The 57,107-nt window shown below is 59.5% G+C and carries 50 protein-coding genes and 1 tRNA gene (1 of these 51 running past the window's edge); 19 read left to right on the top strand and 32 right to left on the bottom strand.

Translation table 11 applies throughout. From position 1 onward, the window contains the following. Positions 1-388, bottom strand: the beginning of a protein-coding gene (locus DET50_RS14595) for an NAD-dependent epimerase/dehydratase family protein (RefSeq protein ID WP_113863557.1). The gene continues 482 nt to the left of window position 1, outside the view; the window shows 388 of its 870 coding nt (coding positions 1-388); it begins with the start codon at positions 386-388; its stop codon lies beyond the left edge, outside the window. Positions 389-464: 76 nt separating this feature from the next. Between DET50_RS14595 and DET50_RS14590 the strand changes: the two genes are divergently transcribed. Genes DET50_RS14590 through DET50_RS14580 form a run of 3 tightly spaced genes read left to right on the top strand, consistent with a single transcriptional unit; the run spans position 465 to position 4,902 of the window. Then, positions 465-1,424 carry a hydrogen peroxide-inducible genes activator gene (locus tag DET50_RS14590; RefSeq protein WP_091997333.1) on the top strand — a complete coding sequence of 320 codons (960 nt, stop codon included), beginning with the start codon at positions 465-467 and terminating at the stop codon, positions 1,422-1,424. A gap of 7 nt (positions 1,425-1,431) precedes the next feature. Beyond that, a complete protein-coding gene (gene recG / locus DET50_RS14585; protein WP_113863556.1) occupies positions 1,432-3,507 on the top strand; it encodes an ATP-dependent DNA helicase RecG in 2,076 nt (691 codons plus the stop codon). Between the two features lie 15 nt (positions 3,508-3,522). Continuing rightward, entirely contained in the window at positions 3,523-4,902 is a 1,380-nt protein-coding gene (locus DET50_RS14580; RefSeq protein WP_113863555.1) for an aminoacyl-tRNA deacylase and HDOD domain-containing protein, read from the top strand. Positions 4,903-5,206: 304 nt separating this feature from the next. Here the strand turns inward: DET50_RS14580 and DET50_RS14575 are convergent, their stop codons facing one another. The 4 genes from DET50_RS14575 to aupA form a co-directional block, all read right to left on the bottom strand. Then, entirely contained in the window at positions 5,207-5,665 is a 459-nt protein-coding gene (locus DET50_RS14575) for a DUF2489 domain-containing protein (protein WP_113863554.1), read from the bottom strand. A 17-nt stretch (positions 5,666-5,682) separates the two neighbouring features. Then, positions 5,683-7,977 (bottom strand): molybdopterin-dependent oxidoreductase, encoded by a 2,295-nt coding sequence (locus tag DET50_RS14570; protein WP_113863553.1) that lies wholly within the window; start codon positions 7,975-7,977, stop codon positions 5,683-5,685. A 147-nt stretch (positions 7,978-8,124) separates the two neighbouring features. Then, on the bottom strand, positions 8,125-11,394 hold the full coding sequence (locus tag DET50_RS14565; RefSeq protein WP_113863552.1) for an Ig-like domain-containing domain: 3,270 nt from the start codon (positions 11,392-11,394) through the stop codon (positions 8,125-8,127). Between the two features lie 14 nt (positions 11,395-11,408). Continuing rightward, positions 11,409-12,746 carry an alkane uptake protein AupA gene (aupA, locus tag DET50_RS14560; RefSeq protein ID WP_113863551.1) on the bottom strand — a complete coding sequence of 446 codons (1,338 nt, stop codon included), beginning with the start codon at positions 12,744-12,746 and terminating at the stop codon, positions 11,409-11,411. Between the two features lie 441 nt (positions 12,747-13,187). On the opposite strand from aupA, the gene DET50_RS19640 reads away from it, so the two are divergent. Continuing rightward, on the top strand, positions 13,188-13,862 hold the full coding sequence (locus DET50_RS19640) for a PEP-CTERM sorting domain-containing protein (protein ID WP_258546137.1): 675 nt from the start codon (positions 13,188-13,190) through the stop codon (positions 13,860-13,862). Between the two features lie 120 nt (positions 13,863-13,982). Here the strand turns inward: DET50_RS19640 and DET50_RS14545 are convergent, their stop codons facing one another. From DET50_RS14545 to rpsU, 5 genes are all read right to left on the bottom strand, one after another. After that, entirely contained in the window at positions 13,983-15,170 is a 1,188-nt protein-coding gene (locus DET50_RS14545; RefSeq protein ID WP_220150154.1) for an Ig-like domain-containing protein, read from the bottom strand. Between the two features lie 464 nt (positions 15,171-15,634). Beyond that, positions 15,635-15,711 (bottom strand) — tRNA-Ile (locus DET50_RS14540). Between the two features lie 96 nt (positions 15,712-15,807). After that, the gene (gene rpoD, locus DET50_RS14535) at positions 15,808-17,664 is read right to left on the bottom strand and encodes an RNA polymerase sigma factor RpoD (protein ID WP_113863548.1); all 1,857 of its coding nucleotides are present in this window, start codon (positions 17,662-17,664) and stop codon (positions 15,808-15,810) included. A gap of 119 nt (positions 17,665-17,783) precedes the next feature. Then, positions 17,784-19,514, bottom strand: a complete 1,731-nt coding sequence (gene dnaG / locus DET50_RS14530) for a DNA primase (RefSeq protein ID WP_113863547.1) — start codon at positions 19,512-19,514, stop codon at positions 17,784-17,786. Positions 19,515-19,677: 163 nt separating this feature from the next. Continuing rightward, positions 19,678-19,893, bottom strand: coding sequence for a 30S ribosomal protein S21 (gene rpsU / locus DET50_RS14525; protein WP_007153483.1), 216 nt, complete (start codon positions 19,891-19,893; stop codon positions 19,678-19,680). Between the two features lie 237 nt (positions 19,894-20,130). On the opposite strand from rpsU, the gene tsaD reads away from it, so the two are divergent. Beyond that, entirely contained in the window at positions 20,131-21,186 is a 1,056-nt protein-coding gene (gene tsaD, locus DET50_RS14520) for a tRNA (adenosine(37)-N6)-threonylcarbamoyltransferase complex transferase subunit TsaD (RefSeq protein ID WP_113863568.1), read from the top strand. An 8-nt stretch (positions 21,187-21,194) separates the two neighbouring features. Here tsaD and plsY read toward each other — a convergent pair whose 3' ends face one another. Continuing rightward, positions 21,195-21,788 carry a glycerol-3-phosphate 1-O-acyltransferase PlsY gene (gene plsY, locus DET50_RS14515; protein ID WP_113863567.1) on the bottom strand — a complete coding sequence of 198 codons (594 nt, stop codon included), beginning with the start codon at positions 21,786-21,788 and terminating at the stop codon, positions 21,195-21,197. Between the two features lie 141 nt (positions 21,789-21,929). On the opposite strand from plsY, the gene folB reads away from it, so the two are divergent. Both folB and folK (DET50_RS14505) read left to right on the top strand, forming a co-directional pair. Continuing rightward, positions 21,930-22,286 (top strand): dihydroneopterin aldolase, encoded by a 357-nt coding sequence (gene folB / locus DET50_RS14510; RefSeq protein ID WP_113863546.1) that lies wholly within the window; start codon positions 21,930-21,932, stop codon positions 22,284-22,286. Then, positions 22,286-22,810, top strand: coding sequence for a 2-amino-4-hydroxy-6-hydroxymethyldihydropteridine diphosphokinase (gene folK, locus DET50_RS14505; RefSeq protein WP_113863566.1), 525 nt, complete (start codon positions 22,286-22,288; stop codon positions 22,808-22,810). The genes folB and folK (DET50_RS14505) overlap by 1 nt, the downstream gene beginning before the upstream one ends. Here the strand turns inward: folK (DET50_RS14505) and pgi are convergent. The 11 genes from pgi to dksA all read right to left on the bottom strand — a co-directional run bounded on the left by pgi (position 22,793) and on the right by dksA (position 34,763). Then, on the bottom strand, positions 22,793-24,454 hold the full coding sequence (gene pgi / locus DET50_RS14500; RefSeq protein ID WP_113863545.1) for a glucose-6-phosphate isomerase: 1,662 nt from the start codon (positions 24,452-24,454) through the stop codon (positions 22,793-22,795). The two genes, folK (DET50_RS14505) and pgi, sit on opposite strands and share 18 nt — an antisense overlap. 27 nt (positions 24,455-24,481) lie before the next feature. Beyond that, positions 24,482-25,330 carry a pantoate--beta-alanine ligase gene (gene panC / locus DET50_RS14495; RefSeq protein WP_113863544.1) on the bottom strand — a complete coding sequence of 283 codons (849 nt, stop codon included), beginning with the start codon at positions 25,328-25,330 and terminating at the stop codon, positions 24,482-24,484. Next, entirely contained in the window at positions 25,327-26,121 is a 795-nt protein-coding gene (panB, locus tag DET50_RS14490) for a 3-methyl-2-oxobutanoate hydroxymethyltransferase (protein ID WP_091997305.1), read from the bottom strand. The genes panC and panB overlap by 4 nt, the downstream gene beginning before the upstream one ends. 130 nt (positions 26,122-26,251) lie before the next feature. Next, positions 26,252-26,764 (bottom strand): 2-amino-4-hydroxy-6-hydroxymethyldihydropteridine diphosphokinase, encoded by a 513-nt coding sequence (gene folK / locus DET50_RS14485; RefSeq protein ID WP_113863543.1) that lies wholly within the window; start codon positions 26,762-26,764, stop codon positions 26,252-26,254. Beyond that, complete coding sequence (gene pcnB / locus DET50_RS14480; RefSeq protein WP_113863542.1) at positions 26,761-28,122, bottom strand: polynucleotide adenylyltransferase PcnB; 1,362 nt, start codon at positions 28,120-28,122, stop codon at positions 26,761-26,763. Before pcnB ends, folK (DET50_RS14485) begins: the two co-directional genes overlap by 4 nt. Continuing rightward, complete coding sequence (locus tag DET50_RS14475) at positions 28,095-28,367, bottom strand: hypothetical protein (RefSeq protein ID WP_258546136.1); 273 nt, start codon at positions 28,365-28,367, stop codon at positions 28,095-28,097. Before DET50_RS14475 ends, pcnB begins: the two co-directional genes overlap by 28 nt. A 438-nt stretch (positions 28,368-28,805) precedes the next feature. Next, entirely contained in the window at positions 28,806-30,206 is a 1,401-nt protein-coding gene (locus DET50_RS14470) for a sigma-54-dependent transcriptional regulator (RefSeq protein WP_113863541.1), read from the bottom strand. A gap of 7 nt (positions 30,207-30,213) precedes the next feature. Then, positions 30,214-33,177: a sensor histidine kinase gene (locus DET50_RS14465; protein ID WP_113863540.1), complete on the bottom strand. Its 2,964-nt coding sequence runs from the start codon at positions 33,175-33,177 to the stop codon at positions 30,214-30,216. Then, complete coding sequence (locus tag DET50_RS19455; RefSeq protein ID WP_008940627.1) at positions 33,167-33,343, bottom strand: hypothetical protein; 177 nt, start codon at positions 33,341-33,343, stop codon at positions 33,167-33,169. The genes DET50_RS14465 and DET50_RS19455 overlap by 11 nt, the downstream gene beginning before the upstream one ends. A 50-nt stretch (positions 33,344-33,393) precedes the next feature. Continuing rightward, entirely contained in the window at positions 33,394-34,266 is an 873-nt protein-coding gene (gene gluQRS / locus DET50_RS14460) for a tRNA glutamyl-Q(34) synthetase GluQRS (RefSeq protein ID WP_113863539.1), read from the bottom strand. Positions 34,267-34,322: 56 nt separating this feature from the next. Then, positions 34,323-34,763, bottom strand: a complete 441-nt coding sequence (gene dksA, locus DET50_RS14455) for an RNA polymerase-binding protein DksA (RefSeq protein WP_091997293.1) — start codon at positions 34,761-34,763, stop codon at positions 34,323-34,325. A gap of 176 nt (positions 34,764-34,939) precedes the next feature. Between dksA and sfsA the strand changes: the two genes are divergently transcribed. Beyond that, entirely contained in the window at positions 34,940-35,671 is a 732-nt protein-coding gene (sfsA, locus tag DET50_RS14450; protein WP_113863538.1) for a DNA/RNA nuclease SfsA, read from the top strand. Here sfsA and DET50_RS14445 read toward each other — a convergent pair. Together DET50_RS14445 and DET50_RS14440 are read right to left on the bottom strand one after the other, a co-directional pair. Beyond that, on the bottom strand, positions 35,655-36,026 hold the full coding sequence (locus tag DET50_RS14445; protein WP_113863537.1) for a Rieske (2Fe-2S) protein: 372 nt from the start codon (positions 36,024-36,026) through the stop codon (positions 35,655-35,657). The two genes, sfsA and DET50_RS14445, sit on opposite strands and share 17 nt — an antisense overlap. Positions 36,027-36,044: 18 nt before the next feature. After that, entirely contained in the window at positions 36,045-37,622 is a 1,578-nt protein-coding gene (locus DET50_RS14440) for a bifunctional aminoglycoside phosphotransferase/ATP-binding protein (RefSeq protein ID WP_113863536.1), read from the bottom strand. 121 nt (positions 37,623-37,743) lie between these two features. On the opposite strand from DET50_RS14440, the gene mrcB reads away from it, so the two are divergent. After that, entirely contained in the window at positions 37,744-40,062 is a 2,319-nt protein-coding gene (mrcB, locus tag DET50_RS14435) for a penicillin-binding protein 1B (protein ID WP_113863535.1), read from the top strand. Beyond that, complete coding sequence (locus tag DET50_RS14430; protein ID WP_113863534.1) at positions 40,059-40,637, top strand: tetratricopeptide repeat protein; 579 nt, start codon at positions 40,059-40,061, stop codon at positions 40,635-40,637. Before mrcB ends, DET50_RS14430 begins: the two co-directional genes overlap by 4 nt. Before the next feature lie 52 nt (positions 40,638-40,689). On the opposite strand, the gene DET50_RS14425 is transcribed toward DET50_RS14430, so the two are convergent. Beyond that, positions 40,690-41,595 (bottom strand): DUF4382 domain-containing protein, encoded by a 906-nt coding sequence (locus tag DET50_RS14425; protein ID WP_113863533.1) that lies wholly within the window; start codon positions 41,593-41,595, stop codon positions 40,690-40,692. Positions 41,596-41,789: 194 nt separating this feature from the next. On the opposite strand from DET50_RS14425, the gene DET50_RS14420 reads away from it, so the two are divergent. The 4 genes from DET50_RS14420 to DET50_RS14405 all read left to right on the top strand — a co-directional run bounded on the left by DET50_RS14420 (position 41,790) and on the right by DET50_RS14405 (position 44,904). Then, a complete protein-coding gene (locus DET50_RS14420) occupies positions 41,790-42,377 on the top strand; it encodes an RNA polymerase sigma factor (protein ID WP_113863532.1) in 588 nt (195 codons plus the stop codon). 10 nt (positions 42,378-42,387) lie between these two features. Further along, a complete protein-coding gene (locus DET50_RS14415) occupies positions 42,388-43,062 on the top strand; it encodes an anti-sigma factor family protein (RefSeq protein WP_113863531.1) in 675 nt (224 codons plus the stop codon). Further along, positions 43,059-43,424: a hypothetical protein gene (locus tag DET50_RS14410; RefSeq protein ID WP_113863530.1), complete on the top strand. Its 366-nt coding sequence runs from the start codon at positions 43,059-43,061 to the stop codon at positions 43,422-43,424. The genes DET50_RS14415 and DET50_RS14410 overlap by 4 nt, the downstream gene beginning before the upstream one ends. Before the next feature lie 139 nt (positions 43,425-43,563). Continuing rightward, positions 43,564-44,904: a tetratricopeptide repeat protein gene (locus DET50_RS14405; RefSeq protein ID WP_113863529.1), complete on the top strand. Its 1,341-nt coding sequence runs from the start codon at positions 43,564-43,566 to the stop codon at positions 44,902-44,904. A 34-nt stretch (positions 44,905-44,938) separates the two neighbouring features. Here DET50_RS14405 and hemL read toward each other — a convergent pair whose 3' ends face one another. Genes hemL through DET50_RS14380 form a run of 5 tightly spaced genes read right to left on the bottom strand, consistent with a single transcriptional unit; the run spans position 44,939 to position 49,890 of the window. Further along, positions 44,939-46,219: a glutamate-1-semialdehyde 2,1-aminomutase gene (hemL, locus tag DET50_RS14400; RefSeq protein WP_113863528.1), complete on the bottom strand. Its 1,281-nt coding sequence runs from the start codon at positions 46,217-46,219 to the stop codon at positions 44,939-44,941. A gap of 13 nt (positions 46,220-46,232) precedes the next feature. Then, positions 46,233-46,901 (bottom strand): thiamine phosphate synthase, encoded by a 669-nt coding sequence (gene thiE, locus DET50_RS14395; protein WP_113863527.1) that lies wholly within the window; start codon positions 46,899-46,901, stop codon positions 46,233-46,235. Then, positions 46,889-47,647: a bifunctional hydroxymethylpyrimidine kinase/phosphomethylpyrimidine kinase gene (gene thiD / locus DET50_RS14390; RefSeq protein WP_113863526.1), complete on the bottom strand. Its 759-nt coding sequence runs from the start codon at positions 47,645-47,647 to the stop codon at positions 46,889-46,891. The genes thiE and thiD overlap by 13 nt, the downstream gene beginning before the upstream one ends. A 41-nt stretch (positions 47,648-47,688) precedes the next feature. Continuing rightward, complete coding sequence (gene hemJ / locus DET50_RS14385; RefSeq protein ID WP_113863525.1) at positions 47,689-48,111, bottom strand: protoporphyrinogen oxidase HemJ; 423 nt, start codon at positions 48,109-48,111, stop codon at positions 47,689-47,691. 3 nt (positions 48,112-48,114) lie between these two features. Beyond that, positions 48,115-49,890, bottom strand: a complete 1,776-nt coding sequence (locus DET50_RS14380; protein ID WP_113863524.1) for a chloride channel protein — start codon at positions 49,888-49,890, stop codon at positions 48,115-48,117. Positions 49,891-50,046: 156 nt separating this feature from the next. Here DET50_RS14380 and argC point away from each other — a divergent pair, with 156 nt between their 5' ends. The 4 genes from argC (at position 50,047) to erpA (ending at position 52,729) form a co-directional block, all read left to right on the top strand. Further along, the gene (gene argC / locus DET50_RS14375) at positions 50,047-51,084 is read left to right on the top strand and encodes an N-acetyl-gamma-glutamyl-phosphate reductase (RefSeq protein ID WP_113863565.1); all 1,038 of its coding nucleotides are present in this window, start codon (positions 50,047-50,049) and stop codon (positions 51,082-51,084) included. Between the two features lie 9 nt (positions 51,085-51,093). After that, positions 51,094-51,834, top strand: a complete 741-nt coding sequence (locus DET50_RS14370) for a DUF6776 family protein (RefSeq protein ID WP_113863523.1) — start codon at positions 51,094-51,096, stop codon at positions 51,832-51,834. 1 nt (position 51,835) lies between these two features. Beyond that, positions 51,836-52,312, top strand: coding sequence for a bactofilin family protein (locus DET50_RS14365; protein ID WP_113863522.1), 477 nt, complete (start codon positions 51,836-51,838; stop codon positions 52,310-52,312). 84 nt (positions 52,313-52,396) lie between these two features. Next, positions 52,397-52,729, top strand: a complete 333-nt coding sequence (gene erpA, locus DET50_RS14360; protein WP_217647728.1) for an iron-sulfur cluster insertion protein ErpA — start codon at positions 52,397-52,399, stop codon at positions 52,727-52,729. Position 52,730: 1 nt separating this feature from the next. On the opposite strand, the gene DET50_RS14355 is transcribed toward erpA, so the two are convergent. After that, positions 52,731-53,828 (bottom strand): anhydro-N-acetylmuramic acid kinase, encoded by a 1,098-nt coding sequence (locus DET50_RS14355; protein WP_113863521.1) that lies wholly within the window; start codon positions 53,826-53,828, stop codon positions 52,731-52,733. Between the two features lie 4 nt (positions 53,829-53,832). After that, positions 53,833-55,227 carry an OapA family protein gene (locus DET50_RS14350; RefSeq protein WP_113863520.1) on the bottom strand — a complete coding sequence of 465 codons (1,395 nt, stop codon included), beginning with the start codon at positions 55,225-55,227 and terminating at the stop codon, positions 53,833-53,835. A 302-nt stretch (positions 55,228-55,529) separates the two neighbouring features. Here DET50_RS14350 and tyrS point away from each other — a divergent pair, with 302 nt between their 5' ends. Continuing rightward, positions 55,530-56,732 (top strand): tyrosine--tRNA ligase, encoded by a 1,203-nt coding sequence (gene tyrS, locus DET50_RS14345; protein ID WP_113863519.1) that lies wholly within the window; start codon positions 55,530-55,532, stop codon positions 56,730-56,732. Positions 56,733-57,107: the final 375 nt, after the last annotated feature.

The following is a 57,107-nucleotide window of genomic DNA, read 5'->3' as shown; positions in this document are numbered from 1 at the left end:
TGGTTTCATCCACCCAGCCGTCATCATCCTGGGCGTACACGCTGGTGCTGCTGACAAAGATCAGCCGCTTCAGCGGATGATTCCCGATTGCTTCAAGCAGGTTGGCCAGCCCGGTGACATAGGCGTTCCGATAGCCTTCCTCGTCGTAGCTGGAGGGGGTGAGACAATATATGACCACGTCCAGCCGGGCGGGAAGGGCGCCCGCCAGTGTTTCCGGGCGAGTCAGGTCGGCACTGATCCCGGTAACTCCTTCGGGCACCTTGCCTGCGTTCCGGCGCAGGCCGAACACCTCGGCATTCTCGAGCAAGGCGCTGGCAATACTGCCGCCGAGTTTCCCGCAGCCGGCGATCAGTATCCGCGGCAGATGCCCGTTTTCAGTGATTGCCATAGACAATTTCAATCCTTATGCTTGACCTCATAAATAAGTGAAACTTCGACCCGTACCTATCTGACCGGAGCTCACCATGACTCTTACCGAGTTACGATACGTCGTTACCCTCGCCCGCGAAAGGCATTTTGGCCGGGCTGCCGAACGATGTCATGTCAGTCAGCCGACGCTCAGTGTGGCCGTGAAGAAGCTCGAGGACGAGCTGGGTATTCCCCTGTTTGAACGGAGCAAAAGCAGTATCCGGGTGACAGAAACCGGTCAGCGCATCATCGAGCAGGCCCAGCGGGTCCTGGACCAGGTGAATGTCATCAAGGACATGGCCCAGGACGGCAAAAACCAACTGAGTTCACCGCTGAAGGTCGGTGCCATCTACACCATCGGCCCCTACCTGTTCCCGCATCTGTTACCGGAGTTGCGCCGGGCGGCACCGGACATGCCGCTGTATATCGAGGAGAACTACACAGCCAACCTGCGCCAGAAGCTGCGGCAGTCGGAGCTGGATGCGATCATCATTGCGCTGCCGTTCGAAGAGCCGGAAGTGCTGACCCTGCCGCTGTATGACGAGCCCTTTGTGGTGCTGCTCCCGGCCGGCCACCCGCTGGCCAAGAAGGAGCAGCTCACCGCCGAGGAGCTGGCAAAGGAACAGCTGTTGCTGTTGGGCCCGGGGCACTGCTTCCGGGACCAGGTGCTGGAATCCTGCCCGCCCATGGTGGAGGCTATTACCAAGCGGGTGGACAACGGGTCGCCCTCGCTGGTGACTGAGGGCAGCTCCCTGGAAACCATTCGCCACATGGTGGCCTCGGGGCTCGGGGTTACCGTGTTGCCCCTCTCCGCAGCGACGGCCATGCAGTATCATGAGGACATACTCGCTGTCCGGCCGTTTGCCCCTCCGGTGCCATTCCGGACCGTGGCTTTGGCCTGGCGGGTAACCTTCCCGAGGCCCAAGGCCATTGATGTGCTGTCCCTGGCGGCCAGTCAGTGCCGGGTGGTGGAGAAAGCAAAAACGGATAACCCGGCCGTCGCCGAATCCGCCTGAGCCCCACATGACGGCACTGGACGACATTCCCGTCACTCAGCTAAAGGGCGTTGGAAGCGCCCTGGCGGAGAAGCTCGCCAAGCTGGGCATAGAATCGCTGCAGGACCTGCTGTTTCACCTGCCTCACCGCTATGAAGATCGTACCCGGGTGGTCCCCATGGGCAACCTCCGTATCGGCGATGTGGCCGTGGTGGAAGGGGAAGTGATGAAGGCGGATCTGGTCATGGGCCGGCGCCGAAGTCTTCAGGTCACGCTCAGGGATAGTAGTGGCTTCCTGGTCATGCGTTTTTTCCACTTCAACGCCGCTCAGAAGAACCAGCTGGCCGAGGGTGCCCGGGTACGCTGTTTCGGGGAAGTCAGGCCGGGCCGGGCCGGCTACGAGTTCTATCATCCGGAATATCAGGTGAACCCACCGCCCATGCCACCGGAAGGCCAGGCAACCCTGACCCCGGTATATCCCCTTACCGAGGGCATCCAGCAGCCAAGGGTGAGAAATCTCTGTCAGCAGGCATTGACCTACCTGGACCGGTTTCCCATTCGGGACTGGCTGCCAGCAGGGCTCCTAGCGGATTACCAGCTGCCGGGCATCACCGAGGCGGTGAGGCTGGTCCATGCACCACCGGCGAACGCGCCTGTCCATCTGCTGATGGAGGGCAAGCATCCGGCCCAGCAACGCCTGGTGATGGAAGAATTGCTGGCGCACCAGCTCAGTCTTTTGCAGGTGCGCGAACAGATCCAGACGCGGGAGGCATTGCCGCTTCTGCCAACCGGGGATCTTGCCGCACGCTTTCTCGACAGCCTCCCGTTTGCCCTGACCGGGGCCCAGAAGCATGTCGTCAGTGACATTCGCCAGGACCTGAGTCAGCCCATCCCGATGCTCAGATTGGTCCAGGGTGACGTCGGTTCCGGTAAGACCGTGGTGGCGGCCCTGGCGGCCTTGCAGACAATCGGTGCCGGCGCGCAGGTGGCGTTGATGGCGCCCACTGAGATACTGGCCGAGCAGCATTACCAGAATTTCCGTGGCTGGCTGGAGCCCTTGGGTATCCGGTTGGCCTGGCTCTCCGGGAAGGTCAAGGGCAAGGCGAGGCAGGAAGCGCTTGATGCCGTAAGCTCCGGCGATGCTCCCGTGGTGATTGGCACCCATGCGCTGTTCCAGGAAGACGTCCGGTTTGACCGGTTGGCACTGGTGATTGTCGATGAGCAGCATCGGTTCGGCGTTCACCAGCGTCTGGCGTTGCGGGAAAAGGGCGTCGGCGGTTCCCTCGCACCCCATCAGCTGATCATGACCGCGACGCCCATTCCCCGTACCCTGGCCATGAGTGCCTATGCGGACCTTGATACCTCGGTGATTGACGAGTTGCCACCGGGGCGCAAACCTATTGAAACTATTGTGATTTCCGATAGCCGGCGCGATGATGTGATTGAGCGGGTGCGCAGCGCCTGCCGGGATGGCCGCCAAGCCTACTGGGTCTGCACGCTGATTGAGGAATCCGAAGCGCTGCAATGCCAGGCGGCGGAAGTGACGGCGCAGGAACTTTCCGAGCGGCTGCCGGGATTGCAGGTCGGCCTGGTCCACGGCCGGCTGAAAGCCCGGGAGAAAGCCGAGGTGATGGAGCGCTTCAAGGCCGGTGAGCTGGATCTGCTGGTGGCCACCACGGTGATTGAAGTGGGGGTGGATGTGCCCAATGCCTCGCTCATCATCATCGAGAATCCGGAACGTCTCGGCCTGGCCCAGCTGCACCAGTTACGGGGTCGGGTCGGGCGTGGTCAGCAGGCCAGTTTCTGTGTGTTGCTCTACCATCCGCCCCTGTCGTCCAATGGCAAGGCAAGGCTGCAGGCGCTGCGGGACAGTCAGGATGGCTTCGTGATCGCAGAGAAAGATCTTGAGATCCGTGGCCCCGGGGAGGTCCTGGGAACACGACAAACGGGCATGATGCAATTCCGGCTCGCCGACTTTGAAAGGGACAAGGGCTGGATTGAGCCGGTCAGGGAAATGGCTCCGTCGCTGATGAAGCACGCTGACGTTGTCAATGGATTGATTCGCCGCTGGCTCGGCGAACGCATCCGGTATGGCGACGTCTGAACCAGGGAGATCTTTATGGAACTACCCCTCGCGGTGCGGCAGGCTCTCGGAGATTCTGCCCAACGCGTGTCACTGACGACTGTCCGCCAGGCCGATTCACGATCGGCACTGCGGATGCTGTTGCTCAGTGACGAACAGGGCAGCCTGCAGGTCATCTGTCGCAAGCATGATCTGATCGACCTCGAGCAGCTTAACCAGCAGCTAGGCCGTGACTTCCGGCTTATGGAGCTTCCGGAGCAGCGGCGCATCAGGGAGCGGACCGGGCTTTCCGATCTGCCTGCGCTGCCGTCCCTGACCGAGCTTCCGACGGTCGTGGATTTCCGGGTCCGTGACCTGGAGACTGTTGTACTGGAGCTGGCCGGCGATAACCTGGCCATTGTGATGGCGGCCAGTGACTTCCGGCCCCTGGCGGAAGCAGCCTGGCACTGTTCCTTTGCGGTGGATCCTGCCCTGATTCCTTCGCCCGGAAAAAAATCCACCGGTGGCGCGGAGCAGTTTCACTCCAGCATCAAGAAGTTTACTGCCCTGAGAATCCAGCAGCGCCTGGAGGACACCCTCGAGTTGCCCCCGATGCCGGAAACGGCCCAGCGTATCGTGCACCTGCGGGTAGACCCCAATGCCGTGATGGGCGACCTGGTGGATGTGGTCGAGAGTGACCCAAGCCTGGCGGCCCAGGTGGTCAGCTGGGCTTCCTCCTCGTTCTATGGTGCGGCCGGCCATGTCCGGTCAGTCCATGATGCGGTCTCCCGGGTGCTGGGCTTTGACCTGGTCATGAACCTGGCTATGGGACTGTCCATGGGGCGGGGGCTCAAGCAGTCCACCGATGGCTCCGAGAATTACACCGGCTATTGGCGGCGGGCACTCTGGCAGGCACAGTCAGCCGGCGTCCTGGCCAGCATGATGCCCCGTGGCACACGCCCCACCTTTGGCCTGGCCTATCTGGCCGGCCTGCTTCACAACTTCGGAGAGCTGGCGCTGGCCCAGATTTTCCCACCCCACCACCGACTGGTTTCCCGGGCCCAGGAAGTAAATCCCCACTTTGATCCTTCGGTCATCGAGTATTACCTGCTGGGCATCAGCCGGAATGATGTCGCGGCCCGGTTGATGGAGAGCTGGGGGATGCCGGAGGAGGTGATCCTGGCGATCCGGCACCAGAACGATCGTCTCTACCAGGGGCCACACCGGGTTTACCCGAAACTACTCTGGCTCTGCCAACAGCAGCTGGCAGCATTGGGGGTTACCGGCAGAGCTGCCGAGGAGATTCCCGAGGCTTTCTACGACGAGCTGGGCCTGCAACCGGATCGTGTTATCAAACAGTTCCAGGAGCTGTCGAAGGGTAAAGACAGCATCCTTGCCGTGACCGGGAATTCTGATACACCGCCGCCCGGCCTTTGACCACAAAAAAAAGCCGGCCCAATGGCCGGCAAGCTCACCCGCTTTTTGCAGAGTCGTCCTAACTTATCAGGAGAAAACAACGTAGGGTGTTACCGCCGCAGATTCTGGCACCACCCTGTCTTTAACTTAGATCAGGAAGACAAAAAGAAAAGTCAACAGATCGGAAGGGGAAGGAGTGAGTCTCGCGTCAGTTTAATGGGTTTTCAGAACCTATTGATTTGCTTTACTAAACTTTCGGGTTATCCACTTCCTGTGTTACAAACTGTTACAAAAATGAGGTCTGACCAGTTCAAGGTTTGACTGACTAGTCGAACTGGTGGTGACGAATTGCGGTTGCCGCCCGGCGGATTTCGTCGGCATGGGTCTCTTCGACTTCGAAGCGCTCTTTATCCATTTTTTCGACGAACCGGGTTTCGGTTGCCTGCCGGGCCCGATGCGTGGGCATGTGTTCCAGTTTCTCGTGGACGGTCCGGAAAACCCGGAACGGGGCCTCCTCCAGCAAATGCGGAGCCACGTGGTCCAGCAGGCCCTTGATACGCAGGCAGGCCTCGGAGTACTCAATCTGGTCCTCCTCAACCGCCATGGCGATCACCCGGATACTGCCGATCATGTCCTCACGGCGCTTTGTCTGAAACGCCTCGGCTTTCTGCTGGCGTTTGCGTCCCTCGGCGAGCAGCTTCGTCTGCTTGCGGATAAACCAGAGCAAACAGGCTATGGCAACCAGGCCGGCACTTATCAGGGTCCACTGCAGCCAGAGGGGCATGACATCTCCTTTCTCGATCAGGCAGAATGGCGTTGCTTTCCGGAACGCCAGACTCTGACAGTTACTGACTGGCCATTCAATACAGAAGTTCCGGACAACTGGTCTATCTGGTTGTCCTCGAGCACATCATTGATCGATGCGCCGGCATGGGAGTTTGCCACCGAGAGCCCGGTGCCCTGACGATCATGGCCCCAGCCATGGGGTATGGACGCCACCCCCGGCATGATGTCCGGGGTAATCTCCACGGGCAGCACGATGGTCTGATCGGCGCCCTGGACCTCGGCAGATTCCCCGGCCTGAAGGTCAAGGCGTGCGGCATCATCCGGATGCAGCATCAGTGTGCAACGATCCTTGCCTTTGACGAGTCGGCGACTGTTGTGCATCCAGGAGTTGTTGCTGCGCACGTGCCGGCGACCGATCAGGCAAAGCTGATTATCCGGCTCAGACACCAGATGCTTGTGAAGGCGGCCGAGATCCTGCAGGTAGCGCCGGGGCGCAAGGTGGATGAGTCCGTCCCGGGTGAACAGCCGATCCGGCAGGGATGGCTGGAGCGGACCGAGATCCACTCCATGGGGATTGTCCCTGAGTGCCGAAAGGGAGAGGCCCTTGGGCAGTGCATTCCACTGCCGGTTAACCGGACTCAGCCGCGCCAGACCCCGCAGCGGGTGTCGCTCGGGCAGAATGTCCATCACCAGATCAACGGCAGGCTGGAGGAGCTTCCTGGCCGGACCGGTATCGGCGCCATAGGGACCGGAGCGCAGCAGCAGATCCAGGATCGGGTCCGGGCCGATCTGCTTGAACGCGCGCCAGCCCAGTTCCGATCGCAGGGGCAAGCGGCCGCCTTTGCGCTGCTGCTCCAGACGGTGGGCCAGTTCCAGGAGAATCTGCCAGTCGTGCTTCGCATCTTCCCGGGGCTCGAACAGGGCCTCGCTGTATTTGGCGTAATTACGCACCGCAAACATGCTGAAGATCAGGTCGTAATGACTGCGCTCCAGCGCGGCAGTGGGCGGCAGGATGACATCGGCATGGCGGGTGGTTTCGTTCAGGTAATAGTCCACCGAGACCATGAAATCCAGCTTCTCGAACGCCTGCTCGAGCCGTCGACCATTGGGGCTGGACAGCACCGGATTGCCGGCCACCGTCACAAAGGCCCGGATCTGGCCGTCGCCCGGCGTCAGGATTTCGTCCGCCATGGTACTGGCGGGATATTCACCGGCAAATTCGGGAAGGTCGCGGACCCGGCTGCGGCGCTTGTCGAAATGCCCGTTCTGGCCGCTCATGGCTCCCAGCGCCACCAGATCTATAGCCGGTTGGGTGAACAGTACCCCACCCACCGTGTCCAGCTTGCCGGTCAGGATGTTCAGGCAATAGGCGAGCCACGTGGCGAGGCCACCGAAGGCCTGGGTGCTGGTGCCCATCCTCGAATACAGGGCGGCCTTGCGGGTAGAGGCGAGTTGGCGGGCCAGGTCACGGATCGTCTCGGCTTCGATGCCCGTGTGGCCGCTCACTGCTTCCGGTGTGTAGGGAACTGCAGCCAGCTGCAGCAACTCCAGATCCTTGACCAGGCGCTCCGCAGGGCCCGGATCCACCAGATTCTCCTCGAACAGGGTATTCACCATGGCCATCAGCAGCAGGGCATCGTTGCCCGGCCGGATGAAGTGGAATTCATCGGCCAGCTTCGCGGTTTCCGTGCGCCGGGGGTCGATCACCACCAGTTTGCCACCGCGCCGTTTCAGGGCTTTCAGCCGACCCCGGACATCCGGCACCGTCATCAGGCTGCCATTGGAGGCCATGGGATTGGCGCCGATACAGATGAACAGGTCGGTGTTGTCGATATCGGGAATGGGGAACAGGATCTGGTGCCCGAACATCTCCAGGCTGGCGAGCATATGGGGCAGCTGGTCATTGGACGTGGCGGAAAAACGGTTCTGGCTGCCTATGGCACGCAGGAACGGCATGGTCGCAACCAGCGACCCATGATTGTGGACATTAGGATTGCCCAGGTAGACCCCGATGCTGTTGCGGCCGTGTTCCTTCCGGGTCTGGTCCAGTCGCCGGGCGACCAGGTCGAAAGCCTCGTCCCACCCGATCTTCTGCCAGCCGCTCGCGGTCTTGCGCATGGGCTGGCGCAGCCGCTCCGGGTCCTCATGGAGATCCTGCAAGGCAACGGCTTTCGGGCAGATATGGCCCTTGCTCAGGGGATCGTTCTCATCGCCCTTGATGGAAGCAATGTGGCCATCCTTCACCTCAATGGCCACGCCGCACATGGCCTCGCAAAGGTGACAGGTGCGGTAATGAGTGCCGTTGTCCATGGAATCTCCCGGGAATTGTTTTTATGGCAGCAGGTTTCGTTGTGCAACCAGATTATCAGGTTTGGCGGGGGAGGGGAAAAGTCAGGATGGGACAAGGGTATAAAAAAGGCCAGTCCGGAGACTGGCCCAAGGCGGAGACATCTCAGGTTATTGCTTGGCCGGGATCTCCTTGATCGGGTTGGAGATGAAGTTCAGATATACGCCTTGCTCGGGGATTTGAAGTGGAATCTTCACTGCCCCCGACGATTCTGTCGTGCCACTCAGGAGCTCCTCACAAGCTGTGGTATCTCCGGTTAGCAGGCCACCGAGGCAGCTCGCAAAGTCTATAGTTCCGCCCAGGATGGCGTTGTCTGTTGTGACCAGAACGTCCAGCTCAGGAACATTCGTATTACGTTGCTCGATCTGCATGCGGCCGTCATCAAAGAAAGTTATTGGGCCTTTGAGTTCCAAGGAGAACGGATAGCTGTATAGGTTGTGCCTCAGGGCACCCTCCAAAGGCACGGTCAGGTCCGGTGCATCCAACGTAAGATCCGCAGTGGCCATGAAAGTGGGACGGCCGTCCGGCCCTTCAGTGATTACACCTTCAACCAATCCGAGTGGATTGTCCTCGGTCGGCTCACCATAAGTCATGCGTAGAATCTGCGGTCCAGTCCGCTGCTCACCGAGACCATCAAGGAAGACGCTGGCATTGGTGGTCATCAACAACGTGGGATAGAGGAGTACTCGAACGCCAGCCGGTTGGCCTTCTGAATCCAATACTGGGCCAACTACCTCGGTGTCCAGGCCATAAGTCTGATAAATAAACTTGTTCTCCTCGCAATCCTCACCAGCGTCACAGCCGACTTGCGCACCAGCTCCCTCAACTCCCAAAACCGTGGCGGTCTGGTTAACGACCGTTAGTTTTGCGGCATTCGCAGAAGGCTTGAAACCCCCGTTTCCATCCGTCTCATGATCGAATGGTTCGAGGCATTCCTTGCCGCCGGGAGTTCCGCAGTCCACCACATAATTGGAGTTAGTGTCGCGGACGGGCAGATTTCTTAACGGCGTGAATACACTTTGAACAGATTCGGTGCCAGTGAAATAGATCGAGAGGTTTGGTCCACCGGGACCCGCGCCCTGGCCCATCAGCAAATCTGTATCCAAGGGCAGTCCCTTGCTGGAGCATATGAGGTCCCCGGTTGCGCAGTCGCCACCCGGAGCGGACGTCATCGTATAACGATAAGTTGCGCCTACTTCCCAGTTGGAATCGGGGAAGAATCTCAGCCTTTGATTGCCAAGCTCCAAACGTCCCGGCACTGCAACTTCAGTTCCAACATCTCCGGGCGCTGAGGGATCGGCAATTTTTTCGACAATGAAGGTTGAGCTACTGATGGTAGTCAGATCCATGGATTGGGAAAATTTGACTACTATCGGCCGATCCTTTGGCAGTGTGGTCACCGGCAACTGATCGCGTTCCAATTCTGAGGAATACCCGGCGGGCGCATCATCTACGCAGATACCATGACTTCCGTTGACCAGGTCAACTCCCTCGGTGACGCATGGGAAGCCGGGGTAGGTTGTCAGGGCAAACGGCGACGTGAATGCTGTGGTTCCATTTTCATTTTCAATGGCGGGCAGAGCAAATTTCAGGGACTGGCTGGTAGCCGGATTGCCTGCAATATCGGTAAGACCACCACTGATATCCAGAGAATAATCCACTCCGTGCTCAAGACCGTCGACCGGGTTGATGACGACTGCTGTGCCATCAACAAAGGCTTCAAGCGTACCATCGCCAAGGGTAAGTGGAATGCCGCCTTCATCCAGCGTCAAGCCGGCCCCGAGCGTTTCGGGATCGATAGGCTCATTGAAGTTCAGAACGATCGGATCACCCGGGCGCTGCATCTGGTCACGATCACCCGGAATGGCCGAATCCGGTCCCGGCATCCAACTTACTAGGGTCGGGCTGGTAGTGTCGGGTTCCCAGAGGTCTTCGGCATCCAGCGCGGAATCGGCGTCAGTAGCTGCCTCGATACGGAAGGCAATGGTTGAGTCGGTGAATTCCTGGCCCAGCAGGTTGGGTTCAACAACACCGATGGCGTCGATTTGCAGCACGCCATCCTCAACCAGGGCAATCCCACTGAGTTCCACGCCAAGCAGGTTCTGGGAGAGGGACGCGTTCGGCTGCGCCTCCTCGGTGTTCATGGCTACGTCCATGAACAGCTTTACATGGCGCGGAGCGTTGAGGTCATCGGTGTAGGGGTTCGGCAGCAGGTAACCACTGGCATCAGAGAGCATGGTGACCTTGATGTTGCCGGTTTGCTGAATGTCGCCGGTTTCCGGATTGATGATCGGTACCCGGCCATTGATCTTGACGTCCAGGCTGCTGCTGTTCAGCACGCTGCTTCTTGGAACCCGGAGCGGCAGCGGCTCGTCTGCCTCGAAAGCGGGAGCATAGGCAAGCTCGGCAAAGAGTCCGCCGGTTTGTTGTGACGGCCCCGCAGTACCCTGAAGCACAGAATTCAGAGTAACACCGTTGATAATCTGGCCGTTGAGTATGGAAACCTGAGGCTTCTGGCCTTCGAGCAGGCCCGAGCCGATAACTTCCTGGAACAGAACCACGGTCGGTCCGGTCTCACGTGCCGTGAAGCTCTTTTCGAAATCCAGCCTGGCGTCGGGATTCGTCAGGCTGGGCAGTCCTGAGATCTTAACCGTGTAGCTGGCACCGGAAGCGAGTTCGTCGGCTTTTGTGCCGCACCGGGCCGGATCCTCGGTCAGGCAGGGATCGATCGTAATCCGGCGCTGGTCAACGATGACGCTGGCCGGTACCGGGTTACCACTGCTGTCTTCCAGCCGAATAGTGCCTCCCATTACCTTCCACTGCGGATGGATCGGTTGCGTCAGTACCAACCGGAAACTGGAGAAATCCATCGGCCGAAATTCGCCCTCGGGCGAAGGAATCATCCGGGCAACGTCAAATTCCGAGGCCAGGTTGTCCAGCCCGGCAATGCCGGTGAACCCGCCCCGAGTATCGAACTGGATGCCTTCCGGCCCCTCGGCGTTCGGAGTGCCAATGGGCGTTGAGTTGGCGGTGGCGAGGGGTTCTGCGAAGGTGACGGAATACTCGGTACCAGTGGTGAGGTCAGCGACAGGCTCAAGTTTCAGGCTGCGACCGCCATCCACCTTTTTAACCTCGTAGTCGATGTTATTGGTGCCGTCAGTCACCACGATCTTGTTCCGGATATCCGCTTCTTCCTCGCTGATGGCATGGGAGAACCGGACGACAATGTCGGATGTTGGGCTGATACCGGTCTGGCCATCGGCCGGGTAGGAGTAAATCACTGACCCCGCCGGGACTTCCGCTTTCATCGTCTGTTCCTCACCCCCACAGGCGGCCAGCAAAATGGCGGGGACGAGTGCCAGTGTCTTGTTGTACTTCATGGCTGATCCTCTCCTCAGAACTTCAGGGTGATGGAGCCGCTGACCACGTGGACATCGCCATCGGCGGTCACGTCGGTCTCGTTGCCGTCGTAATCCACCAGGGTGAAATCACGCTCCTGCAGCTGCTGGTACTGGTAGCCCAGGTCCAGCCGGACCGGGTAGGCCAGCAGGCGGGTGCGGTCGTAGGTGGCGCTGATGCCGAGGCCGATCACGATCTTGTCGGTGTCGAGGTAGTTGATCTCGGGATTGCGGGTGGATTTGAGGGGGGATTCCTCGTAGGCGACCCCGCCGCGCAGGGCGAAGTTCTTGTTGAGCTGGTACTCGCCGCCGATACGCGGAATCAGGATGTCGTCAAACTCAATCCGGCTGGCCGCCGGCACCGAACCCTGGTCCTTGATGCTGTCGTCGGCGAATTCCTCTTCCAGCTCGGACCAGTTCTGTTGCTCGATGCTGCCGCCGACGCGCCAGTTCTCGCCCTGGTACTGGGTGCCGATGCCGTAGGTTTCCGGCTGGAAGGAATCAATGGTGGACACCGCAAGGCTCAGGCCCGGCTCCGGAATCGTCTGGGTGACGACGATGTTGGAATCAATCGTGGTCGAGGCAGAGGACTTGGTCCGGTAGATAAGCGCGGATTCCCAGCCATCCAGGAAACAGTCGCTCTCCGGGCAGAAGGTGCTGCCCAGGTCGATATTTGTGCCCAGAATCGTCTTCATCGCCGGCTCGGCGTTGACCGAGAGCCGCTCCCGGCTGGTCTCGCCACCCAGGGTAGAGACGGCATCCAGGTTGGCAGTCGCATCCAGGGTCACCCGAACCGATGCCCCGGCAGAGATCCCACGCCAGATTGGTGTGGCGCCGCCGATATTCAGGAACAGCGGCTCCTTGCCGTACTGCAGGAACTGGCCCGTTTCGGTGGTTTCAGAGCTGAACGCCAGCATTTCCTTGCCGTACTTCTCCACGCCGGCAATGAAACCGAGATAGATCGGATGATCAAAGCGGGTCAGGGAGCCCAGATTCGTCTTCATGCCGATCAGCACATGCTGGCTCGGGGAATTGGAGAGGACATCGCCGTCCGCGTTGGGATTGGCGGAACGCAGCTCCTGTTCCGCATGCAGGATGCCCGCCGTCAGTTCACCGCGGGTGTCCTTGGTCAGGTACGCCGGGTTGTAGTAGGTGGCGGACACCTGGTCGTTGAACATGGAGAGGGACTGGGCGGTGGCAACGTCAACCGGCATTACACCGTAGGTAGTGCCGAGGTTGCCCATGCTGGCAGTGGCGGACAGTGAAACGCCTGCGGAAACCGCAGCAACTGCAAGGGACATGGCCCGTACTGAAAACCGGGGGGTGGTTACCATTGATACACTCCGTTATCTCGTTGTTTTTGTCCGTGCGCCGGTGCTTCCTGAAGGTGGCGCCACGTTGGTTCAGGGTTGCAGTGTATGTGGCTTGTCTTTTCGGGACTTTGGCTTTTTTGACACAGATCATTGTCTGTAGAACCACGTATATGCTTGGAGGGCGTAAAATTGCCGCCACTACAAGCTCTTACCAGTGTTTGGTCGATTGTTAAATCTTCAATTGTCACGGAATGTAAGGGGCCGTGACGCGATGTCGAAAAATTTTACGACTTACTCCGAAGAGGCTTTTCTCTCCACTCGTAACCAGCTGGCAAATATGGGTTTTTTCTTTTTGGCTCGCCTCTTGCTGATATCTGAAGAGAAAGTGGCTGTGCAGTTCTTGGTGGTGGAGGAGTTGATCCCTCTATCGGGACTGCATGTGGTAAAACGGAGGGAAGTAATATGAAATTCAAAGGAAGGTTCTTGCCATCACTGCTTGCTGCGGGGTGCCTTGCGGGTGCCGGCGCGGCTCAGGCAGGGATGATTACGTATGATACTTGGCTGCCGGATGATGGAGCCGTCGGAAATTACATCTTTACTGTAGAGCATGATGAAGTAGGGGGGCGGTTTAACTACAACCTGACAGTGGATCCCTGGAATGCCGACCCGCTTGGTCTTTTCATTGATCTCGGAGATAACACTGTCGGCGATGTAGATCTGATTCAGGATTCGGGTGGTGTCGAATTATACGCTACCAATACTTCGGATGATTCCTGCGATACAGGTTGTAATTTAAACGGAGGCCCGGGAGGGAGTCTTATTGTTCCTGATGAACCTAACGGGCTATGGGAACTGGTCTTTCGACTGGGTGAAACAGGTGGCGCCGATTTACAACAAACGTTCAGCTGGAGCACCGCTGACTTCGAGTTGGGTTTGAGTGATTTTGGTTTGGTTGCAATACGCTCCCAAGTTCTGTGCACAGGCGACGATCTCCTTCCCGGCGATGCCGATGATTGTGAAGGCAGCGACAAGTCATATAGCGGTACAACAACGGTATCCGTACCTGAACCAGGGACGCTTGGATTGCTAGGATTGGGGCTTCTTGCTTTAGCAATTCGTAGAGTTAAAGCCAGTTGACCGCCAGATAAGTTGATAGGAAAGGTAAAATAGAGAAAGCCCGCTGCGTTGATCGCAGCGGGCTTTCTAGTGTCAGATAAATTGACAGTTCCTTCGGGAACACTTCTTCAATCAGGTCACTCAAGGTGAAGTGAATTGCTTTTCGACTGTAAATTGACGTGTTGTAACTGGGTCGTTAAGGTGAAAAACCAGTCTTACACCCTCATCCTGAATTGGATTATCCAGAACGGCCTCTATCCTGGTTGAGCCCCCCTCACCCAATGAGGTTCCGGAAAGGTCGGCTGTATCTAGAACGTTTTGGCCATTAACGAGCTCTGCCCTTAGGAGGTTAAAGCTGCGATTGCTGGTGTTGAGGATTGCTGCCGTGAATTTGCTCCCAGTCTCTATATCAAAAGATGTTTCTTTATTGGTAAGAATTTCTGCAGTGAATGAATCAATGATGACAACCTCGGAAAAGCTGGATACCACATTCAAAGTACCTTGCGCCCTCGCAGTTGTGTCGGGGACGGCGGCAGAAACCATGTATTCACCAGCCAGTGTGGATTTGGCTTCGGTTTCAGCTTGCGGGTTGTTGCTATCGATCGTAATTTCCCCTTGCGTGAAGTTCACAGAGCCAGTTTGTTCTGAGAAAACCACAGTGTAAGAGGTCAATAAGTCATTGTTTTCATCGTTGGCAAATACCCTAGCCAGAACAGATGCGTTGGCCGCTTCATCCTCCAAAATAGCATTGGGCGTAATTTCAATTTCCATTCTACCCGGAGCATATGGTGCGGCAGCTATAGTAAGCTGCGTGCTACCTGATACCGACCCTGCAATTGCGGATATGGTTACTTCACCTGGTTTGAGCGCAGATACCTGCCCTTTGTCCACTGTCGCTATCGTCTCGTCGTTTGAAGTCCATGTCACAGTGTTTGTTATGTTCTTTGAGGTTCCATCACTGAAGGTGCCTGTTGCCCTGATTTCCGTAAGCGAGCCATCGTTGATGCTCTTGCTCGGTGGATCAGTGACGATCTTGGTCAACGGGTTGCCAATGGTTACGGAGGCAGTAGCTGAAATGCCGTCAAGTTCAGCGGTAATGCGGGTCGATCCTCCGTTTTGAGGGGTGACCGTAACTGTCTTGCCGGATCTTGTAATTGAAGCGATGGCGATATTATCCGAGCTCCAGTTAACCTGATCCGATACATCAGCTGTTGTTCCAGTCTTTGCCAAAGTGGCAATCGCCTTTACCGTGGCACTCTGGTTAAGTGCCAGTTCCAGGTTGTCAGGGGTTATGGTAAGGGAAATATCCTCCGTTGATTCCACAGTCACAGATTGACTCCCGCTCCCACCCCCACCACAGGCGCTGAGAACGAAAGCAAAGAAAAGAAGGGTTAATAGGGTCTGAAAGGTGCCGAGTATGCTCCTCATGATGCCTCTCCATGGGTCTTTGACGACTTCATCTGTTCCCTCGGGGAATTACGATCAGCGATCCAATTTCCTGGCTCTGGGGACGGTTCTTGTCAAGCTCGACGCGGTGTCGAGCGAGCCTTGGCCGGTAATTCCTGCCTGTCGTCGGCCATCGGTCGGCGATGTGCTCCGGTCACTTTAAAATTAGTCGATAAAGATAGGTATTGCACAAGTTCAGGTGAGAATCGTATCGGGGGAGGGGTAATGGTGGGCCCAGCTGGGCGAAACAGGATGAAGCGGAAGCATAGCTTTCGCCCTGCGAAGCGACAGAAATCTGTGATTTCTGGCTGGAATAGTCCGATGAGGTCCGGCGCGACTGAAAGGAGTGGTGGGCCCAGCTGGACTCGAACCAGCGACCAAGGGATTATGAGTCCCCTGCTCTAACCAACTGAGCTATAGGCCCGTGCAGAAATGCTTTCTGGAGAGATGTTTCCGGATGGGGAAACAGAGCGGGCGCCATTATACCGGTGAGGTGTGGCGCCCGCTACTGTTGTGGAGCTTATCCGTTACCCTGGTCGTCAATAAAGCCGCGCAGGTGATCGGAGCGTGACGGGTGGCGCAGTTTGCGCAGGGCCTTCGCCTCGATCTGACGGATCCGCTCGCGGGTGACGTCAAACTGTTTGCCGACTTCTTCCAGCGTGTGGTCGGTATTCATCTCGATACCGAAGCGCATGCGCAGTACCTTGGACTCCCGGGCGGTGAGGCCGGCCAGCACGGAGCGGGTGGCTTCACGCAGACCTTCTGCGGTGGCGGAGTCCACTGGGGAGAGGGCCTGGATGTCCTCGATGAAGTCGCCCAGATGGCTGTCTTCGTCGTCACCGATCGGGGTTTCCATCGAGATCGGTTCCTTGGCAATTTTCAGGACCTTGCGGATCTTGTCTTCCGGCATGTCCATGCGCTCGCCCAGCTCTTCCGGCGTCGGCTCACGGCCCATCTCCTGCAGCATCTGCCGCGAGATACGGTTGAGCTTGTTGATGGTCTCGATCATGTGCACCGGAATCCGGATGGTGCGGGCCTGGTCCGCGATAGAGCGGGTGATGGCCTGCCGGATCCACCAGGTGGCGTAAGTAGAGAACTTGTAGCCACGACGGTATTCAAACTTGTCCACTGCCTTCATCAGGCCGATGTTGCCTTCCTGGATGAGGTCCAGGAACTGCAGGCCACGATTGGTGTACTTTTTGGCGATGGAGATAACCAGACGCAGGTTGGCCTCGACCATTTCCTTCTTGGCGCGGCGAGCCTTGGCTTCACCGATGGAAACGCGGCGGTTGATTTCCTTGATGTCGGCTACGTCCAGGTCCACTTCGGTCTGGACGTTATGGATGCGCTTTTGCAGCCGAACGATTTCGTCCAGGCGCTCGCCGATGGCGGCAGCGTATGGCTTCTTGCTCTTGGCGATTTTGTCCGCCCAGTCCAGGTTGACCTCGTTGCCGGGGAAGGACTTGATGAAGTCCTTGCGCGGCATTTTGCAGTCGCGCACACAGATCTGCATGATGGCGCGCTCGTTCTCACGCACCAGATCGTTGGTGGAGCGAACAACGTTGACCAGCTCCTCGAAAGCCTTGTTGGCCAGCTTGAATGGCGCGAAAACCTGCCCGAGCTCGTTCAGGGCGTCCTGGGTTTTCTTGTCGGAACGGCCATACTTCTCCAGCGCCATGTTGGCGGCGTCCAGTTTCTCTCTCAGCAGCTCGAAACGCAGGCGGGTCTCTTCCGGATCCGGGCCGTTATCGTTGTCATCATCGCTGGAGCTGTCGTCGTCATCGGAATCGTCGGAATCCGTGTCTTCGGTGCTGGTTTCCTCCGGTGCCGCGGGCTCCTCGCCCATGAACGGCTCGGCGTCATCCGGATCCAGAAAGCCGGTAACGATGTCGCTGATGCGGCCTTCGTTCTCGATGATGCGGTCGTAGGCCTGAATGACTGTGCCGGCGGTGCCGGGGAAGTGGGCCACGGCGGCCATGACATCCCGGATACCTTCTTCGATGCGCTTGGCAATAACGATCTCGCCTTCGCGGGTCAGCAGTTCCACGGTGCCCATTTCTCGCATGTACATGCGGACGGGATCGGTGGTGCGGCCGGCGTCGGTTTCCACGGCGGCGAGTGCGGCGGCGGCTTCGGCTGCGGCGGCTTCGTCGGCGGTGGAATCACCTTCGGTCATCAACAGGGTATCGGCGTCGGGAGTTTCCTCGCACACCTGGATACCCATGTCGTTAATCATGCGGATGATGTCTTCGACCTGATCGGGGTCGGCGATGTCTTCCGGGAGGTGGTCGTTTACCTCGGCGTAAGTCAGGTAACCTTGTTCCTTGCCTCGTGCAATGAGGTCTTTCAAACGTGATTTTTGCGAATTGCCTGACATAGACACCCTGTGAACTCGCTTTTAAAAGGAAAAAAGTTAAACAGCCATTATAGCTGTCACGTGGTTGCTCTGCCACCGACTGTTTAGATTGTGGCCAATCGGTTAAGTTTCAAGTGCGGTTATTCCTGAGTACCGCCGCTGAGCTCCCGAAGCTCGTTGCGTTCCTCGGCAGAGAGGTTCGCAAAGTTCCTCAGCAGTGTAGCCAATCTCTGCTGGCGCGAGGTTTCCTCGCTCGGACTGATCAGCTCGCGGGCCGAGGCCAGCGTGCTTTCCCGTGAGGGAATGTGTTCGATGCCATCAAACAGATGGTAGAACCGGTCTCTGGCCTGTTGGTCCAGCGCCAGCGCACCTGTCAGCTTGCGGCGGTCCCGGATCCCCTTTTCCATGATCCAGGTGGCCAGCCCCATTGCCTGGGGAAACTGCCGCGATTGTCGGGCCAGTTCGCTGACCTCGGTGGCCAGTTCCGGTGCTTCCACCAGTGCCAGGCAGAGCGTGCTGTCCTTGTTGAGTTTGACGTCCACCCGCTCTTCGGTCGGCCGGTCCCGGTACTCGCCATTGCGCCATTTGCCCCGTTGCTGCGGCTGACGGTTCTGCCACTGGTTTCGGCCTCCGCACAGGCGCAGCATTTCATGCCACATGGCATCCCGGAGGGTGCTGCGGGGCATTTTGTTCAGTAGCGGTTCAACCCGTGCTCGCAATTCTCCGCGATGCTCCGGCAACTGCAGGTCCAGCCCCTCGCCCTGCCGGTCAAACAGATAGCGGGACAAGGGCGTGGCGCTCTCGATCCGTTTCTGGAACGCTTCGGTACCTTCCTTGCGAATCAGCGTATCCGGGTCCTCGCCCTCCGGCAGCATCAGGAACTGCAGATGCAGCCCGTCCGCCATCAGTTCCAGGGCATTCTCCATGGCCCGGTCCGCGGCCCGGAAGCCCGCGTTGTCACCGTCAAAGCAGAACACCACATGCCGCACCTGTTTCAGCAGTGCCTGCAGGCTGTCCTGGTTGGTGGCGGTGCCAAGGGTGGCAACGGCGTAATCGATGCCGTACTGGGCCAGGGCGATGACATCCATGTAGCCCTCCACCACCAGGAGCTTGTCCAGCTGGCGGATGGCCTGGCGAGCCTCGAACAGCCCGTAGATCTCCCGGCTCTTGTGGAAAACATCCGACTCCGGCGAGTTGATGTACTTGGCCTTGTCATCCCCCAGGGTCCGCCCGCCAAACGCCACGGTCCGGCCCCGGGTGTTGCGGATCGGGAACATCACCCGGTTGCGGAACAGGTCTCTCGGGCGCCCGTAACGGTCCGAAACCGTGCCGGTCTCGATCAAGGGGCCTTTCAGGTCCTGGGCTGCCGCGTCGTAAAGTGCCGTCCCGGTACCGGGGGCGTAGCCCAGCTGGTAGCGTTCGATGATCACGTCATCCAGCCCGCGCTGCTTGAGGTAGTCCAGGGCATAGTTGCCGGCGGGGCTACGCAGGGCATTACGGTAGAACTGGTTGGCGAAGTCGAGCGCGTCAGTCAGGGTCCGGGCCTGCTGCATTTCCTGCCGCGCCGCCCGGTCGTAAGGCACTTCCAGTCCGGCCCGCTTGGCGAGCTCTTCCACCGCCTCGGTAAAGCCCAGGCCTTCGAATTCCCGTACAAAACTGATGGCGTCGCCATGGGCGCCACAGCCGAAGCAGTGATAGAAACCCTTGTCCGGTCTCACGTTGAAGGATGGTGTTTTTTCATCGTGGAAGGGACAGCAGGCCTTGTAGTTGGCGCCGGCTTTCTTGAGGGTGATCCGGGACCCGATCAGTTCCGCAAGGTCAATGCGGTCCAGCAGGTCTTCAACGAAGCGTTGAGGGATCAGTCCACTCATGGAGACTCCAGGTCTGCCGGCTCGTCAGTGCCGGTACTTCAGATGTTGGCCATAGCCAAAAATGCCGCCGAAGCCAGGCCTCGGCGGCATTTTGAATCGCTCTGTGCAGCCTGTTGCTGACAGGCAATCAGTGCTTTGCAGTCAAGCGGCGTCTGGCTGTAGCTTAGTACAGACGCTCGAACTTGCGCTGTTCCCGCTGAAGCTTCTTGAGATGACGCTTAACGGCAGCGGCTGCTTTGCGCTTGCGAACAGCGGTCGGCTTCTCGTAGTGCTCACGACGACGCACTTCAGACAGTACACCGGCCTTTTCGCAGGAACGCTTGAAGCGACGCAGTGCTACGTCAAACGGTTCATTCTCTTTCACTTTAACAGCTGGCATTCGAAAATCACCTACCTGATAGATTCGGTTTTGATTTGCTCCGCACGGCCATGCCTGTGCGGCTCGATACCTGGTCAGATTGGCTAAAACTCGACCAGTGCATAATTTAGGGCGGCAATGATAGCCCCTGGACGATGCCAAGGTCAATGTTTGTTCGATGAAACTGCCTGCCGGTTTCGGGTTTCTGCTAAAATGCGCTCCGTTCTCATTCACGGCAACCTGATGCGGCCTGACTCTATGCTCATTCTCGGTATTGAAACCTCCTGTGACGAAACCGGCGTGGCCCTGTTCGACACCGACAAGGGCCTGCTGGCCCATGCCCTGTTCAGCCAGATCGACATGCATGCGGACTACGGCGGTGTCGTCCCGGAACTGGCGTCCCGGGACCATGTCCGCAAGCTGCTGCCCCTGTGTGACCAGGTGATCGCGGACGCCGGTTGCACCCGCAAGGATATCGACGGCATTGCCTATACTGCCGGACCCGGACTGGTAGGTGCGCTGATGGTGGGTGGCTCGGTGGCCCATGCTCTGGGCTTTGCCCTGGGTGTGCCGGTACTGGGTGTCCATCACATGGAGGGGCACCTGCTGGCACCGATGCTGGAGGATAACCCGCCGGCGTTCCCGTTCGTGGCGTTGCTGGTCTCCGGTGGCCATACCCAGCTGGTCCGGGTCGATGGAATCGGTGAGTATGAGATGCTTGGTGAATCGGTGGATGATGCCGCCGGCGAGGCCTTTGACAAGACCGCCAAGATGCTGGGCCTGGATTACCCGGGTGGTCCCCGTGTCGCCGCCCTGGCCGAGAAGGGGATACCTGACCGTTATCGCTTCCCCCGTCCGATGACCGATCGGCCGGGCCTGGACTTCAGTTTCAGCGGGCTCAAGACCTATACCCTCAATACGGTGAACGCCGCCATTGATGCCGGGGAATTTTCAGAGCAGGTCAAAGCCGACATCGCCCTGGCGTTCGAGGCGGCGGTGGTGGATACCCTGACCATCAAATGCCGCCGGGCGCTGGAGCAGACCGGTTGTAGGCGCCTGGTGATCGCCGGTGGTGTCAGTGCCAACAAGCGCCTGCGGGCCGGCCTCGAGAAAATGGCCCGGAAACTCAAGGCCCACGTGTTCTACGCCCGTCCGGAGTTCTGTACCGATAATGGCGCCATGATTGCCTATGCCGGGGCCCAGCGAATGCTGGCGGGTCAACAGGATGGCGAGCGTATCGTGGCCGTTCCCAGGTGGCCTATGAATACCTTGCCACCCATCAACGAAGCCCGCCGCACCGGGCTGGTGGACTGAAAAGGCGATCAGAAACCGGCTTCCCGGCCCTGGGCGAGCCGGATGAGGTTGTTGCGGTGCCGCACCACGATCAGGATAGTCAGTAGTCCGAACAGCGGCAGGGTTTCCGGCTCGATCAGGGCGCTGATCAGCGGTCCGAAGGCAATGGCAACCAGGGAGGCCAGGGCAGAGATGCGCCAACGCCACATCACACCGGCCCAGATGGCTGCCATGATCAGGGTTGTGACCGGCGCCAGTGCCAGACCCGCCCCCAGCGCGGTGGCCACCCCTTTGCCACCCTTGAACCGGTAGAACAGTGGAATCATGTGGCCGGTGACCGCGCACAGGGCAACCATCGCTTGAACCATCACCGAGAGCCCGCCAACGTGGGCGATCCACACCGGCAGCCAACCCTTGAAGGCATCAAGAGCGAGGGTGACCAGCGCCGGCGCCCAGCCGCCGTTACGATAGACGTTGGTGGCGCCGGGATTGCCTGATCCAAGGGCCCTCGGGTCGGGCAGTTTCCACAGCCGGCACACCGGTAGCGCGAACAGTACCGAGCCGAACAGGTAGGCAAGGGTGCAAAGTGCAACGGTGGCGACGGCGGGGCTGGTCAGATCCATGGTGTCAGTCCGGAGGCGGAGACGAATCGGTGCAATCTGTGCGAAAATGCCGGCCCGTTTGTTTCTGGCCAGCCTGATCACAGTATCCGGTGGTTGTGTGCATTTCAATCAGCAAAGAGTGTAAGACTCCGGGAGATCCCCTTGGCAGACAGTGTCCTGATCGAAGGTCTGGCGGTGGAAACCGTCATCGGCGTTTATGACTGGGAGCGGGATGTCACCCAGCAGATCCTGGTCGATCTCGACATGGCCTGGGATAACCGTGCGCCGGGCCAGTCCGACGATGTTGCCGATGCCCTGGATTACGCCGCGGTCAGTGAGCGGGTGACCCGCTGCCTGCAGGAGCTGAAGCCGCAGTTGCTGGAACGGGCGGCTGAAGTGCTGGCGGATCTTCTTATGAAGGAATTCGGGGTGGGGCAGCTGACGCTGACCCTGCGCAAGCCCGGCGCGGTACCCGCGGCTCGGTCAGTGGGTGTGCGAATCGAACGGGGAAGCAAATGATGACGGCAAGAGTCCGGGTCTACATCAGTATCGGCACCAACATCGACCGGGAGCGTTATGTAACCGCGGCCCTGGACGCCCTGGCGGACTGGTTTGGTGACCTGCAGATTTCCCCGGTCTACGAAAGCGAATCGGTCGGTTTTGACGGCTCGCCCTTCTTTAACCTGGTGGTCGGGGTGGATACTGACCTCAGCGTTGGTGAGCTGTCCCGGCGCTTCAAGCAGCTGGAGGCCGAGAACGGCCGCCGGCGCGATGTGCCGAAGTTCAGTGCCCGGACCCTGGACCTGGATATCCTCACCTACGGCGACCGCACTGGTACCATTGATGGCGTTGAACTGCCCCGTGGCGAGATTCTGAAGAATGCCTTCGTGCTGCGCCCGCTGGCGGATATCGCCCCGGATGCGGTGCACCCGGTCTGTGGCGAGCGTTACCAGGAGCTGTGGCAGTCGTACAACACCGGCCAGAAGCTTTGGCCGGTGGACTTCACATGGCAGGGCCGGAAAATCTCAGAGGCCGTTGGCTGAGCGGAATTTCCGGATCAGCTGGTCGGTGGAGCTGTCACCGGCGGTGCTGATGGCGTCCTGGCTCAGCAGTTTGGGCAGAATGCCCTTGCCCAGCTGCTTGCCCAGCTCCACACCCCACTGGTCGAACGAATCCACATCCCAGATCACGCCCTGAACAAAGGTCCGGTGCTCATAGAGGGCAATCAGGGCCCCCACCGTTTCCGGCGCTACCTTCTCCATGATCAGTGTATTGCTCGGCTTGTTGCCGGGAATCACCTTGTGGGGCGCGAGGGCCTCAACGGCTTTCTCATCCAGGCCTTCTCCCGCCAGTTCTGTCCGGGCTTCGTCCAGGGTCTTGCCGGCCATCATCGCCCGGGACTGGCTGAGGCAATTGGCAAACAGGTCCGCGTGATGGGTCGCCACCGGATTGTGGGTCTTCAGGGGAATGATGAAGTCCGCAGGGATCAGCCGGGTACCCTGGTGGATCAGCTGGTGATAGGCATGCTGGCCGTTGGAGCCGACACCACCCCACAGCACCGGGCCGGTCTGGTAATCCACGGGTTGCCCGGCCTCGGTCACGCTCTTGCCATTGCTCTCCATGTCCAGCTGCTGGAGGTGGTCCGGCAGGCTGCGCAGATAATGATCGTAGGGCAGTATGGCGTGCGTTTCGGCATCCCAAAAATTGTTGTACCAGACACTGATCAGACCCATGACCACCGGAAGGTTGCGCTCCAGCGGTGCTTCCCGAAAATGGCGGTCCATGGCGTGGGCGCCGGCCAGCAGGGCCCGGAAGTTGTTCATGCCGATGGTGAGGGCCACGGGCAGGCCGATAGCTGACCAGAGGGAATAGCGGCCACCGACCCAGTCCCACATGGGGAAAACATTGTCGGCATCAATCCCGAAGTCCTCGGCGGCCGGAACGTTGGCGGTTACCGCCATGAAGTGCCGGGCGATGGAGACTTCATCGCCGCCGTTGTTCAGGAACCACTGCCGCGCCACCTTGCTGTTCTCCAGGGTTTCCTGGGTGCGGAAAGACTTGGACTGGATCAGGAACAGGGTGGTTTCCGGATTCACCTGGCGGAGTGTTTCGCAGATATCAGTGCCGTCGATGTTGGCCACGTAGTGGCACCGTATGCTGCCCTGCCAGAAGGGCTGAAGCGATTCGCCTACCAGCTTGGGGCCGAGGTAGGAGCCGCCGATCCCGATACTGACCACATCCGTGAAGGCCTTGCCACTGAAGCCGGTTCTGGATGCATCCAGAACACCATCAACAAAGGCTTCCATGCGGTCCAGGGTCTGTTGAACTTCGGCGACTACGTCCACGCCATCGACCAGGATGGATTCGTTCCCCGGGTGGCGCAGGGCGGTATGCAGGGCCGGCCGGTTTTCCGTGATGTTCACCGTGGCGCCGCTGAGAAGCTTATCGCGTCGCTCTTCCAGGCGGCAGCTGCGGGCCAGGGCCATCAGTTCGGTCAGAGTCTCGTCCGTGAGCAGGTTCTTGGAGAAGTCCAGGGCCAGGCCGGCACCTTCGATGAAATACCGGCTGGCCCTGTCCGGATCCTTCGCGAAGAGTTCCCGCATGGTGATGCTTCGCAGCTTGTCCCGCCGCTCGTTCAGTGCCTGCCATTCGGGTTTCGAGGTCAGTACTGCCGGGTGTTCGGGCATCAGGGGATCCTTTTCCTTGTGTGAGAGTCAGCGGGTCACCGACAGGTTGTCGATCAACCGGGTGGTGCCCAGGAAGGCGGCCACCAGGATGGTCAATTCATGGTCGTCCGGCGAGGCCGGCTTGAGCGTCAGGCTGTTCACGATGTTGAAATAATCCGGACGCAGGCCGGCAGCGCTCAGTGACTGCTCAGCTTCGCTTTCCAGCGCGTTGAAGTCAGTACGACCATTGGCGAGCTTTTCCACGGTGGCCTCCAGCGTCCGGAACACAATCGGTGCGATCTTGCGTTCCTCCTCAGAGAGATAGCCGTTGCGGGAGCTTTTGGCCAGGCCGTCGTCTTCCCGGACGGTGGGGGCGCCGATAATCTCCACGGGCATGAACAGGTCACGGGTCATCTTGCGGATCACGGCGAGTTGCTGGAAATCCTTCTCGCCAAAGACCGCCAGGTCCGGTTGCACCATGTTGAATAGCATGGTGACCACGGTGGCAACGCCCTCGAAGTGCCCGGGACGGCTTGCGCCACAGTGGCCGTCACTGACTTCTGGCACGATCACCTTGGTCTGCTGGGCCAGGCCCTCGGGGTAGATTTCTTCCACCGGCGGTGCGAACACCAGGGTGTTGCCGGCGGCTTCGAGCTTCTCCTGATCGTCGGCGAGGGTGCGCGGATACTTGTCCAGGTCCTCGTTGGCTCCGAACTGCATCGGGTTGACGAAGATGGTGGTGACCACCACATCCGCGGACTCAGCCGCTTTGCGCACCAGGGATATATGGCCCTCATGCAGGTTCCCCATGGTGGGGACCAGCCCGATGGTCTTGTCCTGGCGGCGGTAGCCGCGCAGGATGGTGCGAAGTTCCTTGAGCGAATGGATGGTTCTCATGCCTTGAACGTATGCTCCTCGGACGGGAAAGTACGGTCGCGGACCTGCTGAACGTAGGCGGCAAGCGCCTCCTGAACGGAGTCGGTCTCCGCCAGGAAGTTCTTCACAAACCGCGGCTTGCGGCCGGGCGTCAGCCCCAGCATGTCGTGCACCACCAGCACCTGACCGTCGGTGTCAGAACCGGCGCCAATGCCGATCACCGGTGCCTTGACGGCCTGGGTGATGCGGGCGGCCAGCGGCGCGGGTACGCATTCGAGCAGAATGATGTCGGCTCCGGCTTCCTCGAGTTCACAGGCGTGCTCGATCATCATCTCCGCCGCTTTCTCATCCCGGCCCTGGACCTTGTAGCCACCGAACTTGTTGACGAACTGCGGAGTCAGGCCCAGGTGGGCGCACACGGGCACGCCCCGTTCGCTCAGGGCGCTGATGGTATCCTTCATCCAGTCCGTGCCTTCCAGCTTGACCATGTGCGCACCGGCACGCATCAGCTCGGCGGCGTTCTCAAGGGCCGCCTCCACCGTGCCGTAGGACATGAACGGCATGTCGGCCATGATCAGCGAGCCGCGGTTGCCTTTGGCCACGCAGCTGGTGTGGTACACCATCTGATCCATGGTAACCGGCAGAGTGCTGTCATTGCCCTGGAGCACCATGCCCAGGGAGTCGCCGATCAGGATCACATCAACGCCGGCTTCGCTGACGATCTGGGCAAAGGTAGCGTCGTAGGAGGTCAGGGCAGAGAAAGCCTCGCCGTTCTGCTTGTATTCCCGCAGGGTATTGATGGTAACAGCCATAGAATCCTAGCCTTTTGGGTGGATGGGCGTGGACTGCGCCGTGGTTGCGGCATTCAGGTGCTAAGGGTAATCCGGGGGTATGCCTGAGGCAATAGTATCACGCGGTGGCCGGAGTCGGGGTGCCCGGGTTTCAGTCCGGGGAGAAGGGTTCGCGCGGGATTGGCGGCAGCTTGCGCAAGCCGTTGTCCGGGCAGCTTTGCCTGAGCGCAGCTACTGTGCGTCCGTCCGGCAGAGTCAGGTCGGGATTGAGATCCAGCAGCGGCTGGAGGGCAAAATCCCGGTTGGCCAGCTCGCGGTGGGGCACCACGAGGCGTTCGTCGTCCAGGGTTTCCTGTCCAAAAAGCAGGATATCCAGATCCAGGGTGCGCGGTCCCCAATGGCGCAGACGCTCCCGGCCGTGTGCCTGCTCGATGGCTTGCAGGTGATCCAGCAGGGCATGGGGCGCCAGGTCCGTTCTGAGCCATACCGCACCATTGACGAAATCAGGCTGATCCTGGGGGCCGACTGGTCGACTGGCATAGAAAGGGGACTGGGCGACCAGTGTGGTTTGTGGCAGTGCCGCGAGTTCGGCAACCGCCCGGGCCAGCTGGGCAGCGGGATTCTCGAGATTGCTGCCCAGTCCGACGAATACATCCGTGGTCATTGCGCGGCCTGGCGTTTCACCGGCTTACGACGACGGCGCTTTTTCGGGCCGTCGCTGCCCAGTTGGGACAGCATGCGTTCCTGACCGCGCTCATCCGCCTGCTGGAACTCGGTCCACCACTGCCCCAGCCCCGGTTCGATCTCGCCGGCCGATTCCCGTACCAGCAGGAAGTCGTAGGCGGCGCGGAACCGCGGGTGGGCCATGGTGCCGAAGGCCCGTTTGCCCTGGCGGCGTGGCAGGCGCATCTGCAGTTCCCATATCTCCTTCATGGGGCCGGAGAAGCGTTTGGGTATGGAGGTGGCCTGTACCTGGCGGCCGATGACCTTGCCGATAGCGCCGTGGAGCGCCGGCTGTACCGGGTCGCCGTTATCCTGGCGGCGACGCCACTCGGCCTGAAGGGCGGGCCAGAGCATTGCGGCAAACATGAAATAGGGAGTGACGGATTTGCCCTGGGCGATCCGCGCGTCTGTATTACGCAGGGCCTGGCGGATCAGGTCGTCCGGCTCGCCGGCCTCGATGGCCTTCACCGTTTCCGGGAACAGGGGTGCCAGCAGGTTGTACTCATTGAGCAGGTCGTAGGTTTTCTCGCCATGGCCGGCAGAGAACAGTTTCAACACTTCGTCAAATAGCCGGGCTGGCGGGATATGGCTGAGCAGCGGAGCCAGTTCGCGGATCGGCGCCTCGGTCTCCGGTTCGATCTCGAAGTCCAGCTTGGCGGCAAAGCGGATGGCCCGGAGCATGCGCACGGGGTCTTCCCGGTACCGGGTTTCCGGATCGCCGATCAGGCGGATCTGCCGGTTGCGGAGGTCCTCGATGCCATTGGCAAAATCGATCACGGTGAAGTCACGGATACAGTAATAAAGAGCGTTAACCGTAAAATCCCGGCGCAGCGCGTCTTCTTCCTGACTGCCGTAGACGTTATCCCGCAGCAGCAGGCCGTGCTCGCTGGTCCTGCGATCATCGTCGGTGCTGTCATCGTCGGCGTCGCTGGCATTGCCGCGGAAGGTGGTGACTTCAATGATCTCCCGGCCGAACACCACGTGGACAATGCGGAAGCGGCGACCGATCAGGCGCGAGTTGCGGAACAGGTCGTGGACTTCTTCCGGAGTGGCGTTGGTGGCAATGTCGAAATCCTTCGGTTTGCCGCCAAGCAGGATGTCGCGAACGCCGCCGCCCACCAGGTAGGCTTCGTAACCGGATTTGTTCAGGCGATGCAGGACTTTCTTGGCCGGCTCGCTGATCACGGAACGCGAAACATTGTGCTGGTCCCGGGGGATCTCCCGTCGCTGATAGGTGCGAGGCTTTTTCCGTCCGCCGGGGATGAAGGATTTTATTCTGTCGACAAGTCGTTTAGGCATTGAAATCCGTATTTGCGGTGAGCAAAAACCGAGAGTTTAACGGTTTGGGCAGGATTTGCACACGCCAGATAATCAAAAGGCGGATCCGTTTTCACGAATCCGCCCTGAAAGCGTTGACGATCTGCATTGTTTTTATTGTTGCCGGGATTTTTCTTCGTTTTTGTACCCCACTGTGTGCCTCCAAGTACGGAGGATCTCAGCAGTGCAAACGGAAAGCTTTGAATACACAGAGCGGTCAGGGACATCGGGCGAGTCTGTCAGCAGATGCAGTGTCGTCTGGAAGGCGATTCTTCTCTACATCTACAACTCACACGTGCCGTGGGACCACTAAAAAGCAAAGTACCCAAAACACTCAGTTCGCTCACGTTCTGTTTTTGTTTTTGTTACCGAACGTCTTCCTGCAGCTTTTTGTATTTGTTTTGACGCTGCGTGTGCCACTTCTTGTTTTTGTTGTTGTGCGCTTAATAGATTGCAGAGTGCGTGCCAGTTTTTGAAAATTGTTGATTAACAGTACCTTACGGTTTTGGAAGAAATAAGTGTTACCCCGTACTCCCGATAAGTGTTACTGAGATCACAGTTGTTCCGAAGGGAGTGTTACCGTGGGGAACATGGGGTAACAACTGAGTATGGGTTCATCCTTTGGCCCGGGCCGACATGAAAAAAGGGGCCAGTGGCCCCTTCGATCAATTGCTGGTTTTCTTGCGTGGGATGCCCAGACGCTGCCGTCGCTCCCAAAGTGACTTCCGACTGATACCCAGCTTCTGCGCCAGCTCCGTCTCGCTCATCCGATCCTGGTTCTCGAGGACAAAGTGCTGGAAGTAGTCTTCCAGAGACAGATCATTGGCGGAGTCCGCATCCCGGGTAGGGGTCTGTTCATTGTTGCCTTCTACCAGTGTTTCCGGAATGTGCTCGTCACCGCCTTCACTATCCAGGTCGAGCAGGGACGGTGTAATCACATCCCCGTCACACAGGATGGTGGCCCGTTCTATGGCGTTCTCCAGTTCCCGGACGTTACCCGGCCAACGGTGCCGCTCCAGGACCCGCATGGCCTCGGGGCTCAGGTTGAGATTCGGCTTGCCCATCTTCTCGCCCTGGCGCTTGAGGAACTTCCGGGCCAGGCCAAGAATATCGCTCTGTCGCTCGCGCAGGGGCGGGATGCGGATCTGCATCACGTTCAGTCGGTAATAAAGGTCTTCCCGGAACTCGCCGGTACGGGTCATCGCTTTGAGATTCCGGTGCGTGGCCGCGATCATTCGCACATTGACCTTGCGGCTCTGGGTGGAACCGACCTTGCGGATCTCGTTTTCCTGCAGCACCCGCAGCAGCCGGGCCTGGGCCTCGGCCGGCAGCTCGCCGATCTCGTCCAGGAACAGGCTGCCGCCGTCGGCGGCTTCAATCAGGCCGGTACGGGCAGACACCGCGCCGGTGAACGCACCTTTTTCGTGGCCGAACAGCTCGGATTCGATCAGGCTCTCGGGAATGGCGGCGCAGTTGACCGAGATCAGTGGTTTCGATGCCCGGGGGCTCAGCAGGTGCAGGGCTCGGGCGGCCAGCTCCTTACCGGTTCCCGATTCCCCCTGGATCAACACCGTGGTTTCCGTCGGTGCCACCTTGCGGATCAGGGTGAACACCTTCTGCATGGCCTCGCACTGACCAAACATGATGTTGGCCGGATCGCTTTCCCGTGGCTTGTCGCCAGAGCCCGTATCGCTTCCGGAGTCGGTATCGCCTGATCCCTGGCGGGACAGGATGTTCTCGACCGCAGCCAGCATTTCATCGTGGTCAAACGGCTTGGCGATGTATTCGACGGCACCCATTTTCATGGAGTCCACCGCCGAGCGCAGGCTGGCATAGCTGGTCATGATCAGTACCGGCGTGTTGGGGGCACGGTTGATCAGTTCGGTGCCGGCCGCACCCGGCAGGCGCAGGTCGGAGATTATCAGGTCAAACTGATCCGGTTCATGGTTCTGTTCGGCTTCCTCCACCGACCTGGCGTCGGCCACTTCATAGCCGGCGTGCAGCAGCAGTTTGCGCACTGCGGAACGAATGATGTCTTCATCTTCTACGATCAGAATGCGGGGCATAGCTGTTTCAGGACCTTTCGTTCTGGCTGGCAGAGGTATCGTCGGTTTCGGGCCGGTACGCCGGGAGCCTCAGGCGTACACAGGTACCGGTGCCGGATTCGGTGTTCGCCGGGCTCTCGACCTGGATGTTGCCGTAGTGTTCCTCGACGATGCTGTAAACCAGGGACAAGCCAAGACCTGTACCCTTGTTGGGGGCCTTGGTGGTGTAAAAGGGCTCGAAAATGTGGTCGAGCTGGTCTTCCGGGATACCTGAGCCTTCATCGATGACCTCGATAATAGCGGAGTAGCTGTCGCTGTTTCCACTGACCCTGATGGTACCACCCTCGGGCGAGGCATCCCTGGCATTGGCCAACAGGTTGACGAACACCTGTACCAGGCGCTGTTCATCCCCGAGCACCAGTAGATCTTCGGGCACCTCATTGAGGTACCGGATGCCCATGCCTTTGTCACTGAGCGACAGCAGGTTAACGGACTCCTCCACGCAGCGGTGGATGGAGACCGGTTCATAACGGTTGGCGTGGGCATGGTTGCCGGTTCGGGCAAAATTCATCAGCGATTGCAGGATGGCAGAAATACGCCTGGTCTGCTGCTGGATCTGGTCGGCAGTGTCCAGGATGTCCGGGTTGTCGGTCTCCAGCTTCAGGTTCTGGGCCAGTGAGGAGATGCCGGTGACCGGGTTGCCAATCTCGTGGGCGACCCCGGCGGCCAGCCGGCCCACCGAGGCCAGCCGTTCACTGTGCATCAGTTCGTCCTCAAGCAGCCGGGTTTCGGTCTGGTCTTCCACCAGGATGATGCTGCCGCCCTCGGTGTGGTCAGGGCCGCTCAGTGCCGCCTTGTGCAGGTTCAGCCAGTGCGGCTTGCCGCGCAGGTCGAGCCGGTGCTTGTACCGGTGCAATTCCTCACCGCGGTTGAAGTCCTCCAGCAACAGGTGCCAGTGTTCCGGCAGGGCCATCAGCCGGGCGCCCACCACATCGTCGGCGGTGATGCCGGTCAGCTCTTCCATGGCATGGTTCCACATCAGGATTTCGCCGTCCTCACCGACGGAGCAGGCGGGAATGGGAAGATTCTGCAGGGTCTGACGGTAATGCCTGCGCAGGTTGTCCAGCTCGCCCGCCAGACCGGTCAGCCGGTTCTGGTAGTCCCCGAGTGCCCGTTCCACATAGCGGATGTCCTGGCCGGTGTTGCCGCGGGCGAGCGGCTTGAAGCCCAGGTGCCTGTGCACCATGTCCCGGGCTACCGAAGGACCGAGCAGGCCGGAGAGGTTGATCTCCACCTGGTCGCGCAAGCGTCGGAGCTGGTAGGGGCGGTACTCGATATTGGGCAGTTTCAGCTGGGCCAGGGCCCGTTCCACTTCCCGTCTGGCTACGCCATAGCCGAGCGGGTCGGCGAGCTGGCGGATAAACTCGGTGGAGGAGCTGGCCAGCAGTTCTCGCCGCTGGGGCCGGGACAGCGCGCCCATGGAGCAGGCCTGGGCGGCACTGGTTTCCTCCGCCGAGCTGGCGCTGAGGATGGAGAACAGGCCGAAGACGGTCACATTCGCGGTGATGCTGATGAACGTGAAGATGTGCCAGTTGCTGTAATCCGGAACCAGCGGCACGTTGAACCAGGCCAGCGGGTTGATGGTGTGGGAGAAGGGCAGAACCAGGGTCGCCAGCCAGATCACGAGCCCGGTAACCAGGCCGGCAATCAGGCCGCGCCGGTTACCCTCCGGCCAGTAGATGACGCCCAGCGCGCCGGGTAGCAGCTGGAGCATTCCGGACAGCGAAATGGCGCCCAGGATAGCCAGGTCCAGCTCTTGGCCCACGGTTTCATGGAACAGCAGGGCAAAGAAGATGATCACCGCTATCAGCAGCCGCTTGACCCACTGCAGCCACCGGTAGATGTCCGCCTGGTCCCGGGGGGTCTTGACCGGAAGCACTACGTGGTTGAGTACCATGCCCGCCAGCGCCAGGGTACTGACAATCATCAGGCCGCTGGCGGCGGACAGGCCGGCAATATACATGAGCAGCGACAGCAGCGGGCTGTCCAGAGCCTGGGCGACACCAAGGACGTAGAAATTGGGGTCGGTGCCCACATCGAGAGCCTGACCACCCCATAGAATCACGGGAACCGGCAGGGCCAGAAGCAGGAGATAAAGCGGCAGGCCCCAGCTGGCCTTGGCCAGGGATTTGGGCGATGGATTTTCGCTGAACGTCATGTGGTACATGTGAGGCAATACCAGGGCGCCGGCGAAAGACATCAGCATCAGGGCCCGCCAGCTGCCGTCGTCGATGGCCAGGGTCATGGTTCCGGTGGCGGCCTTGTTCATGGCGAGCCATAGGTCCAGCCCTTCCATGCCGTCAAAGACCTCAAACAGGACGACTCCGCCAATCGTCAGTAGCGCGCCCACTTTCACCAGGGAGTCGAAGGCGATTGCCAGCACCAGCCCCTGGTGGTTTTCCGAGTTCTGGTTGCGGCGGGCGCCGAACAGGATGGCGAACAGCAACACGATCAGACAGAACAGCAGGCTCATGGCCTTGGGCGAGGTGTCCGGGGCCAGGATGCTGGCGGAGACTGCCACCGCCTGGATCTGCATGCTCAGCAGCGCCAGGATGGCTGCACCGGAACACAGGGTTACCAGGGTGCCGGCCCACTGGCTCCGGTAGCGGTAGGCAAAGAGGTCGGCCAGGGAGGTGAGCTGGTAAGCTCGCGCGATGCGCATGATCGGGTTGAGCAGTACCGGCGCCAGCAGGAAGGCACCACTGATGCCCAGGTAATAGGCCAGAAAACCGTAACCGGTTTCGGCAGCCATGCCGATGGCGGCATAGACCGCCCAGATACCGGCATAGACGCCAAGGCTCAGGGTGTAGACCAGGGGATGGCGTACCCACTGTTTGGGCAGCATGCCCTGTTCGGTAATCCAGGCCACACCGAAAAGCAGGAGCAGGTAAACCAGGCTGGCCAGTACCAGTCCCGAGGCACTAAAACTCATTGGGATCCCGTCGCCATTCAAGCCAGAACCCGATGGCGATCAGTCCCGCCCAGATGACATAGGGGCTGTACCAGACATTACCCGGCGCAGTCCACCAATCCAGGATGTTGGGAGAGAAAATGTATATGGCCAGAACCAGCAGGAAGACCAGACGGTAGATGTACATCAGGCTCAAGGTCCGCACTGAAGTGTAAGAAGGGCTTTATACCACGCCAGTTAGCGGGCTGTCAGGTCGATTGCCTGCCGGCGCCAGTGCTGGCAGGCCCAGGCCAGGATCTCATCCGGGCCTGATGCCTGCAGTGACGCCGGTGGCTCCTGGCCAAGGGCGTCCAGTGCGCGGAACAGGTTTTCGGCGGCCCGTTCATCATCAAGGGCGGGCGCGTGGGTCTGCTTGCTGAGCTTCTGTCCCTGTTCATTGAGGATCACCGGTATGTGCAGCCATCCGGGGGGCTCGGCACCCAGTGCCCGGTAGATCTGTTGTTGCTGCGCGGTCATGTCGAGCAGGTCTGAGCCCCGGACCACGTCGGTAATCCCCTGATCGATATCATCCACCACCACGGCCAGTTGGTAGGCGTAGAAGCCTTCCTTGCGCAGGATAACCGGGTCGTCGAGTTCTGCCTGAACTACCTGGTGTTGCGGGCCAAGCAGCTCATCCTGCCAATGGCATTGCTCCTCGTGCAGGGCAAACCGGACCGCGAAAGGACGGTCGCCCGGCTGGAGCCTGGCTTCCCGGCAGTGATGGGGGTGCCGGCCGCCATTGGCCCGGAGTTCCTTGCGGGAGCAGGGGCAGCGATAGGCATGTCCGCTGGCCAGCAGCCGGTCGATGGCGTCGTGGTAGGCGTCATGGCGCCGGGACTGGAACCGGACTGGCTCGTCCGGAAACAGGCCGTGGGCTTCCAGGCTTCGGAGAATCTGGCCGGTGGCCTCCGGAGGTTCCCGGAGCGGGTCCAGGTCTTCAATGCGAATCAGCCACTGGCCGCGGTGGACCCGGGCTTCAACATAGCTGGCGACAGCGGTAACGAGGGAGCCGAAATGCAGTGGGCCCGTTGGGGAGGGCGCGAAACGGCCCCGGTAGCGTGGGTTGGCCATGGGAAAGTCAGTCTGCCGGTCGCCTTGCGGTTACCGGCAGACAGCTATTGTCGGGATCAGATGCCTGTCTGGCGCTCACGGATCTCGGCGAGCGTCTTGCAGTCGATGCACAGAGTGGCAGTCGGGCGAGCCTCAAGGCGGCGGATACCGATCTCGACACCACACTGATCGCAGAATCCGTAGTCGTCCTTGTCGATCCGGTCGATGGTCTGGTCGATCTTCTTGATCAGCTTGCGCTCACGATCACGGGTACGCAGTTCCAGGCTGAACTCTTCTTCCTGGGTTGCGCGATCACTGGGATCCGCGTAATTTGCTGCGTCTTCCTGCATGTGGTGCATGGTGCGGTCCACTTCTTCCATCAGCTCCTGTTTCCATTGCAGGAGCAGATCTTTGAAGTGCTGCAACATCTCGGCACTCATGTACTCTTCACCCTTCTTCATTTCATAGGGGGTGAAGTTGGTAAAACGTTCGCGTGACTGTTCTGCAGTATTTGCCATTGAACCCGGCCTCTTGTTTGTACTTCACAAGAACGCTTTGCTTCCCATCGTGCCAGCCCGGAGGCTGTGCGATTGTACCCTGGATGAAGCATTCGTCCTGAATCGGGAATTTGCGGAAAATAGCAGATTAGTTACGGGGGTGCCAGCCTTGTGACACTGACTTTTGCGGAGATGACATGAAGTTTTCTGAACCTTTGGTCGAAGGCCGGCTTATTCGTCGCTACAAGCGCTTCCTTGCGGACGTGCGGCTGCCCGATGGTACCGAAGTGACGGCCCATTGCCCCAATACCGGTTCCATGCGCGGCTGCCAGCCGGAAAACGCCAGGGTCTGGCTCAGCGAGAGCAACAATCCCAAGCGCAAGCTGAAGTATACCTGGGAGCTGGTGGAGACCCGGCCCGGAGTCCTGGCCTGCGTGAACACCGCCCGGCCCAATGCCCAGGCCCGGCACGGGATTGACGCCGGCGTGGTGGTTGAGCTGGCCGGGTATGCCGAATGTCGCTCGGAAGTGAAATATGGCGGGGAGAAAAGCCGTATCGATCTGCTCCTGTCCGGCCATGACAGCCGGCCCGATGCCTGGGTGGAAGTGAAGAACGTGACCCTGGACGAGGACGGGGCCGGGTATTTCCCTGATGCCGTCACCACCCGTGGCCAGAAGCATTTGCGGGAGCTGATGGGGCAGGTAGCGCAGGGCGAGCGCGGGGTCCTGTTTTTCGTGGTCAACCACACCGGCATCGACGAAGTCCGGCCTGCCGACCACATTGATCCGACCTATGGCCGGCTGCTCCGGGAGGCCGTTGCCGCCGGCGTCGAGGTGGTCGCCTATCGGGCCGCGCTGGTGAATGGCGAGGGTGAACCTTCGGGCAGCCTGGCACTCACCGAGGCCGTTCCGGTCAATCTGGGAGCCTGATCTGCCACTGGCCGTCCTTTTCCCGAAGCTCCAGGGCGGTCAGGGCATCACCCTGGCATGGACCGGCAATGCACTCGCCGGTGCCGGTCTTGAACAGGGCGCCATGGGTGGAACACTGGAGGAAGAGGTTGTCCGAATCCATGAACCGGCCCGGCATCCAGTTAAGCTCGATGCCAATGTGCGGGCACTGGTTAAGATAGGCTCTGGGTTCGCCGTCATCGAGAAACAGGAAGCCAGTCAGGGGCATTCCCTCCGGTTCCCGGGCCTTGACGGTCAACCGGAACTCGATGAACAGGCCCGGCTGCAGGTCTGAGGTGGAACAGACCGATTGCCAGGGATTGCTGCCTCCAGACATGGAACCCTCGCTGCCTTCTCAGTGGCCCTGCAGACCGAAATGCTGGCGGATGCGGTCCGCCACCGCTTCGGCTACGTGTTCCTGATCGGTGTGCAGGTGAATAGTGTGGGCCTTCTCCATCGCGGTGAGTGGCTCGAACCAGCTTTGCTGGGCATCCAGCAGTTCCTCGGTGGCCTCGGACGCATCCCCGGAACGGCTCCGGATCCACTGCCGGCGCAGGTTCTCGGGTGCCTCGCAGTGCAGCAGGGCAAAGGGCACGGCCTGGTCTTCGGCTACAGCGGCAAACAGGTCCCGCTCACTCTGCTTCAGGGAGGCGGCATCAACCACCACCGGAATGCCGGCGGCCAGAAGTTGGCCTGACAGGTCCGCCAGGCGCTGGTAGGTCCGGGTGGTGGCCTCCTGCGTGTAGAGGCCTTCACCGGTGTCGGACTTGCTGTCCTCCAGAGGCCCCAGGCCATGCAGGCGTTTGCGCTCGACGTCGGAGCGCAGCCGGATCAGTCCCAGTTCCCCGGCCATGGCCGCGCTGACACAGCTCTTGCCGCTGGCAGACAGGCCGGTGGTGGCTAACAGGTACCGGTTCGGAATGGTGCTGTAATCTTCCGCCAGTTGTGCGTAGCTACGGTAGCGCTGCATCAGTTCAGCCTTTTCTTTCTCACCCAAATCCGGATTGCCCAGCGTGAACAGGGCAATCTTGGCCCTGACCATGGCGCGATAGGCCTTGTACAGGGGCAGCAGTGGCAGGGCTTCGAAGTCGCCCCGATATTCCAGGTAGGTGTTCAGGACCCGGTTGGCGAGGGCCGCTTCATCGCGGGATTCCAGGTCCATCAGCAGGAACGCCAGGTCATTGATGACGTCGATCCAACGGAACGGCTCGTTGAACTCGATGCAGTCGAAAACGGTGACTTCGCCTTCGTACACTGTGATATTGGCCAGGTGAAGGTCGCCATGGCACTCGCGGACAAAGCCGTTGTCATGGCGCCGGGCGATCAGCTCCCTGTGGCGTTCAAAGGTGGCCTCGGTCCAGGCTTCGAGGTTGTCCAGCTGCGTCAGCAGGGTTTTGTCGTCGATCAGCGGGCGGATCTGGTCAAAATTCTCCTGCATGGCGGCATAAACCGCTTCCGGAGTGCCCAAAGGCTTGTCATACGCCACCGGTGGCAGCTGTTCGTGGAATTCGGCTGCCTGTCGGGCCACGCTGGTGAGCAGCTCCGGTGTCAGCTGGCCACGTTCCTGCAGGCGATCAAAGAGCTGGTCCTGGTCGAACTGGCGCATCCGGATGGCATACTCGAAGGGTTCTCCGTCTCCGCCGATAACCGGCTGTTCCGGGGTGCCGGTGACAGGAAGTACTTCCAGATAGAGTTTGCTGGCCAGGCGACGGTTGAGCCGGAGTTCTTCCTCGCAGAAGTGCTTGCGCCGTTCCAGGGTGGAAAAATCGAGGAATCCGAAGTCCATGGGCTTCTTGATTTTGTAGGCGTAATCGCCAGTGAGGATAACCTGGGAAATGTGAGTTTCGATCACCTGGAAATCCCGGACAGGGTGGTCATACAGCGCCGGATTCTGTAGTGCCTGAATCAGCGTATTGCCGGACGTCTCGTTCACGGTGTTCTCCTCGCATTCCCTGAACTCATTGATTTTTGAAGCCCTATCATAACGGGCAGATTACAGAAATAACACACAGCGGGCCTGCCTTACCGGGGTGTCCCTTCGCTATAATCGCGCCATGGCAAAATCAAAGACTCCCCGTAAATCCTCCCGCAAATCCCCGAAGTCCAGCCGCCGGCCGTGGTTCTGGCGCCTGTTTTTCCGGGTCTCGCTGATCGGTCTGGTGTTGCTCGCTGGCTGGATGGTGTACCTGGATGCTGTGGTGACCTCCCGCTTTGAAGGCCGCCGGTTTGAGATTCCCTCCCGGGTATACGCACGGCCCCTGGAACTGTATGACGGAGCCAGCGTCAGCACGGCCGCCCTCCAACGGGAGCTGGAACTTTCCGGTTTCCGCCGGGGGGACGGTGACAAGGCTGGAAGCTACAGTCGCAATGGCAATCGCTTCGTGATCAGCACCCGGGGCTTCCGCTTCCCGGACGGTGAGGAGCCGCGCCGCCGGATTGCCTTCGGCATCTACGGGGATCGGGTCGAGAACTTCCGGGTCCTGAGTGGCGACCCTGCGCCGATCGTGCGCCTGGAACCGGCGCAGATTGGTGGCATCTACCCGACCCACAAGGAAGACCGCATTCTGGTCGAACTGGACAAAGTGCCGGAGCTGCTGCCGGCAACCCTGATGGCGGTTGAAGATCAGCATTTCTATGACCATTTCGGCATTGCGCCCCTGTCCATCGCCAGGGCCATGCTGGCCAACCTCCGGGCAGGAGAGATTGTTCAGGGGGGCAGTACGCTGACCCAGCAGTTGGTAAAGAACTTCTTCCTTACCCGGGAGCAGACCCTGTTGCGCAAGGGTAATGAAGCACTGATGTCGGTGCTGCTCGAATGGCATTATGAGAAAGACGACATCCTTGAAACCTATCTGAACGAGGTTTATCTCGGCCAGGCGGGCACCCGCAGCATCAACGGCTTCGGTCTGGCCAGTCAGTTCTATTTCGGTGAATCCCTCAAGAACATCGAGATTCACCAGATTGCCCTGCTGGTGGGTATGGTCAAGGGGCCGAGTTACTACAATCCCCGCCGGAACCCCGAACGGGCCACGGAGCGCCGGAACCTGGTGATCTCCGAAATGGAAGAGGCCGGGCTGATTGATCCGGGCCAGGCGGCCCGGGCCCGGGGATTGCCACTGGGCGTCAGCGAAAAGCCGTCCTACTCCGAGAACCGGTACCCGGCCTACATAGATCTGGTGCGTCGGCACCTGGCCCGGGATTACCGCGAGGAAGATTTGCGCAGTGAAGGTCTCAGGATTTTCACTACCCTGAATCCGGCCATCCAGTATGCCGCCGAATACGCGGTAGAGGAGACCATGCCAAGGCTCGCCAGCGGTGAAGTCCGGAAGGCACTGGAGGCGGCCCTGGTGGTGACTGCCAAGGACAGCGGCGAAGTGCTGGCTCTGGTTGGCGGCAAGGACCCCGGATTTGCAGGCTTCAACCGGGCCCTGGATGCCGAGCGACCGATTGGTTCCCTGATCAAACCGTTCATCTACCTATCCGCCCTGTCGCAACCGGATCGTTACACCCTCATCACGCCCGTGAATGACAAGTCCTTTGTTCTCGAGTTTGATGATGGCCGGCGTTGGGAGCCCAAAAACTACGATAAGGAGGAGCGCGGAGAGGTGCCCCTGCACGAGGCGCTGTCCAACTCCTACAACCTGCCGGCGGTTCGGGTCGGGCTGGATATCGGTGTCGATGTGGTGGCCGAGACCCTGCAGGCATTTGGCGTGACGTCGTCGATCTCCCGCTACCCGTCGATGCTGCTCGGATCGATTTCCATGACGCCGGTCACCGTGGCCCAGATCTACCAGGGGCTGGCCACTTCCGGGTTCAACACGCCCTTGCGCACCATCCGTGAGGTGACGGATTCACAGGGGGAACCACTGAATCGCTATCCGTTGGAGGTGGATCAGGTGGCTGACCCGGCTGCGGTACACCTGGTGCAGTATGCGATGCAGGAAGTCATGCAAGAGGGCACTGGTCGTTCGGCATACTATACCATCCCTGAACAGTTGACCGTTGCCGGCAAGACCGGCACCACCGATGACGGCCGCGATTCCTGGTTTGCCGGCTTCAGCGGTGACCTGCTGGCGGTTGCCTGGGTAGGCCGGGATGACAATGGCCCGACGTCCCTGTCTGGTGCTTCCGGGGCGCTGCCGATATGGTCTCGGTTCATGGCCGCCGTACCCCAGCATGGTTTCTCACCGGTGGTGCCGGACGGTGTAAACTATCACTGGGTCAACGCCGAAAGGCAGGCTCTCACCGACGAATACTGCGAAAATGCGCGCCTTGTCCCATTCATAGCCGGCAGCGAGCCGGATCAGGAAGTGTCCTGTTCCGGTAACCTGCAGCGTCGAATTCAAGGCTGGTTTGAAGGATTGTTCCGATGAAAGTATCTGTGTTGACCCGTGCGGGCGCCCTGGGCGCCGTCCTCGCTTTGGCAGGCTGTGCCAGCGGTCCTGGCTCCATCTACGTGCCGATTGGTGGCGGGGAGCAAACCAGAGCCCCGGAGCCGCCCCGGACGTCCACCAGCGAGCCGGAAGAGGAGCCGGTGTGGCGCAAGAGCGAACAGCCGGAGGAGGAGCCTACGGTTGTAGAGGAACGCCGGGACACCGCGCCCAGCTACCAGGATTCGGGCGAGAGTCTTTCCCCGGCGGCTAAGAGCCTGGTCAATGAGGCTGATAACCTGCTGGCCCAGGGCAATACCCCCGGAGCCATTTCCCGCCTGGAGCGGGCGCAGCGCATTGCACCCCGTTCGGCGGAGGTCTATTTCAAACTTTCCGAGGCCTACGTGGCAGCCGGTAACCTGGGCAGCGCCGAACAGTTCACTCTGAAGGGTCTGTCGCTGGCTGGTGACAATACCCGTCTGCAGAGAGCGGGCTGGTTATTGCTGGCGGATATTCGCCGGGCCCGGGGGAATGTGGCCGGGGCGGATCAGGCGGAAGCGAGGGCTGCTGCGCTTTAGAAATAGAAAAGGCGCGGATCACTACCGCGCCTTTTCCTTTATCCAAGGAAGATTACTGCTGTACTACTTGGGTATCAAAGTTCGCAGTTGCGGTCTCGCCCTCAACCACTTCTACATTTTGCATTCCCACAAATGTCAGGTCGTCATCGGCGGGTTGTCCATCAGTTGTTTCGACGAAGTCATCGCCGCAAGAATAGCTGACTGTGTAGTCCCCTGTTGGAATGAATGCTGCCGTGTATGTGCTTTCGCTTCCATTGTTGGTTACGGGAACTACAACGAGTGGTTCGTTCGCGCTGCCGATATCATCCGGAGCCTGATCGAACTCCTCATGCACATAGATGTTTCCAATGAAGGATTCCTCCACGGTGGTAACGTCAGTGCATTGCTCGTTGATGAGTTCCGCCGTTACGGTTCCGCTGATCGTCCCTACTGTCGAGTTGTCGACGAGCCTAACCACAGGCTTGAGCTTATAGGTTGTGTCATTCTGTGGATTTACAATGGATTTTCGAACATCAAAGTCGATGGTCAGCGCAACTTCTCCACCGGCCGGAACCACGAAGCCACTGGTCTGTACGCCGCGTGCTGACGGGGTGGTGAGGTCGTAGACAGCACCGTCAATTTCAATGGTATTGTTGGTGCCAACTTCCAGGCGCATCCAACTGTATTCGCCGGCCGGCACTTCCTCATCCTGAATCAGGGCTTCTACGGCACCGCCTTGAAGCTCGAGAAGATTGAGTGGCTGCGGGAAGTCAAATTCATACCGGAGTCGGTCACCCTCGGGTGATTGCAGCACCAGTGCCTCAACTTCGATGTTCACGGCATCAGCATTATCAATCGGGGCGTCCGTGAGCCCTACACTAACACTACCGGTCGATGTGCCACCATCACTACTACCACCACAAGCGGCAATACCCGCTGCCAGTGCAGATACGGCAAAAATCTGGATTGAACGCTTCATACAACCTCCGTGGGTTTTGGTTGAATCTCCCTCAATCCACGACACAAAATCGGTGAGGGTTCCGGAAATTTTGTTAACCTTTCCTCATCTGGCTGTAATGGGCTCGCGGCTTGGTCAGCTCCGTAACTGCAACCGCGGGCCGGTCTGTTATAGACTTGCCGCTTCAACAGCGAACCACACGGGTAGTAACGGTTTTGTCGATTCTCTCCTTCAAGCCAGGTAAAAAACGGCGTTTCGAGATCCTGATCCAGCCCCATCTTGAGCCCATGTACCGTTTTGCCTTCCGGCTGGCGGGGCAGCAGCAGGATGCCGAGGATCTGGTCCAGGATGTGGTGGTCAAACTGTATCCCCGTCTGGATGAGCTGGAGTCGGTGGATCAGTTGCGCCCCTGGTTGAATCGGGTGTTGTACCGGCACTTCATCGACCAGTTGCGGCGAAAGGGCCGGCAGGGTGATCGGCCCATGAGTGAACTGGTGGAGGCTGACAGCCAGGCCGACTGGCTCGACAGCCTTGATGCCGAAGACACCGGGCCAATGGCCCTGCTGGAGCTTGAGCGACTGGGTCCGGAGCTGGACCGGGTCATTGCCACCCTTGAGCCAGACCAGCGTACATTGTTGCTCCTTCACGATGTGGATGGCTGGCGCCAGGATGAGATCGCCGAAATTCTCGATATCCCCCTGGGGACCGTGAAATCCCGCCTGCATCGGGTCCGCGCAGCACTGAGAAAAAAATTACTGCAACAGCTGGAACCAACAGCAAGCGCCGGGCGTGTGGAAAACTGAGGTGATAACTATGTCCTGTCGGGAAATCCGCGTAAGCCTTGTAGCTTACCTGAACAATGAGTTGCCAGCCCAGCACCGGGAGACGGTAGCTGAGCACCTGTCTGTGTGCGCAGCCTGTAGCCGGGCATTGGAGGCGGAACGGCTGCTGGGTGAGAAACTGCAGGTTCGCCAGCGCATTCCCGAGCCGTCACGAGGGTTTGAATCCCGGGTGCTGTCAGCGGCAACAACAGAACCGGACCGGCAGGGGCGCTGGAGCCATCGGGTGGTTGGCGGTGCTATCGCTGCGGCGCTGGCGTTGGGGGTTTCACTGGGTGTGTTTTTGAACCAGGGAACCTCTCCCGAACCACAGCAGCAGCTGGCCGGCCAACAGTCACCGGAGCCTGTGGTTTTCGAGCCCGTTGAGCAGACTGTGAAGCTGGCATTCCGTTCGGGCCAGGCGTTGGACAATGTCACTCTGACTCTTGAACTGCCACCGAATGTGGAGTTGTCTCCATGGCCGGGACGGCAGGAGCTGAGCTGGCAAATCAGTCTGGATGCTGGCGAGAATGTGGTTTCCCTGCCGTTGAGGGTATTGTTTCCCGGCAGGGGAGAATTGGTCGCTCGCCTGAATACGGGGGAGCAGCAAAAGAGTTTCCGGGTCGAGATTCCCGGTTCGATTGAAAATCAGGAGGTGCCGGCATCATGAGATGGTATGTTCCGGTAGCAATGCTCGTTGCGCTGTTGGCGTCCGAGGCCCATGCGCGTGAGGACCTTGATGTCACCATGCGCATGGTGCTCGATGAGCGGACATTGACCGAATCCGTCGTCCGCGAGATCGAGTTGCCTGAACCCGCATCTGTCGAACGTCCGGATCAGGCAAGAGAGAGCCGAGAGGCACCGGGGATGGACATGGCCCGGGATGCCCGTGAGCAGGGCCGCGAATTTGGCCAGGAAATGGCCGATAAGGTCCGCGAATCCGCCGGAGAAAAGCCGGACAGGCCAGAGTTGCCTGAACACGTGCAGGACGTTCGGGACAACCTGCCCGAGGCAGCCAAACCCCGCAATTGATTCTCCTGCCCGCCATGCCATGGCGGGCAGCCATTTTTCAGTCTCCCTGTTATACTTGTCGCGTTATCGTTCGGTAACGCTGGCTTGCCGTCAGCCCGCCGATTCATCCCCCTGATCCGGAAAAAAGGGAAGGTGTTGTTTGCTGGCTGCCTGCCTCACCCGTAAGCTGCTGCTAAGTTGCTCACTCCTGCTTGTCTCCGTGCCGTCACCGGCACAGGACACCTCCGGGGAAACGCCGGCGCAGGCCGACTTTCGCAGAGGTGTCGAGCTTTTCCAGCAAGGTGACCTGAAGGCCGCACGACAACGGCTGGAAGCCGCGCGCGCTGCCGGTCTGGATTCCATGACCCTCCATTACAACCTCGGTGTAGTGTATTACCGACTGGGTCAGCTGGATGCCGCAGAAGAGTCGTTCGCTCGCCTCTTGTCTTCTCCCCATGAAACCCTGGCACGCTATAACCTTGGCCTGATTGCCCTGGCGCGGAACGACGAACCGGTCGCCCGGGATTACTTCCTGTCGGTCATTGAGAGCGACGGCCCTGACAAACTGCAGGACCTGGCCCGGGCCAGGCTTGCAGATATGGGCCGTCAGGTGGCGGTTTCCGACCGTCGTCCCCGTCGCCTTTACCTGGCCGCATCGGGTGGCTACGACAGTAACATTGCCGGTCTCCCGGAGACTGCCACCACCCGGGAGGGCGGCCTGTTCCTGGATGCAGTGGTTGCTGGTAGTGCTCGCCTCCACGGTGACAGGAGCTCCGGCTGGGACCTGGAAGGTGCTTTTTTTGGCCGGGACTATCCGGACGACGATGACTACAACACCAAATTCCTTCAGGGCAAGCTCGCCTGGTCAGAACAGGATGCGGGTCTGAGCCGTCAGTTGGGAGCGGTGTTGAGTCAATCGTGGTTCGGTCCAGACGCGTTCGAGACACGCTATGGCGTGGAGGGTCTTATGGCCTGGACCCGGTGCCCGGTTGCGCTTCCGATCGATGACTGCGATGTGTCCCTGGCTGCTGCCAGAGTGGACGGGGGAAGCTCGTTCGAGGCCTACGACGGCCAGTGGTACCGGCTGCGCGCCAGGGCGGGGCGCTGGTTAGGAGCGTGGAATCTGGAAGGAAAGTACCTCTGGGAACTGAATGACCGGAGCGATCTGACATCGGGAAGCCAGTTTGTCAGTGTCTCACCGCAACATCACGCAGTTGAAGGCGTCGCCCGTTACAGTGTTTGGGGAGATCTTGTGCTGGGCGCCATGGGAGGATTCAGGTACAGCCGTTACCAGGATCCCCACCGTTTGCTGGAAGGCGATATGGTGGTGGTTGAACGGCGCACGGACCGGCGTTGGGAAACCGGAACTTTTGCGGAGTATGGCCTGAGCCGGCGCTGGTTGCTGCGGGGAGAATGGCTGTTCAGGGACAACAGCAGTGAGATAGACAGTTACAGTTACCAGCGCCACACCTTCATGGTGACGCTGGAGGGCGTGCTCTGAGTCCGGCCAAGCGGCCGGACCCGGAGTGCTGCAGTTACAGTGTCGCCATCACTTTGCGGGCCGCGGCAATCGTGTGCTCGATATCGTCGTCGGTCAACGCCGCACTGGTAAACCCTGCCTCGAAGGCCGACGGTGCCAGATAAACCCCTTCTTTCAGCATGCCCTGGAAGAACTTCTTGAAACGCTCCACGTCGCACGCCATCACCTGATCGAAGCGGGTGACTGACGCTTCCTCGGTGAAGAAGAAACCGAACATGGCGCCGGCGCTCTGTACCGTCATCGGAATGCCAGCTTCGTCAGCCGCCTGTTTCAGGCCATCGCGCACGGCGTTGGTCCTTTCCGTGAGCCGGTCATGGAAGCCGGGCTCGGAAATTGCGTTGAGTGTGGTCAGGCCCGCTGCCATGGCCAGCGGGTTACCGCTCAGGGTGCCGGCCTGGTAAACGGGCCCCAGGGGCGAGATGTGCTCCATGATTTTTCGCTTGCCGCCGAAGGCACCGACAGGCAGGCCGCCACCGATCACCTTGCCCAGGGCGGTCAAATCCGGGGTGACACCGTAGTAACCCTGAGCGCCGCCCAGGGACACCCGGAAACCGGTCATTACCTCGTCAAAGATCAGAACAGTCCCATGCTGGTCACAGACCTCCCGTAATGCTTCCAGGAAGCCCGGAACCGGCGGGATGCAGTTCATGTTGCCGGCAACCGGCTCCACGATGATCGCTGCGATCTGGTCACCCATTTTCTCGAACGTATCCCGGACTTCGTCGATGTCGTTATAGGTCAGGGTCAGGGTATGCTCCGCCAGGCTGGCGGGAATGCCCGGGGAGTTGGGAACACCCAGGGTCAGCGCACCAGAACCTGCCTTTACCAGCAGTGAATCCACGTGGCCGTGGTAGCAGCCCTCGAATTTCACGATCTTGTCCCGGCCGGTGTAGCCCCGCGCCAGGCGGATGGCACTCATGGTGGCTTCGGTACCGGAGTTCACCATGCGTACCAGATCAATGGAGGGCACCAGTTCGCACACCTTCTTGGCCATTTCGGTCTCGATAGCGGTGGGAGCACCATAGCCGACGCCAAGGTCAACCTGGGTATGCAGGGCCTGCTTGATGCGCGGATCGGAGTGGCCGAGGATCATCGGGCCCCAGGAGCCGATGTAGTCAATGTAGCGGCGGTCGTCTTCATCAAACAGGTACGCGCCTTCGGCATGCTTGAAGAAAATCGGGGTGCCGCCCACGCCGCGAAAGGCCCTTACCGGTGAATTCACGCCACCGGGTATGTATTTTTGCGCCTCTTCGAACAAGGTTTCGGAGTGTGTCATGGTTCGGCTCCTGTTAATCCGATAATGAGAAAAGTGGATGGTGGGCAGCGAACAGCCGCCCGAAGGCTCTCGCCTTCTGTTCAATCTGTTCCGGTGTGCCTCCGAACACGCCACCGACCGAAGCCAGCAAATCGGCTCCCGCCCGAATCAGAGGAGCACCATTGTCTGCTGTTACCCCGCCGATGGCCGTGACCGGTTTGCCGAGGTGTTTTGCTTCGGTCAGGACTGCCGGATCTGCTCCGGGCGCATCCGGTTTGGTGCTGGACGAATAGAAGCGTCCAAACGCCAGGTAATCGGCTCCCTCGGCAAGTGCACGGTGGGCCAGTTCCAGCCTGGCATGACAGGTGACACCAATAATCGCATCTTCACCCAGCAGTTGGCGGGCCAGCGCCAGCGATCCGTCGCCCTGACCGAGATGGACGCCGGCGGCTCCGATGCGCTTAGCCAGTTGGGGATCATCGTTGATGATCAAGGGCACACCGGCATTACTGCAAATGGCCTGAAGGTCCCGGGTCTGGCTCAGCCGCTCTGGCCACGGAGCGGCTTTCTCCCGGTATTGTACCAGCACGGCGCCTCCGCGCAGTGCGGCTTCCACGGATGCCCGCAGACGATCAGGCGGGGTGAGTTTGCTGTCGGTAATGGCATACAGGCCGGGACGGAGACCTTTTCCTAGCGTTCCCACAGGATACCCCGGTCCGGAACGGGCTGGCCCTTGCCAACGTCCAGGGCATGGAGAATCGCCCGGTTGACGTAATTCTGGGCCTGGGAAATGGCGGCACGGGCCGACAGCCCCGATGCCCGTCCGGCGGCAATGGCCGCGGCCAGGGTACAGCCGGTGCCATGGTATTCGCCGCCCACGCGCTCGATCTCCCAGCGCATGGGCCCCGGGTTGTGGTTATACAGGGTATTGATGATGTGCAGGCCGGTACCGTGGCCGCCGGTGGCCAGCACCGATTCGCAGCCCCTATCCATCAGGTGCTTCGCTGCCTGCTCCGGTTCTTCGCTGCCACCGAGCATGGCCAGTTCAATACCGTTTGGTGTGATCATCTCGGCCAGTGGGAACAGGCGTTCCTTCATGGCAGTGATGAGGGCTTCGTCCGCCAGGTCGCCACCGCCGGCGGCTTTGATGACCGGGTCGGTGATCACCGGAATTCCGGGTCGGACCTTGATGAATTCCACCAGAACGTCGACTACCTCGGCATTCCCCAGAGCCCCGGTCTTGATGGCATGGATGGGGGCATCCGCTGCAATGCAGTCCAGTTGTTTGCGAATCAGTGCGCTGTCCACAGGCTGGGCGTCATAGACGTTACGGGTATCCTGTACCGTCAGGCAGGTAAGTACTGGCAGGGGGTGACAACCCAGGGAGGTGATGGCCTGGATATCGGCCTGGATGCCGGCGCCACCGGAGGGGTCTAGTCCGGACAGCACAAGAACCTGGGGACGAGTGTAGCGTTTGATGGCTCTGCTCCTTAAAACGGTTTGACGACAGCGAGTATCACCACAGCAAGCAAGACGAAGACGGGCAGCTCATTGAACCAGCGATAGAACACATGGCTTCGGTGGTTCATGTCATCCCGGAACACCTTGACCAGATGGCCGCAATAAAAGTGGTAGACGATCAGCAGGGCAACCAGCACCAGTTTGGCATGCAGCCAGCCCTGGCTGAAATAACCGGAGACATTGTAACTGATCAGCCAGATGCCAAGGGCTACCGTGGCGATCATGGACGGGGTGGTAATGCCCCGATACAGCTTGCGCTCCATGATCTTGAAGCGGTCTCGCCCCGGCTGGTCCTCACAGGCAGCATGGTAGACAAACAGCCGCGGCAGGTAGAAAAGGCCGGCGAACCAGCACACCATGGCAATTATGTGGAAGGCTTTTACCCACAGCATCCGTTAACTCCGTCGGTATTGGTAGTAGCTTTCGATGTCAGACTTCAATACCACGCCGTACACCCTTTGGATCATGGGCGCGACGTGCCGCTGCACGTAAAGGGCCTCGGCATTGGTGGAATCGAATTCGTTCAGGGCTTCCTCGAGGGTCGCCTGGTATTGTACCGGGGCAACGTCCCGACGGTTAGCGGGGATGTCCATAAGATCGATGGATTCCGGCATCTCGGTCCCCTCTTCGGCTGCGGTTTCCTCGGTATCTTCCAGGTATCGGGCCAGGTCCACCGCCGGGAGCAGGGCGGTGGGGCCATTGCTTCCTTCAACGATCAGCCACTTGGGCTCGGACTTGAGGACCTTGCGGGCTTCCTCAATGGAGAGGTGCCGTTCTGTGCGCAGGATGTTGCGGTCCATGATGGCGCCGACCGATACCCGGCGAAGTGCCTGGATGACCGGCGAGTTCTGGTAACTCAGACCCTGGCTTTTGAGAATGGTCAGGAACAGTGACTTCTTGCCGAAGGCCTCGCTGGTGACCAGACTGGCCGTGGTGATGATCAGCATGGCGGGCAGGATGATGTTCGGGTTGCGGGTCAGCTCCATCACCGCCATCAGTGCGGCCAGGGGAGCCTGCAGCACCGCCCCCATCATCGCCCCCATACCCAGCATGGCGTAGAAGCCCACGGAAGAAGCAATGTCTGGTGCAATTTGCGCCCCCACGAGGCCCATGGCTCCGCCCAGCGTCGCTCCCATGAACAGGGTCGGGCCGATGACGCCGCTGGGCATGCCGAGCCCGATGCTCAGGGAGGTAATCACCAGCTTGGCCACGCCGGCAGATAACAATAGCCAGAACCCCAGGTTACCGTTGATGGTTGCGTTGACCGTGTCGTAGCCGATGCCCATGGTTTCCGGGATGAACACCGCGAACGGCACCATCAGGGCGCCGGCGATGCCGATACGCAGAAGCACCGGTTGGTGGTGGTGGCGGCCCATGGCGTCCACCAGCTGGATGAACAGCGCCGCGGCAATACCGATGATTACTGCAATGGCGAGGATCCAGGGAATCTCCATCAGGGAGTTCATGGTCAGAGCCGGAACGCTGAAAGCGGGCTCCGATCCATAGACCGCCTGGCTGACGATGGCCGCACTCACCGCGGCCAGGATGATCGGGGTGAAGCCGGCAATGGTGTATTCCATCATCACCACTTCCATGGCAAAGAGCACGCCGGAAATGGGCGTATTGAACGAGGCGGAGATGGCAGCGGCACAGCCGCAGGCCACGAGGGTCCGGATGCTGTTGTTGGGCAGGCGCATCCATTGCCCCATCAGACTGGAGAACGCTGCGCCCAGATGCACGGCGGGCCCCTCCCGGCCCGCTGACTGGCCGGTTACCACGGTGCTGACGCCGGAGACAAACTGTACGATGGCGCTGCGCAACGAGATGTAACCCTGGTGGTAATTCAGGCGCTCCATCACGTGGACAATACCGACCTTGCGGTCGTGTATGGCCAGTCGGTGCAGCATCAGGCCCAGAGCAAGGGCACCGGCGAGCGGTAACAGCCCGCGAGTCAGGATATCCAGCTGCTCGAAAGATTCGGAACCGGCACCAGGCAGGAAGTGTTCAAGGGGCCACTCGATGGCGAGCCGGAACAGCAGAATTACGCCGCCGGTGATCAGGCCCGATAAAAGACCCAGCACCGCAAGTTGCGGCAGCGCGTCGACACCCGAAAGCCTGCGGCGGAATACGGGGATCAGGTTTTCGGTGATCTGGTGCCAGATATTCCGCATGATCGCAGGGATTCCGGTTCAGGTATGACGGTGTGTTAACGGGTTTGTGACAACATTGTAGCGGTCGGCCTCCGCGCTGCAATAAGTCGTTGGTTTATCATGGTAGACTAGACCACCAAACTTCCAATTCCTGATTCGACGTCGCTGGAGAAAATGGTGATTAAAGTAGGCATCGTTGGTGGCACCGGCTATACCGGTGTGGAACTGCTGAGAATCCTGGCCGTTCACCCGGAAGTAACTGTCAGCTGCATAACTTCCCGCTCCGAGGCCGGTATGCCGGTCGCCGATATGTACCCCAATCTGCGCGGGCACTTCGATCTCGAGTTTTCCGAGCCTGATGCCGGCGTGCTCAAGGCGTGTGACCTGGTGTTCTTTGCCACGCCCCACGGTGTAGCGATGCGTATGGTGCCTGAACTGATGGAAGCAGGCGTGCGCGTCGTTGACCTGTCTGCGGATTTCCGGCTCAAGGATCTGGACGTCTGGGCCCAGTGGTACGGCATGCCCCATGAAACCCCGGAGTGGGCGGAAAAGGCTGTCTATGGCCTGCCGGAAGTGGTCCGTGACGAGATCCGCAGTGCCCAGCTGGTTGCTAACCCCGGCTGTTATCCGACCGCGGTCCAGTTGGGTTTCCTGCCTCTTCTGGAGCAGGGACTGGTTGATCCTTCGCGCCTGATCGCCGATGCCAAGTCCGGCGCCAGTGGCGCAGGGCGCCAGGGCAAGATCGGTATGTTGCACGGTGAAATTGGCGAGAGCTTCAAGGCCTATGGTGCATCTGGCCACCGTCATCTGCCGGAGATCCGCCAGGGCCTGACCGGAGCCGCCGGCAGCCAGGTGGGTGTCACCTTTGTGCCGCACCTGATTCCGATGATTCGCGGCATCGAAGCCACGCTTTATGCGGAGCTGAAAGATCCTTCCGGTTTCGACCGTCTGCAGGCCCTCTACGAGGAGCGTTACCGGGACGAGCCGTTTGTTGATGTGATGCCCTTTGGCAGCCACCCGGAGACCCGCAGCGTTCGTGGTGCCAACCAGTGCCGGATGGCCCTGCACCGCCAGGAAGACAGCAACATCGTGATCGTTTCGTCGGTGATTGATAACCTGGTTAAGGGTGCGGCCGGTCAGGCAGTCCAGAACATGAACATCATGTTCGGCTTCCGGGAAACCATGGGGCTCGAAGCTCCGGCGTTACTGCCTTAAGGACGATCCGTGAGCGAACCACGCAAACCGGCGGAAGAGTATGTGGTCATCCGCCATCGTCCCGGGTACCGGATTCGCCGTACCGCCATCCTGTTAACGTTTACGGTGATCGCTGCGCTTGCCGGCTATGCGGCCGGGCTTGCGCAGGGTGGTTTCCGGTTCTCCAATGTCTCGGCCTCCAACGAGGTGCTGGAGGAGGAGCTCGATGATCTCCGAAGCAACTACAAGGAGGCGCGCCAGCAGCTGGTAAACCTGGAGCGGGGCAAGGCAATTGATGCCCAGGCGCTGAAACAGGCACGGACAACCATCGTCGAGCTGGAAACCCGCATCGCATCACTGAAGTCTGATCTGACTTTCTATAAAAATATCATGGCGCCGTCCGAAACCAGCAAGGGCCTCCAGGTGGACAGCCTGACCCTGGCTCCGGACTACCAGCCTGGTGTCTGGGATTTCAAGCTGGTCCTGATCCAGGTTGGCAATAACAAGAACTACATTTCCGGCGTGGTGGCAGTTAATGTCATCGGCATGCGCGACGAAGAGAAAGAAGTCATTGCCCTGCGTGATCTGTCTCAGGATATTGAGGATCTTGGCGTAAAATTCCGTTTCCGCTTCTTCCAGAATGTGGAGGGAACCCTGGCGCTGCCGGACGATTTCGAGCCAGTCGAAGTCCAGGTGGTGGCACAAGCCGAGGGCCGCAAATCCTCGCAGGCAGAACGAACCTTTGACTGGGATGATTTAACGGAGAATTGAAATGCTCGGTAAGAAAAAGCAGCAAAAGCCACGTCGGCCCACTGGCCATTTTGACACCCTGGTTTCCTCACGGACCACGGTAGAGGGAGATGTGAAATTCTCCGGCGGATTGCATGTGGATGGCCGGATCAAGGGCAAGGTCGTGGCCGAAGAAGGCAGTGATGCCGTACTGCGTATATCGGAAGTTGGCGAGGTCACCGGCGATATCGTCGCTCCCCATGTCATTATCAATGGTACGGTCAACGGTGACGTCTACGCCTCCGACCACCTTGAACTGGCGGAAAAGGCAGCCATTAACGGCAACGTCTATTACAACCTGATCGAGATGGCGATGGGCGCTACGGTCAATGGCAATCTGGTTCATCAGCGTGAGCCAGTGGGCCTGCTGACCAAGGATCGTTCCGGGCATTCGGAAGCGGCCACTCAGCCTGACGAGATAGCAGAGGAAGCGGTGGAAGATGGTGGAAAGTCCGAATAGTTGATTGTTTTAGTCAGGAATACCATAATCGCTACTTTGTAAACGATGTTTCCGGAGGCGAGCTTGAGTGCAGTTCAGCAACAGATGGCTACCCCACTGTTTTTCAGTGACAGTGCCGTTGCCAAGGTACGTGAATTGATTGAGGAAGAGGGCAACCCCGATCTCAAGTTGCGCGTCTTTGTCACCGGTGGCGGCTGTTCCGGATTCCAGTACGGCTTTTCTTTCGACGAGAGTCAGGAAGAGGACGACACAGTTATCGAGCGTGACGGGGTTGTTCTGCTGGTGGACTCGATGAGCTACCAGTATCTGATCGGTGCGACCATCGAGTACCAGGAAGGTTTGCAGGGCTCCCAGTTTGTAGTGCAGAACCCTAACGCCACCTCAACCTGCGGCTGCGGCAGCTCCTTTTCCATCTGATTCAGGCCGGGTAAATGGCTCCCAGAATCCGGGGGCCATTTGCACCGGTTACTTCCGGAAGGTTTCCCGGTTTTCCCTCCAGAGCCTGCTTTGCCAGCCAGGCGAATGCCACCGGTTCCACCCACTGGGGATCAAGCCCCAGTTCAGACGTTTCCGCCAGGCGTGCGGGTGGCAGTGTTCGGGCCAGCGTACGCATCAGTTCCGGGTTACGGGTGCCGCCGCCGCAGGCATAGACCGTATCCACGCCTGTTTCCGGCATCTGGTCAGCAATAGTCAACGCGGTGAGTTCCAGCAGAGTCCTCTGGATGTCCTCAGGTTTGAGCTCCGGATGGCGGGCGATCATGGTCTTTATCCAGCCGAGGTTGAACTTCTCCTTGCCGGTGCTCTTGGGCGGTGTGCGCTTGAAGTACGCATCGGAAAGCATGTCATCCAGCAGCGCCTGATCCACCTTCCCCTCCAGCGCCCAGTGTCCGTCCGCATCATAGGGCCGGCCGGTCTGGTCCAGGCACCAGGCGTCCATCAGGGCGTTGGCAGGGCCGGTGTCGAAACCGGTAACCACTCCCGTGCCTTGGGCCGGGATCCAGGTGATGTTGGCAATGCCCCCCAGGTTCAGGATGCACCGGTTTTCTGACTTTGATCCGAAGAAGGCCTTGTGGAACGCTGGCACCAGAGGCGCGCCCTGGCCCCCGGCGGCCATATCCCGGCTGCGGAAATCACCCACGGTGGGGATGCCCGTGGCCTCGGCAATGACAGCCGGGTTACCGATCTGGAAGGAGAAGGGGGCTGAACCGGAAGGCTGGTGACGGATGGTCTGGCCGTGGCTGCCAATGGCGCGGATACTGCCCGGTGCCAGATCGGAATCTGCGATCGCTCTGGAGGCTGCCTGGCCGAACAGCTGACCGGTCAGGGTGTTGAGTTCCCCGATTTCATCCGGGCTGGCCTGGTTCTGGCTGGCATTGAGCAAGCGCTGGCGGAGTTCGTCCGGGTAACTGAGACAGTGAGTTGCGTGAATCTGGACGGTGCGGTCCCGGAAGGACACCAGCACGGCGTCTATGCCATCCATGCTGGTGCCGGACATCAGCCCGAGCCAGGCTTCCATGGTTTCAGTCTTCCCGAGCCATAGCCAGTTGCTGGTAGTTTTCGCGGAAGACGTCGAACTGGGCTACCCGCTGCTCGGTCACCTGCTTGAACCGGGCCATTTCTGAGGCAGGCACCGGCTTGGCGTCCGGGAGATCCACGGTGCGCGAGTTACGCGGTGAGCCATTAAGGCGGAACTCATAGTGCAGGTGCGGGCCGGTAACCATGCCCGAGGAGCCAAGATAGCCAATTGTCTGGCCCTGTTTGACTCTGACACCTTTTTTCATGCCTTTCGCCAGGCCTCTCATATGAGCGTAGAGGGTGGTGATGTTATTGCCGTGTTGCAGAATGATCGTACGGCCATAGCCACCTTTCCAGCCTGCAAAGCGAACGGTGCCATTGCCTGCCGCCTTGATCGGTGTGCCCGGAGGTGCGGCGTAGTCGGTACCTTCATGGGGGCGAACTACGTCCAGTACCGGGTGTCGGCGCTGCAAGTTGAATGACGAGGATACTCGAGCGTTTATCGGGGTGCGCAGAAACGCCTTGCGCATGCTCTTGCCCTCAGGGGTGTAATAGTCGCTGTCACCATTGCTGTCGGTATACAGCAGCGCCAGATTCTCTTCACCCTGGTTTACGAAGCGTGCCGAGAGGATGCGGCCGGTACCGAATTTCTCTCCGTCGACGTAGAGTTCCTCGTAAACCACTTCGAACCGATCGCCCTTGCGAACGTCATACACGAAATCAATATCCCAGCCGAAGATGCCAGCCAGTTCCATGGTCAGGCGGTCATTCATGCCGGCCTCGCGAGCGGCCAGGTACAGGGAGCCGTTAATCACGCCGGAAGCAAAAGCCGGACGAGCCTCGGGTTTCCGCATGTCGGTTTTGCCGGTGAAGCCGTCTTCATTACGGGTGATCTTGAGGGTCTCAAGCAGGTTGCGCTGGAGTTCGACACCGGCCAGTGCCCCATCTTCATCGGTGGCAAAACGGATAGTCTCACCCGCATAAAGGCGTTGCAGCTTCTCGGCCTCACCATCGCCATGGATGACGGAAAGCATAATGCCATCGTCAAAACCGGCTTTCTTGAACAGCGATGACAGCGTATCCCCGGATTTGATCTTGAAAGTCTGCCAGTCCAGCTCCGGCTCTGCCGGCGCGGCGGCAACCAATTCTTCCGCTGTTTTTCCTTCCGATGCTTCGGAAAGTTCCGGTTTTGCCGGCGCAGAGGTAACCGACTGGGCCTGGCTGGGAGTATCTGCCAGTTGGCCTTCCGCTTCTGATACGGTGCCCTGCTCAAGGTCCAGTGCATAGGACATGCGCTTGGCTTCAACATTGCTGCTCGGGCTCATCAGTACGGCAGCTGTCACCACAACGGTTGTAGCAGCGGCGAGGGTAATATGGGTCTTGGGAAACTTTTTCAGCACGTATCGCACCCGTTTTAATCGGTATTCCGGCAGGTTGAACTACCTAATTAAAGCTGTTGTTCAAGTATAGACCAACAGATTACCGTATAAAATGCATGCGGGACAGCGTGGAACATTACGGTTGCTGCTCCATCCTCCGGATTTCTTGTGACGTCACTGCTATAATACGCCGCCCTGTTCACTCAGGGCTGTGTAATATTTGAGCGGTTACTTTAGCAAGTGCACGGCAAAATCGCAGATTTCTTTTGTTGAAGTCTGTAACGGTCTGAATCTTTCACCACATTAACGGGGACGTGTAGTTCATGGCATCTGTAGATGAAGCGTTGGCCGTCATCAAGCGCGGCGTTGACGAACTGATTCCGGAAGAGGAGCTCGTTGAGAAGCTGAAGCAAGGTCGGCCCCTGCGTATCAAGGCGGGATTCGATCCCACGGCACCGGACCTTCATCTCGGCCACACCGTCCTTATTAACAAGTTGCGCCAGTTCCAGGATCTCGGGCACGAGATCATTTTCCTGATTGGCGATTTCACCGGGATGATTGGCGATCCCACTGGTAAAAGTGCTACGCGGCCGCCCCTGACCGAGGAGCAGGTTCGCGAGAATGCGGTTTCCTATAAAGAGCAGGTGTTCAAGATCCTGGATCGCGAGAAGACCCATGTGGTTTTCAATTCCGACTGGATGAGCAAGATGACCGCTGCCGACATGATCAAGCTGGCGGGCCAGTACACCGTTGCGCGGATGCTGGAGCGTGATGACTTCACCAAGCGTTACCGGGCCGAGCAGGCCATTGCCATTCACGAATTCCTGTATCCGCTGGTTCAGGGTTACGACTCTGTTGCGCTCGAGGCGGATGTCGAACTTGGTGGTACCGATCAGAAGTTCAATCTGCTGATGGGGCGAATCCTGCAGAAGCATTACGGTCAGGAACCGCAGGTGATTCTGACCATGCCGATCCTGGAGGGGCTGGATGGCGTCCAGAAGATGTCCAAGTCCCTGGGCAACTACGTTGGTGTAAATGATGCTCCCGGTGAAATGTACACCAAGCTTCTTTCCATGCCGGATGAGCTGTTGTGGCGCTACTTTGAGTTGCTGAGCTTCCGGCCGCTGGCTGAAGTGGAGGAATTCCGTAAGGCTGTCGAGGGTGGCGCCAATCCTCAGGACTACAAGAAATTGCTGGCGGAAGAGATTATCACTCGCTTCCATGGTGAGGATGCAGCGAAGACGGCGCACAAGTCTGCCGGTAACCGGGTTGAGCTTGGTGAGATTCCCGAGAATGTTCCGGAAGTGAAGGTCTCCCTCGAAGGGCAGGGTGAAATCCCGATGGCTGCCGTTCTTCGTCTGGCTGGTCTGGTAAAGAATGGCGCTGCCGCCAGGGACGTCCTCGGACGGGGAGCTGTCTATGTAGATGGCAAACAGTTCGAGGGTGGCCGCATGTTTGTAGAAGGTGATGACTGCGTCATCCAGGCCGGCAAGAAGAAAATTGCCAGGGTTTTGATTACTGCGTGATCGATTTGGTTGCGCTGCAACCAGGGCAGCGGCGAATTTGCATTTTTTTCAGATTCGTCGTTGACAGTTTCCCTGAGGGCTGTAGAATGCGCACCACTTCTGAGGGACAAGCCACTGAGACAGGGGCGGCCCGAGGGAGTAACTGCTTGAAAGCTTTGAAGAAAATGGTTTAAAGATTTCTTCAGAAAGCGGTTGACAAGGTGGCGGTTCAGTGTAGAATGCGCGCCTCGTTTGAAGCAGTAAGCCGGACGGTTTTTAGCGGGTTTGAGAGATTTGAAAACGCTGAAAATTAACGGTTGACAGGGTCGGGATTCGATGTAGAATACGCGGCCTTGATTGAGCAGACGCTCAACGCTCTTTAAAAAGTTAACCAAG

The organism is Marinobacter pelagius, assembly GCF_003315345.1.
In the GTDB taxonomy this organism is placed as follows: Bacteria; Pseudomonadota; Gammaproteobacteria; order Pseudomonadales; family Oleiphilaceae; genus Marinobacter; species Marinobacter pelagius_A.
The sequence above is the reverse complement of the archived record's forward strand: the minus strand, read 5'-3'. Positions and strand labels throughout refer to the sequence as shown.

Excerpts from the sequence above, each read along its gene's own strand:
- DET50_RS14575 (WP_113863554.1), bottom strand. The coding sequence starts at position 5,665 with ATGCCCCTCTGGCTGCAGTGGACCCTGATAAGTGCCGGCCTGGTTGCC.
- hemL (WP_113863528.1), bottom strand. The coding sequence starts at position 46,219 with ATGACACACTCCGAAACCTTGTTCGAAGAGGCGCAAAAATACATACCC.
- mrcB (WP_113863535.1), top strand. The coding sequence starts at position 37,744 with ATGGCAAAATCAAAGACTCCCCGTAAATCCTCCCGCAAATCCCCGAAG.
- DET50_RS14445 (WP_113863537.1), bottom strand. The coding sequence starts at position 36,026 with ATGTCTGGAGGCAGCAATCCCTGGCAATCGGTCTGTTCCACCTCAGAC.
- pcnB (WP_113863542.1), bottom strand. The coding sequence starts at position 28,122 with ATGCCTAAACGACTTGTCGACAGAATAAAATCCTTCATCCCCGGCGGA.
- DET50_RS14475 (WP_258546136.1), bottom strand. The coding sequence starts at position 28,367 with ATGTCCCTGACCGCTCTGTGTATTCAAAGCTTTCCGTTTGCACTGCTG.
- gluQRS (WP_113863539.1), bottom strand. The coding sequence starts at position 34,266 with ATGGCCAACCCACGCTACCGGGGCCGTTTCGCGCCCTCCCCAACGGGC.
- folK (WP_113863566.1), top strand. The coding sequence starts at position 22,286 with ATGACGGCAAGAGTCCGGGTCTACATCAGTATCGGCACCAACATCGAC.
- folK (WP_113863543.1), bottom strand. The coding sequence starts at position 26,764 with ATGACCACGGATGTATTCGTCGGACTGGGCAGCAATCTCGAGAATCCC.
- pgi (WP_113863545.1), bottom strand. The coding sequence starts at position 24,454 with ATGCCCGAACACCCGGCAGTACTGACCTCGAAACCCGAATGGCAGGCA.
- DET50_RS14565 (WP_113863552.1), bottom strand. The coding sequence starts at position 11,394 with ATGAAGTACAACAAGACACTGGCACTCGTCCCCGCCATTTTGCTGGCC.
- DET50_RS19455 (WP_008940627.1), bottom strand. The coding sequence starts at position 33,343 with ATGTACATCTACCGTCTGGTCTTCCTGCTGGTTCTGGCCATATACATT.
- rpoD (WP_113863548.1), bottom strand. The coding sequence starts at position 17,664 with ATGTCAGGCAATTCGCAAAAATCACGTTTGAAAGACCTCATTGCACGA.
- panB (WP_091997305.1), bottom strand. The coding sequence starts at position 26,121 with ATGGCTGTTACCATCAATACCCTGCGGGAATACAAGCAGAACGGCGAG.
- DET50_RS14470 (WP_113863541.1), bottom strand. The coding sequence starts at position 30,206 with ATGCCCCGCATTCTGATCGTAGAAGATGAAGACATCATTCGTTCCGCA.
- tsaD (WP_113863568.1), top strand. The coding sequence starts at position 20,131 with ATGCTCATTCTCGGTATTGAAACCTCCTGTGACGAAACCGGCGTGGCC.
- DET50_RS14410 (WP_113863530.1), top strand. The coding sequence starts at position 43,059 with ATGAGATGGTATGTTCCGGTAGCAATGCTCGTTGCGCTGTTGGCGTCC.
- plsY (WP_113863567.1), bottom strand. The coding sequence starts at position 21,788 with ATGGATCTGACCAGCCCCGCCGTCGCCACCGTTGCACTTTGCACCCTT.
- dnaG (WP_113863547.1), bottom strand. The coding sequence starts at position 19,514 with ATGAGTGGACTGATCCCTCAACGCTTCGTTGAAGACCTGCTGGACCGC.
- DET50_RS14465 (WP_113863540.1), bottom strand. The coding sequence starts at position 33,177 with ATGAGTTTTAGTGCCTCGGGACTGGTACTGGCCAGCCTGGTTTACCTG.
- rpsU (WP_007153483.1), bottom strand. The coding sequence starts at position 19,893 with ATGCCAGCTGTTAAAGTGAAAGAGAATGAACCGTTTGACGTAGCACTG.
- DET50_RS14355 (WP_113863521.1), bottom strand. The coding sequence starts at position 53,828 with ATGGAAGCCTGGCTCGGGCTGATGTCCGGCACCAGCATGGATGGCATA.
- DET50_RS14425 (WP_113863533.1), bottom strand. The coding sequence starts at position 41,595 with ATGAAGCGTTCAATCCAGATTTTTGCCGTATCTGCACTGGCAGCGGGT.
- DET50_RS14590 (WP_091997333.1), top strand. The coding sequence starts at position 465 with ATGACTCTTACCGAGTTACGATACGTCGTTACCCTCGCCCGCGAAAGG.
- aupA (WP_113863551.1), bottom strand. The coding sequence starts at position 12,746 with ATGGTAACCACCCCCCGGTTTTCAGTACGGGCCATGTCCCTTGCAGTT.
- sfsA (WP_113863538.1), top strand. The coding sequence starts at position 34,940 with ATGAAGTTTTCTGAACCTTTGGTCGAAGGCCGGCTTATTCGTCGCTAC.
- erpA (WP_217647728.1), top strand. The coding sequence starts at position 52,397 with ATGGCTACCCCACTGTTTTTCAGTGACAGTGCCGTTGCCAAGGTACGT.
- recG (WP_113863556.1), top strand. The coding sequence starts at position 1,432 with ATGACGGCACTGGACGACATTCCCGTCACTCAGCTAAAGGGCGTTGGA.
- DET50_RS14365 (WP_113863522.1), top strand. The coding sequence starts at position 51,836 with ATGCTCGGTAAGAAAAAGCAGCAAAAGCCACGTCGGCCCACTGGCCAT.
- DET50_RS14570 (WP_113863553.1), bottom strand. The coding sequence starts at position 7,977 with ATGGACAACGGCACTCATTACCGCACCTGTCACCTTTGCGAGGCCATG.
- DET50_RS19640 (WP_258546137.1), top strand. The coding sequence starts at position 13,188 with ATGAAATTCAAAGGAAGGTTCTTGCCATCACTGCTTGCTGCGGGGTGC.
- DET50_RS14580 (WP_113863555.1), top strand. The coding sequence starts at position 3,523 with ATGGAACTACCCCTCGCGGTGCGGCAGGCTCTCGGAGATTCTGCCCAA.
- dksA (WP_091997293.1), bottom strand. The coding sequence starts at position 34,763 with ATGGCAAATACTGCAGAACAGTCACGCGAACGTTTTACCAACTTCACC.
- hemJ (WP_113863525.1), bottom strand. The coding sequence starts at position 48,111 with ATGCTGTGGGTAAAAGCCTTCCACATAATTGCCATGGTGTGCTGGTTC.
- DET50_RS14415 (WP_113863531.1), top strand. The coding sequence starts at position 42,388 with ATGTCCTGTCGGGAAATCCGCGTAAGCCTTGTAGCTTACCTGAACAAT.
- panC (WP_113863544.1), bottom strand. The coding sequence starts at position 25,330 with ATGAGAACCATCCATTCGCTCAAGGAACTTCGCACCATCCTGCGCGGC.
- DET50_RS14430 (WP_113863534.1), top strand. The coding sequence starts at position 40,059 with ATGAAAGTATCTGTGTTGACCCGTGCGGGCGCCCTGGGCGCCGTCCTC.
- tyrS (WP_113863519.1), top strand. The coding sequence starts at position 55,530 with ATGGCATCTGTAGATGAAGCGTTGGCCGTCATCAAGCGCGGCGTTGAC.
- DET50_RS14380 (WP_113863524.1), bottom strand. The coding sequence starts at position 49,890 with ATGCGGAATATCTGGCACCAGATCACCGAAAACCTGATCCCCGTATTC.